The 56,899-nt window shown below is 63.5% G+C and carries 49 protein-coding genes and 13 pseudogenes (2 of these 62 only partly in view); 32 read left to right on the top strand and 30 right to left on the bottom strand.

The genetic code is table 11. From position 1 onward, the window contains the following. Positions 1–60, top strand: the 3' portion of a protein-coding gene (hemN, locus tag HK436_RS23265; RefSeq protein ID WP_194248635.1) for an oxygen-independent coproporphyrinogen III oxidase. It extends 1,305 nt beyond the left edge of the window; the window shows 60 of its 1,365 coding nt (coding positions 1,306–1,365); the start codon falls outside the window, past its left edge; its stop codon occupies positions 58–60. Next, the gene (locus tag HK436_RS23260) at positions 17–436 is read left to right on the top strand and encodes a YbaN family protein (RefSeq protein WP_312860705.1); all 420 of its coding nucleotides are present in this window, start codon (positions 17–19) and stop codon (positions 434–436) included. Before hemN ends, HK436_RS23260 begins: the two co-directional genes overlap by 44 nt. 35 nt (positions 437–471) lie before the next feature. Here the strand turns inward: HK436_RS23260 and HK436_RS31685 are convergent, their stop codons facing one another. The 7 genes from HK436_RS31685 to HK436_RS23235 all read right to left on the bottom strand — a co-directional run bounded on the left by HK436_RS31685 (position 472) and on the right by HK436_RS23235 (position 4,168). Beyond that, positions 472–615, bottom strand: coding sequence for a hypothetical protein (locus HK436_RS31685; RefSeq protein WP_244649357.1), 144 nt, complete (start codon positions 613–615; stop codon positions 472–474). A 212-nt stretch (positions 616–827) separates the two neighbouring features. After that, a complete protein-coding gene (locus HK436_RS31680; RefSeq protein ID WP_376769210.1) occupies positions 828–1,313 on the bottom strand; it encodes a cytochrome c peroxidase in 486 nt (161 codons plus the stop codon). After that, positions 1,232–1,546: a cytochrome c peroxidase gene (locus HK436_RS33725; protein ID WP_376769202.1), complete on the bottom strand. Its 315-nt coding sequence runs from the start codon at positions 1,544–1,546 to the stop codon at positions 1,232–1,234. Before HK436_RS33725 ends, HK436_RS31680 begins: the two co-directional genes overlap by 82 nt. Positions 1,547–1,651: 105 nt before the next feature. Next, a complete protein-coding gene (locus HK436_RS23250) occupies positions 1,652–2,008 on the bottom strand; it encodes a metal-sulfur cluster assembly factor (RefSeq protein WP_173193924.1) in 357 nt (118 codons plus the stop codon). Further along, a complete protein-coding gene (locus HK436_RS23245) occupies positions 2,005–2,511 on the bottom strand; it encodes a DUF2249 domain-containing protein (RefSeq protein WP_173194525.1) in 507 nt (168 codons plus the stop codon). Before HK436_RS23245 ends, HK436_RS23250 begins: the two co-directional genes overlap by 4 nt. 9 nt (positions 2,512–2,520) lie before the next feature. Then, positions 2,521–3,846 carry a hypothetical protein gene (locus HK436_RS23240; RefSeq protein ID WP_244649356.1) on the bottom strand — a complete coding sequence of 442 codons (1,326 nt, stop codon included), beginning with the start codon at positions 3,844–3,846 and terminating at the stop codon, positions 2,521–2,523. A gap of 46 nt (positions 3,847–3,892) precedes the next feature. After that, complete coding sequence (locus HK436_RS23235) at positions 3,893–4,168, bottom strand: DUF2249 domain-containing protein (RefSeq protein WP_173193920.1); 276 nt, start codon at positions 4,166–4,168, stop codon at positions 3,893–3,895. Positions 4,169–4,745: 577 nt separating this feature from the next. Here HK436_RS23235 and HK436_RS23230 point away from each other — a divergent pair. Together HK436_RS23230 and HK436_RS23225 are read left to right on the top strand one after the other, a co-directional pair. Beyond that, the gene (locus HK436_RS23230; RefSeq protein ID WP_312860704.1) at positions 4,746–4,970 is read left to right on the top strand and encodes a DUF1858 domain-containing protein; all 225 of its coding nucleotides are present in this window, start codon (positions 4,746–4,748) and stop codon (positions 4,968–4,970) included. Between the two features lies 1 nt (position 4,971). Further along, positions 4,972–5,220 carry a DUF6455 family protein gene (locus HK436_RS23225; RefSeq protein ID WP_173193917.1) on the top strand — a complete coding sequence of 83 codons (249 nt, stop codon included), beginning with the start codon at positions 4,972–4,974 and terminating at the stop codon, positions 5,218–5,220. An 18-nt stretch (positions 5,221–5,238) separates the two neighbouring features. Here HK436_RS23225 and HK436_RS23220 read toward each other — a convergent pair whose 3' ends face one another. Next, positions 5,239–5,940 carry a Crp/Fnr family transcriptional regulator gene (locus HK436_RS23220; protein WP_173193915.1) on the bottom strand — a complete coding sequence of 234 codons (702 nt, stop codon included), beginning with the start codon at positions 5,938–5,940 and terminating at the stop codon, positions 5,239–5,241. 223 nt (positions 5,941–6,163) lie between these two features. Between HK436_RS23220 and HK436_RS23215 the strand changes: the two genes are divergently transcribed. Further along, positions 6,164–6,523 (top strand): pseudoazurin, encoded by a 360-nt coding sequence (locus tag HK436_RS23215; RefSeq protein ID WP_244649355.1) that lies wholly within the window; start codon positions 6,164–6,166, stop codon positions 6,521–6,523. Positions 6,524–8,660: 2,137 nt separating this feature from the next. Here the strand turns inward: HK436_RS23215 and HK436_RS23210 are convergent. Further along, positions 8,661–8,927 (bottom strand): annotated as a pseudogene (locus HK436_RS23210) (DUF983 domain-containing protein); the annotation flags it as partial. Here HK436_RS23210 and HK436_RS23205 point away from each other — a divergent pair. Continuing rightward, on the top strand, positions 8,902–9,573 hold the full coding sequence (locus HK436_RS23205) for a LysR substrate-binding domain-containing protein (RefSeq protein ID WP_244649354.1): 672 nt from the start codon (positions 8,902–8,904) through the stop codon (positions 9,571–9,573). The pseudogene HK436_RS23210 and the gene HK436_RS23205 overlap by 26 nt on opposite strands. A 5-nt stretch (positions 9,574–9,578) precedes the next feature. On the opposite strand, the gene HK436_RS23200 is transcribed toward HK436_RS23205, so the two are convergent. Both HK436_RS23200 and HK436_RS23195 read right to left on the bottom strand, forming a co-directional pair. Beyond that, positions 9,579–9,794 (bottom strand): AlpA family phage regulatory protein, encoded by a 216-nt coding sequence (locus HK436_RS23200; RefSeq protein ID WP_173193909.1) that lies wholly within the window; start codon positions 9,792–9,794, stop codon positions 9,579–9,581. Between the two features lie 124 nt (positions 9,795–9,918). After that, positions 9,919–10,467, bottom strand: a complete 549-nt coding sequence (locus tag HK436_RS23195) for a hypothetical protein (RefSeq protein ID WP_173193907.1) — start codon at positions 10,465–10,467, stop codon at positions 9,919–9,921. A 637-nt stretch (positions 10,468–11,104) separates the two neighbouring features. Here HK436_RS23195 and HK436_RS23190 point away from each other — a divergent pair. The 5 genes and pseudogenes from HK436_RS23190 to HK436_RS23170 all read left to right on the top strand — a co-directional run bounded on the left by HK436_RS23190 (position 11,105) and on the right by HK436_RS23170 (position 16,456). Next, positions 11,105–11,365, top strand: a complete 261-nt coding sequence (locus HK436_RS23190; RefSeq protein WP_173193905.1) for a helix-turn-helix domain-containing protein — start codon at positions 11,105–11,107, stop codon at positions 11,363–11,365. A 75-nt stretch (positions 11,366–11,440) separates the two neighbouring features. Beyond that, positions 11,441–13,155: pseudogene (locus HK436_RS23185) on the top strand (SulP family inorganic anion transporter). 69 nt (positions 13,156–13,224) lie between these two features. After that, positions 13,225–13,398, top strand: a complete 174-nt coding sequence (locus tag HK436_RS23180; RefSeq protein WP_173193903.1) for a hypothetical protein — start codon at positions 13,225–13,227, stop codon at positions 13,396–13,398. Between the two features lie 2,497 nt (positions 13,399–15,895). Further along, positions 15,896–16,108 carry a hypothetical protein gene (locus HK436_RS23175; protein ID WP_244649353.1) on the top strand — a complete coding sequence of 71 codons (213 nt, stop codon included), beginning with the start codon at positions 15,896–15,898 and terminating at the stop codon, positions 16,106–16,108. 27 nt (positions 16,109–16,135) lie between these two features. Beyond that, on the top strand, positions 16,136–16,456 hold the full coding sequence (locus tag HK436_RS23170) for a hypothetical protein (protein ID WP_173193899.1): 321 nt from the start codon (positions 16,136–16,138) through the stop codon (positions 16,454–16,456). Positions 16,457–16,651: 195 nt separating this feature from the next. On the opposite strand, the pseudogene fdhF reads toward HK436_RS23170, so the two are convergent. The 4 genes and pseudogenes from fdhF to HK436_RS23150 form a co-directional block, all read right to left on the bottom strand. Next, a pseudogene (gene fdhF / locus HK436_RS23165) lies at positions 16,652–19,481 on the bottom strand (formate dehydrogenase subunit alpha). Next, on the bottom strand, positions 19,481–21,148 hold the full coding sequence (locus HK436_RS23160; RefSeq protein ID WP_173194523.1) for an NAD(P)H-dependent oxidoreductase subunit E: 1,668 nt from the start codon (positions 21,146–21,148) through the stop codon (positions 19,481–19,483). The pseudogene fdhF and the gene HK436_RS23160 overlap by 1 nt, the downstream one beginning before the upstream one ends. Positions 21,149–21,305: 157 nt before the next feature. Then, on the bottom strand, positions 21,306–21,548 hold the full coding sequence (locus HK436_RS23155) for a sulfurtransferase TusA family protein (protein ID WP_312860703.1): 243 nt from the start codon (positions 21,546–21,548) through the stop codon (positions 21,306–21,308). Positions 21,549–21,624: 76 nt separating this feature from the next. Then, positions 21,625–22,882, bottom strand: a pseudogene (locus HK436_RS23150) (molybdopterin molybdotransferase MoeA). Between the two features lie 150 nt (positions 22,883–23,032). Between HK436_RS23150 and HK436_RS23145 the strand changes: the two are divergent. Together HK436_RS23145 and mobA are read left to right on the top strand one after the other, a co-directional pair. Then, positions 23,033–23,926 carry a formate dehydrogenase accessory sulfurtransferase FdhD gene (locus tag HK436_RS23145; protein WP_173193896.1) on the top strand — a complete coding sequence of 298 codons (894 nt, stop codon included), beginning with the start codon at positions 23,033–23,035 and terminating at the stop codon, positions 23,924–23,926. After that, on the top strand, positions 23,916–24,548 hold the full coding sequence (mobA, locus tag HK436_RS23140; protein ID WP_173193894.1) for a molybdenum cofactor guanylyltransferase MobA: 633 nt from the start codon (positions 23,916–23,918) through the stop codon (positions 24,546–24,548). Before HK436_RS23145 ends, mobA begins: the two co-directional genes overlap by 11 nt. A gap of 102 nt (positions 24,549–24,650) precedes the next feature. Here mobA and HK436_RS23135 read toward each other — a convergent pair. From HK436_RS23135 to HK436_RS23115, 5 genes and pseudogenes are all read right to left on the bottom strand, one after another. Further along, positions 24,651–26,601 (bottom strand): annotated as a pseudogene (locus HK436_RS23135) (molybdopterin biosynthesis protein). A 10-nt stretch (positions 26,602–26,611) separates the two neighbouring features. Then, positions 26,612–27,733, bottom strand: coding sequence for a molybdopterin-binding protein (locus HK436_RS23130; RefSeq protein WP_312860702.1), 1,122 nt, complete (start codon positions 27,731–27,733; stop codon positions 26,612–26,614). 50 nt (positions 27,734–27,783) lie between these two features. Next, positions 27,784–28,617, bottom strand: a complete 834-nt coding sequence (locus HK436_RS23125; RefSeq protein WP_173193891.1) for an ABC transporter substrate-binding protein — start codon at positions 28,615–28,617, stop codon at positions 27,784–27,786. A 20-nt stretch (positions 28,618–28,637) separates the two neighbouring features. Next, entirely contained in the window at positions 28,638–29,306 is a 669-nt protein-coding gene (locus tag HK436_RS23120; RefSeq protein ID WP_312860750.1) for an ATP-binding cassette domain-containing protein, read from the bottom strand. Between the two features lie 55 nt (positions 29,307–29,361). Beyond that, positions 29,362–30,053, bottom strand: a pseudogene (locus tag HK436_RS23115) (ABC transporter permease). Between the two features lie 90 nt (positions 30,054–30,143). Between HK436_RS23115 and HK436_RS23110 the strand changes: the two are divergent. Beyond that, the gene (locus tag HK436_RS23110) at positions 30,144–31,019 is read left to right on the top strand and encodes a substrate-binding domain-containing protein (protein WP_173193887.1); all 876 of its coding nucleotides are present in this window, start codon (positions 30,144–30,146) and stop codon (positions 31,017–31,019) included. A 23-nt stretch (positions 31,020–31,042) separates the two neighbouring features. Here HK436_RS23110 and HK436_RS23105 read toward each other — a convergent pair. Then, positions 31,043–31,247 (bottom strand): annotated as a pseudogene (locus HK436_RS23105) (DUF6494 family protein). A 101-nt stretch (positions 31,248–31,348) separates the two neighbouring features. Here HK436_RS23105 and HK436_RS23100 point away from each other — a divergent pair. Further along, positions 31,349–32,635 (top strand): c-type cytochrome, encoded by a 1,287-nt coding sequence (locus HK436_RS23100; protein ID WP_173193885.1) that lies wholly within the window; start codon positions 31,349–31,351, stop codon positions 32,633–32,635. A 2-nt stretch (positions 32,636–32,637) separates the two neighbouring features. Here HK436_RS23100 and HK436_RS23095 read toward each other — a convergent pair whose 3' ends face one another. Beyond that, positions 32,638–34,680, bottom strand: a complete 2,043-nt coding sequence (locus HK436_RS23095) for a 4Fe-4S binding protein (RefSeq protein WP_173193883.1) — start codon at positions 34,678–34,680, stop codon at positions 32,638–32,640. A 101-nt stretch (positions 34,681–34,781) separates the two neighbouring features. Here HK436_RS23095 and HK436_RS23090 point away from each other — a divergent pair, with 101 nt between their 5' ends. From HK436_RS23090 to HK436_RS23040, 11 genes and pseudogenes are all read left to right on the top strand, one after another. Further along, a complete protein-coding gene (locus HK436_RS23090; RefSeq protein WP_173193881.1) occupies positions 34,782–35,528 on the top strand; it encodes a biotin/lipoate--protein ligase family protein in 747 nt (248 codons plus the stop codon). Then, positions 35,519–36,061 (top strand): DUF6505 family protein, encoded by a 543-nt coding sequence (locus tag HK436_RS23085; protein ID WP_173193879.1) that lies wholly within the window; start codon positions 35,519–35,521, stop codon positions 36,059–36,061. Before HK436_RS23090 ends, HK436_RS23085 begins: the two co-directional genes overlap by 10 nt. Then, on the top strand, positions 36,058–37,074 hold the full coding sequence (locus HK436_RS23080; protein WP_173193877.1) for a DUF6352 family protein: 1,017 nt from the start codon (positions 36,058–36,060) through the stop codon (positions 37,072–37,074). Before HK436_RS23085 ends, HK436_RS23080 begins: the two co-directional genes overlap by 4 nt. Before the next feature lie 9 nt (positions 37,075–37,083). Then, on the top strand, positions 37,084–37,596 hold the full coding sequence (locus HK436_RS23075) for a DUF3305 domain-containing protein (RefSeq protein ID WP_173193875.1): 513 nt from the start codon (positions 37,084–37,086) through the stop codon (positions 37,594–37,596). After that, positions 37,593–38,327, top strand: a complete 735-nt coding sequence (locus HK436_RS23070; protein WP_173193873.1) for a DUF3306 domain-containing protein — start codon at positions 37,593–37,595, stop codon at positions 38,325–38,327. Before HK436_RS23075 ends, HK436_RS23070 begins: the two co-directional genes overlap by 4 nt. 91 nt (positions 38,328–38,418) lie before the next feature. Then, on the top strand, positions 38,419–39,222 hold the full coding sequence (locus tag HK436_RS23065; protein WP_173193871.1) for a molecular chaperone TorD family protein: 804 nt from the start codon (positions 38,419–38,421) through the stop codon (positions 39,220–39,222). A gap of 45 nt (positions 39,223–39,267) precedes the next feature. Continuing rightward, positions 39,268–39,477 carry a twin-arginine translocation signal domain-containing protein gene (locus HK436_RS23060; RefSeq protein WP_173193869.1) on the top strand — a complete coding sequence of 70 codons (210 nt, stop codon included), beginning with the start codon at positions 39,268–39,270 and terminating at the stop codon, positions 39,475–39,477. Between the two features lie 7 nt (positions 39,478–39,484). After that, positions 39,485–42,405 (top strand): annotated as a pseudogene (locus HK436_RS23055) (formate dehydrogenase subunit alpha). A gap of 16 nt (positions 42,406–42,421) precedes the next feature. Continuing rightward, the gene (gene fdh3B, locus HK436_RS23050) at positions 42,422–43,018 is read left to right on the top strand and encodes a formate dehydrogenase FDH3 subunit beta (RefSeq protein WP_173193867.1); all 597 of its coding nucleotides are present in this window, start codon (positions 42,422–42,424) and stop codon (positions 43,016–43,018) included. Between the two features lie 73 nt (positions 43,019–43,091). Continuing rightward, a complete protein-coding gene (locus tag HK436_RS23045) occupies positions 43,092–44,114 on the top strand; it encodes a formate dehydrogenase subunit gamma (protein ID WP_173193865.1) in 1,023 nt (340 codons plus the stop codon). 425 nt (positions 44,115–44,539) lie between these two features. Then, on the top strand, positions 44,540–46,111 hold the full coding sequence (locus HK436_RS23040) for a Fic family protein (RefSeq protein ID WP_244649352.1): 1,572 nt from the start codon (positions 44,540–44,542) through the stop codon (positions 46,109–46,111). Positions 46,112–46,498: 387 nt separating this feature from the next. Here the strand turns inward: HK436_RS23040 and HK436_RS23035 are convergent, their stop codons facing one another. The 4 genes and pseudogenes from HK436_RS23035 to HK436_RS23020 all read right to left on the bottom strand — a co-directional run bounded on the left by HK436_RS23035 (position 46,499) and on the right by HK436_RS23020 (position 49,654). Continuing rightward, positions 46,499–46,711 carry a hypothetical protein gene (locus tag HK436_RS23035; protein ID WP_173193863.1) on the bottom strand — a complete coding sequence of 71 codons (213 nt, stop codon included), beginning with the start codon at positions 46,709–46,711 and terminating at the stop codon, positions 46,499–46,501. A 205-nt stretch (positions 46,712–46,916) separates the two neighbouring features. After that, entirely contained in the window at positions 46,917–47,549 is a 633-nt protein-coding gene (locus tag HK436_RS23030; RefSeq protein WP_244649351.1) for a hypothetical protein, read from the bottom strand. Positions 47,550–48,063: 514 nt separating this feature from the next. Then, a pseudogene (locus tag HK436_RS23025) lies at positions 48,064–48,422 on the bottom strand (DUF736 domain-containing protein). A 33-nt stretch (positions 48,423–48,455) separates the two neighbouring features. Further along, a pseudogene (locus tag HK436_RS23020) lies at positions 48,456–49,654 on the bottom strand (IS256 family transposase). Between the two features lie 58 nt (positions 49,655–49,712). On the opposite strand from HK436_RS23020, the gene HK436_RS23015 reads away from it, so the two are divergent. Continuing rightward, on the top strand, positions 49,713–49,877 hold the full coding sequence (locus HK436_RS23015) for a hypothetical protein (protein ID WP_173193861.1): 165 nt from the start codon (positions 49,713–49,715) through the stop codon (positions 49,875–49,877). Between the two features lie 370 nt (positions 49,878–50,247). Here HK436_RS23015 and HK436_RS23010 read toward each other — a convergent pair. From HK436_RS23010 to relB, 4 genes and pseudogenes are all read right to left on the bottom strand, one after another. After that, a pseudogene (locus HK436_RS23010) lies at positions 50,248–51,440 on the bottom strand (IS91 family transposase). Positions 51,441–51,461: 21 nt separating this feature from the next. Continuing rightward, positions 51,462–52,352, bottom strand: a complete 891-nt coding sequence (locus HK436_RS23005; protein WP_173193859.1) for a tyrosine-type recombinase/integrase — start codon at positions 52,350–52,352, stop codon at positions 51,462–51,464. Between the two features lie 157 nt (positions 52,353–52,509). Continuing rightward, complete coding sequence (locus HK436_RS23000) at positions 52,510–53,772, bottom strand: type II toxin-antitoxin system HipA family toxin (protein WP_173193857.1); 1,263 nt, start codon at positions 53,770–53,772, stop codon at positions 52,510–52,512. After that, on the bottom strand, positions 53,756–54,073 hold the full coding sequence (gene relB / locus HK436_RS22995) for a type II toxin-antitoxin system RelB family anti-toxin (protein ID WP_173193855.1): 318 nt from the start codon (positions 54,071–54,073) through the stop codon (positions 53,756–53,758). The genes HK436_RS23000 and relB overlap by 17 nt, the downstream gene beginning before the upstream one ends. Before the next feature lie 199 nt (positions 54,074–54,272). Between relB and HK436_RS22990 the strand changes: the two are divergent. The 5 genes and pseudogenes from HK436_RS22990 to HK436_RS22970 all read left to right on the top strand — a co-directional run. Further along, positions 54,273–54,509: pseudogene (locus HK436_RS22990) on the top strand (site-specific integrase); the annotation flags it as partial. 568 nt (positions 54,510–55,077) lie between these two features. Continuing rightward, positions 55,078–55,485 carry a helix-turn-helix transcriptional regulator gene (locus tag HK436_RS22985; protein ID WP_206680566.1) on the top strand — a complete coding sequence of 136 codons (408 nt, stop codon included), beginning with the start codon at positions 55,078–55,080 and terminating at the stop codon, positions 55,483–55,485. Position 55,486: 1 nt separating this feature from the next. Then, a complete protein-coding gene (locus HK436_RS33720) occupies positions 55,487–55,831 on the top strand; it encodes a HipA N-terminal domain-containing protein (protein ID WP_173193853.1) in 345 nt (114 codons plus the stop codon). Then, entirely contained in the window at positions 55,828–56,838 is a 1,011-nt protein-coding gene (locus HK436_RS22975) for a HipA domain-containing protein (protein ID WP_173193851.1), read from the top strand. The genes HK436_RS33720 and HK436_RS22975 overlap by 4 nt, the downstream gene beginning before the upstream one ends. Beyond that, positions 56,813–56,899: pseudogene (locus HK436_RS22970) on the top strand (integrase core domain-containing protein); its annotated part runs 129 nt beyond the window's last position; the annotation flags it as partial. The gene HK436_RS22975 and the pseudogene HK436_RS22970, both read left to right, overlap by 26 nt.

Genomic DNA, 56,899 nt, shown 5'->3' with positions numbered 1-56,899 from the left:
GTGGCCAGCCACTTCGATGGCTATCTTCAATCGAACGGCCGTTATTCGGTGGCGGTTTGAAAGCATGCGCGTCGTCTGGAGTGCGGTCGGTTATTCTTCTGTGGCGGTTGGCGTGGCTGGAACGGTCCTGCCATTCCTGCCCGCAACGCCATTCTTCATCCTTGCGGCCTACGCGTTCTCGCGCGGCTCTCCCAAGGTCGAGTCGTGGCTGCTGGAGCATCCGCGGTGGGGGCCTGTGATACGGGACTGGAGACGCGGTCGCGCGATCTCGAAGAAGGCAAAGACAGCGTCTATGTCGGTGATCTGCGCTACGCCCGTGCTGTCGTGGGTACTCGGTTTCGAACCGATCGTTCTGGGAATTCAGGTGGTCGTCCTCACCATGGTGGCCGCGTTTATCGCGACGAGGCCCAGCCCAGGCCCCGATGCCCAGCCGTGAGGCTTTCGGGAGACGGTTGACCCTCTCTGGAGACGTCAATGTTCCAGCAGCGGTTCGTAAAGCGCATCGATGAGCGTGTTGGGGAAGGCGACGAGTGCCTCCACGCGCCTGTCGTCGAGTGCCGGACCATGCGTGAGTTTTTTGACCGCAAGCGTCTCTGGCACGCTGGAAACCCGCACGGCTGCCCCGTTTCCGGATTCACCTGCGCGGCGTCGGCCAGTGAGTTGTGTGTTAGAACGTGACGACCGTGGCCAAGTCCTTGAAGACCCGGCTATGCATGTAGGTCCGGTCACCGCCACATTGCGAAGGGTCGGCGTGCGGAACGTTCCGCCCTCCTCGAGGGAAGCAACGGCCGGGTTGCCCCCAAGACCGGGATCGACCGTCCCAAGGGTCACGCCGTTGGCCTCGCGCAGCGCCTTGTTCTCGTGCACGCCGATTTTATAGTAGCGGTTGTCGGTGAAGGTCTCGCGCGGGTGCATGGGGCTGCGGGCGAGCCGATGGCATTGGCGTGGAGTTCGTGAACTGCTCGGAGAAGAAAGAGCACCCGACCCACTTCCTCCTCGTCGCTCCGCGTTGCCTCGCCGAGCAGGAAGCGGCCGTATTTCGAGTCGAAAGGCGCAAACGCATCGGTTCGCTCGAAGGCGGCGACGGCCTGCGTCAGCGCTCCGAAGGCAGCTTCGGGATCGTCCAGGATTCCTGGCCCGAACGTTTCCGCAAAGGCGGCCCGGTAGGTTTCGTTCTCCCGCAGCCGCGCGGCCACTGCCGCCGTGTCCGGCATGCCCATCTCGGCGGGATTCAGCGGCGGCCCGCCAACAGGCTCCTCGAGCATGACAGCGCGTCCGTCGTGGAACAGGCCTCCCCCATCCGCCGTCCGGATCCTTGCGGAGGGGCGGCACGAGGGCGGCGTAGGACGCTGTTTGGGCGTTGCGGTCGCCAAGTGAAGTCGCATCGTCGCCGAGCGACGCGGCGTGACCGCGTGGATCGCCCCACACCGGGAGCGTGGCAGGTGGCGCAGGACTGGGATCGGTTGGCGGGCAGGTTGGGATCGAAGCAAAGCGCCTCGCCGAGAGCTTCCAACGCCGCGGGTTCGGCGGCCGCGACTGTTTGCATGGGCCCCGGGAGGCGAACACCATCGCGCTGCCCGAGGCCAGCGCCGTCGTTAAAGCAATCAGCGGGGCCATCGCAAGCGCGTAGCGCCTCATCCAGGTTTCTCCGTCACCACGGCCGCCAGAACCGCGGCTTCGCGGGGGGACGCCATTGCCCGGGCGGGCCCGACATCCTGTCGGGTGACCACGGGGGTTCGTACGTCACCGCTACCTCCGCAGCCGCCACGCCCGGCACGGCGCAAGCCGCGCGTTCAACACCGTCCTTCAGATAGCCGACGGCCGGGCACCCCCGCGTGGTGGTCGTCATGACCACGTGCGCCGTCGAGCGGTCGTCGACCGCGACGAAGTAGATCAGCCCAAGATCAACGACGTTCTCGCCGAGTTCGGGGTCGATGACCGCGCGTAGCGAATCCCTGACGCTGTCGGCCAGCGTTGTCCGGTCCGTCTGTTCCGGTGCGGCGGTCATGACCCCGTTCCAATACGCACCAGCAAGCGATAGACAGTACCGTCCGGATCGAAGCCACCCCGCCATTCGTGTCCTCGCTGCGTGAGCTGCGGAAACAGGAAGGTCGGTTCCCGGTCGAGAAGGGCTTCCATCACCTCTCCCGCCTGCATGGCCTCCACGGCCCCGAGCACCTTCACCATGGGCTCGGGCGGCATCAGCCCCCGGTTGTCGAGATGCATCAGCGGTGTGGGCCAGCGATCGCCGACGGCTTCGGCCGGGGAAGCTGCCGGCCCGGCAGTCGGCGTGAACAGCACTTCCCAGTCCCCGCCGCCGATCTCCCGGTCCTGATGTGTGAATCCTTTCGATCCGAGTGCCCCGAACAAAGGCACCGGCCGAAACGGAGCGAGTAGGCGAAGACCTTCACCTGGTTTCAGCGACGCCACCGTCTCCATGATGCGGCCGAACGGCTCGCCTCCTCCCGTCAGTATCGGCCGTACGTCCAATTCCACATAGTCGGTCATGATCGTGCTCCTTCAGTGCCCGCCCGGCGCAATTGAGTAAAGCAGGGAAGGTCGCAGCGCACCCCCGGGAAACCTCTGGCCTTCGGCGACGTCGGAGAGCATCCGTGCCCTCACCAGATGAACGACGATGGCGGCGGTCGCCGCCAGCGTGCCGAAGGCCGCAATCCGGAAGGCTGCGGCGCTTCCAAATGCCAGTGCGGCGGTTGCCGCCCAGACCGATGCGAAGTACACGATGAACCACGGTCGAGCCGCTGTCTCAGATACGAGGTCCTGGACCCGCGGCGTGGGAGCGCGGCCAAGGATGGGGCCGTAGCATTCGAGCCAGGTCATGAATGGCACGATCTTGTAGAGCTTCGCCAGGCCAAGGCCGGAAAGCCATCCGAAGGCGACGAGGTAGACCGAAGCCGCGATCCCCCTCTCGGCTCCGACCAAGGCTGTCAGGGGAATGGGCAGCACGACCGCAAACCCGAGCGAGGCGAAGGCGAGCGCAGCTATCCGCATATTGAGTTCCAGTTCCCTGCGTCTGCGTCCGCGATAGAAGTTCACCACGTCCCTGCTATAGAGGGCAGCCGCACCCGCGGCGACAAGCCCCGCGACGAGCAACACGCTCGACACTGACCAAGCCGCAAGAAGGGCCGCCACCCCTCCTCCGACGGCCACGGTTACCGCGCCCAAGGACAACATGAAGGCGACGCGGTTGCCGTTCCCTTGTGGGTCGGGTGAAAGAAGAAACATCGGAAACAGGCGATAGGAGACGCCCACCGCACACATGGCCAACCATCCTCCGAGACCAGCAGCGGCATGAACGGGGACGCCCTGGGCAGCGATGTAGACTAGCGCGGGCGCCGACGTCGTGCCGCCGAGTACCTGCGTGAACACGAAGCCCAGTGTGACAGCGGCCACTAGTCCTGCGAGGCCCGCGGCCACGAAGGCTGCCGGGAGCGGAAGCGGCCGGGACCGCACAAGCGTAAGGCCGATCGCCGTCACCGCCATGGCAAAGCCGAGGCAGAGCAGAAGGCCGCCCATGGGGAGGAACGCGGTCGTCTCCAGCACACCGCCCATCGACATGAAGCCAGACAGCAGCATGGCGAGGCCCACGACGATGAACAGGAGGGCTGGCAGCGTCAGGCCGGCTCCCGCGAGCGGATGGTTCACGAGGACGGGAACGAACTGGAACAGCGCTCCGGCCATCAGCAGGCTCAGCCAGCCGATCGCAGCGAGATGGACGACCACCAGCGTGCCCGGAGCTCTCAACCCGTCGACGGGATATCCGTAGCCCGCCACCATCAAGGCCTCTGTCGCCAGCAACGACACGAGCGCTGCAGCGAAGTAGGCCATGGTCCATCTCGAGAGCGAGGTTCCGGTCATCGGACTTGCCGACCCATCAGGAACCGCAGCAGCATTCGCAGTCGCTGCCTGCCCTAGAGATGAGGACGCGCCAGATGTGCGGACCCCGCTCAACATAAGTCCAGTCGAAGAGATCGGGGGACCGCGTCTGGATCTGATACTGAAGGGGGCGCGGCTCGTGATCGCTGACGATAGCGAAGGATTGGCCCGGCTTCAGAGCGGCCAGCACCGAGAATATCCGAGGATGGCGCTCGTAGGGCGGGAGGGTGCGGACGTCGATGGTGGGGATTTCGGCCAGTTCCTTGGTGGTCATGCGCGAAGCTCCAGAGTTCAACCGCAGGCAAGACGCGAGGTGCGCCGCCAGCTCAGGGGAAACTCTAGCAAACCCGGCACGATGCCTGTTTGTCGAAGCGCAAACTCAGGAGACGGCGAAGCTGAGCTTCGTGCAGGCTTCGTCCGATCACAACAGCCTGATCGCAACCGCCTGCAGGTTCCAGGCCAGCGCTGCCAGAGGCGGAATCGTCACTCCCACAGCAACGGACAGTGCCGCGATCCAGTCGAACCTTCTATCGACCGTCCTGCCCTTGGTGCTTCCTTCATGTCGTCAACGTCCACTCTCGGGCGAGTTCCGGCGCCGGCAAAGGCGCGTCCTTGCCCTGATGGAGGACACGCCCCGCCGCGCCGGTGCACGGCCCCTACTGCCGAAGCGTCGGCGATCGAGGGCGCCGAAAGGGAACTGCATAATGTCAGCCGCGCGCGCGTAAACCTCAGCTGCCGCGAAAAGCGGCGTTCTTTGCGCCAGCGCAACGTCCGAAGCGAGGCTGCCTGCTCTACTGGTTGTTTGACGGAGGCAACACACGAAAATGAACCTTTTGGATATAGACCCGAGCATGAGCGTCGACGAGATCATGCGTCGCTGGCCGGCGACCATCCGTGTGTTCATCCGCAACCGGATGCTATGCATCGGCTGCCCGATAGGCGTCTTCCATTCGGTGAGGGATGCCTGCGAGGCCCACAACCTCGATGAGGAATACTTTTCACGGGAACTGCTGGCGGCCATGAGAGCCGATGACAAGGCCAATGCGTCGTCAGCATTCGAACGAGCGGGAGCTTAAAATGACGATGAACATCCTCGAAAGAATGCAGACGAAGCTAGGGCAGTCCAGCGAAGTCATGGCGCGTGCGGGCGTCAGACTGTTCGAAGGCGGCTACGCCGCGAAAAACGACACGCGCAACGCGATCTGGCGCTGCCTGCTCTGCCGCCACGGCGACGACTGCCGCGACTGGCTGGCGGCGGGACGGACGGACTTACCGGATTTCTGCCCGAACCGCGGAACGTACGAGAAATACGTGGTGAGGCTTTAGCCGCGCAGCAGTTCGGTCTTACTTTCGCCGCCGGTTCTCGGCCACCAGCATGAGTTCGTGCGGATCTGTGACTGTAACTTTCTGGCGGCCGCTTCTCACGAGCCCGTCGCTCTCCCATCCGCTCAGGAGCCTGCTTACCGTGTGGAGCGTCGTTCCAGTCATTTCGGCGATGTCCTGACGGGTGATCGGGAAATCGATCTCGATGCCGCTTTCGGTCTTCCTGCCGGACTGCTTCACGAGCCTCAGTATGGTGTGCGCAATGCGCTGCTCAACCTGCTCCGTCGACATCTCGATGACGCGCGCTTGCGTGTCCTGAAGACGTGACCCGATCGTTAGGTACGCGCTCGCCCCAAAGGACGGGAAGCGCGCCTGCAGTTCCGGCCAGAGGCTGTTGGGCCAGGCGAGCGCCACACAGTCGATCGCCGCCACCGCGGAAGCAGGATAAGTGCTTCGGCCCATCGCGACGGCGATCCCGAACAGTTCTCCCTCGGTGATGTAGCGAGCAACGACCTGCTGGCCTCCGGGCGAGGTCTGGGCCACGCGGATATGACCCGAGAGCAGGAGAAAGAAGTGACCGGCTTCCTCTCCCTGCGAGAACACCTCCGAATCCTTAGGATGGCGGGCAGAGCGGGCAGAGGCGAGTACGCGGTCGAGTTCCTCGCCCGACACGCCTGCAAAGGCCGGCAAGCCCGCTATGAGGGACCTGTCGAGGTGCGGCATCGGCGACATCCTTCCACATTCGTGAGGCGTTCAGCCCTTTTCTACCTGCTGTTTGCTCCACCGCAAACAAGGACATCCTGACGCGGTTTATACAGCTGCCAACGGCCTGATGATGCCGCGTCTTGGAAAGGAAGAAGAAGATGAAAAAGATTGTAGCAATGCTTGCGCTCGGAGCCGCCGTCGTACTCGGGGTGCAGCCCAAGCGGCGGAGATCGAAGTCCACATGCTCAACAAGGGCGCGAAGGGCGCGATGGTGTTCGAGCCTGACTTGATCGTCGCAGCACCCGGCGACACGATCCGCTTCGTGCCGACCGACAAGGGACACAACGTCGAGACCATCAAGGGGATGTTCCCGGAGGGTGCAGAGCCCTTCAAGAGCAAGTTCAACGAGGAATTCACGGTCACCGTCACGGCCGAAGGCGTCTACGGCGTGAAGTGCACGCCCCACTACGCTATGGGCATGGTCGCCCTGATCCAAGTCGGCGAACCTGCCAATGCGGACGAAGCAAAGGCAGTGAAGCAGACAGGCAAGGCCAAGGCCGTCTTCGCCGAGCTCTTCGGCCAGGGGTTGGCCGCCAACTGAACGAGCAGCTCTGTCTTCCGGGAAGGGGACACCCGGAGGCCGGGAAGTGGGGGCGCTTCCCGGCCGACTTTTTGCAGCCTACTCCTGGACGAAGATCGGAGAGCGATCAGCCTATTTGGTAGCTGCTTGGGGCGGAATGGTCTGGCCACTCACCTGTATTTCGTCCATTCCGAAGAATTTGAGAGATCGCTATCATGGATTTGATGGCAAGGTGGCCGACACGATACGACACACGGTCCCAGAATGAGGCATCGCAGTGAAGGCGACTTCGGATTGGGGGATCGAGAAGATCATCTTTCCTACGCAGGCAATATGACCGAAACGGCGAAACGGCAACGAGCGCGTGGTGGTGCTCGTGTGGGGCGGTGGGAAGGTCGCCGACGAGGAGTAGGACGAATTCCATCTTCAGGTTAGAACCGACGCAAACCCTTCCAGCTGGCGAAACGGTCTGTTTCTTGCTGTGCAAGAGTTGCAAGAGTGAAAACGATCAATTGGGTCAGGCCCACGCCACAGGGCAGCCAACACCTGACCTGAACTCACCCGAGCTGGGCTTGGAGTTCGTCCATAGCGATTAGTCGGGTCATTAACGGCTTGTCCTCCACACCGGAAACGAAGCCTCCGCCCAACAATGCTAACCTAGCACTCAGCACCTGCCTGCATCACCGTAGAAGAACAAGCCGATACACGATCTACTGGAAATTGCGCAGCGGGGATTAACGTGCGTGCCGTATTCGGTTGATCAACTCGACTAGAACGTTGCCCTGCAAGGGCTTGGTCAGAACAGTCAGCCCCTTGCTGTGCCCAATTGCAGAGAATCCATCCGCAAGCAGGATGACCGGCCTGATTAACCGGTCGAGCGATCGGCGCCCTGAAGGGTCGACCCGCAACGCGCCTTCGTCGACGACTGCGCACACAGCTTCCGAGGTAATTGGTGACGTTTCCGCCCCCGCAAGCGATGCGTGCGACCCAATTAAGAATCCCTCCGCTTCGAGCACGAACTCCAGTGACCGCCTGAGCTCGCGGTCCGGCGCGATTACTTGGACTACGACGGCTACCAAAGAAGCGTTTCCCGAACAAAGCCGGTGGGCCACGTGCCCGTCCGTCGCCTCATGAAGCAGCAGCGCGCGTCGTGCGCCTTGAGCCAAGTCAAATGCAGCCGGCGGAGACGTGCACCGGCACCGCATAGCACTGACGCAACGGTCCCATTTCGCGTTCATCGAAGCGCGACCTGCGTGTCAGATCATCGAGAGTGTCGCCAGGATGAACCGACTCGTCGTTGGCAGGCAATCGCGCCACAGTCCTTCTCGCTGTGGCAACGGACATTTTGTTTGCGCCTGCGCAAAGTACAACCCCGCATCTTGGTCGATGATGTGGATGCGAAACGCATGACTCAGTGGCGTCGCCCGCCGTGCCGTCCTGCCATGAAAGGAAGACCCTATGGATCAGAATAAAGACACACGCAGCGTTCTTGATTCCGCCGCAAGTGGTGACAAGGAAAGCACGCTACTCCCGATGTTGCTTGGGGGCTCATTCTCATCGTCATCGGCGCCGGCGTTGTCATGACGATCGTCTGACAGCGACGCGGCCCCAGCCTTTCTTCCTCGACTTCGTCGTCTAACGTTTCCGGATGACAATGCTGATCTTCCTTCGATGCGGTCAGTCCCAGACCGGCATCACTGCGCGACCCACAGCCTTAGAGTTGTCGTGTGCGGCTGAATCGCAATGCCAGCGGCCACCATCCCGATCAGCTTCCTGTCCGTCGCATTCATCCTGAAACCTGTTTGGAACAATATGCAGGTCCACGGATTATATGCACGCAGGACCTCCCGGGTCCTGCTCGACAACCCCTAGAACCTTACTCTACGGCCGGCCCCGCGCCGGCCTTTCTTTTTCCTATTGACCTGATGGGACGGCACGGGGCGCCGACCGCGTAATCTCCAAACCGCAAGGCTACATTCCGTTCTCTGCAACGCGAACGATAGTTTGTGCCCAGCCGATCGACCGAAACGCAAAAAGCCATCACCGCGGCTGGCTTCTCCCCAGAAAACCCATGATCAAGATTAGGTGTGAAGGCGAAGCTTTCCTTGACGCAGCCCGAGCCCGCTTTCAGCGCACTGTGGCAAGTCTGTTGGTCGGGTTACGATTTCCGCCTCTCCTCTTCGGCGCGTCGACGCTCGTGCCACTCTCGATCAATCGAACCTTCTTCGGCTTTGTGAAAGAACTGTGAGCAGACCAGCCACCCTTTGAGTGGGCGTAGCAAAAGCGCACACGCTACCAGAGTCGCAGGCAGCGTGGTCAGCACATGTACCCAAAAAGGAGGTCCGAAAGAAATCTGAAGCCACAGCGCGAATGCCAACGCCGGCACCGCCGCTATCGTCATGGCGAAAAAGGCAGGCCCGTCCGCCCAAAAGGCGGTCGAGGCCGCCCACTCCGGTATCTTGCGGCTGACCTGTCCTGAGCCCATTGCCGTACGCCTTACACGGTCAGGATTTATCGACCGCTTCCATGCGCGGCATCCCGATATCCGGGTCCAATTCGTGCTCGCCGATCACTACATCGACCTCGCCAAGGGCGAAGCCGACGTCGCGCTTCGATCCGGGGATACTGAAGGCGAACTGGTCGGCCGTAAGATCGCTGACTCGATCTGGGCGGCCTACGCCAGCCGATCATATGTGGAGCGCCATATCGCGCCGACATCGGTCGAGGACTTAAAGTACCATCCCCTGATCGCGCTTGATGAAAGCCTCTCCCGCCACCGTTTGTCCGTATGGCTACGCGAAGTTGCTCCAGATGCGGGGTTCGCGGCACGCAGCAACAGCGTGCTTGGACTCGTATCCGCTGCCAAGGCAGGGGTGGGCGTCGCGGTCCTACCGATTGCGCTAGGTGATGGCGAGCCGGAACTCGTCCGCGTCCTCGAACCCATTCCCGAGCTGACGCGAGCATGGCGTGTCCTCTCGCATCCTGATGGCCGCCGCCTCCCGCGCGTTGAAGCCTTCTTCGAGTTCGTAGCCTGTGAACTCAAAGCGCTGAAGCCCATCCTGACGGGTTGAACGACCTAGCCCACCATGCTTCCGCACCTCAGTCGCATCCACCCGACCGGATCGGCGACCCAGCGATTAATATCCGGCTCTCTCCAGCCAGCACCGTTGACGCTGGTCCTGACCTGTTGTGGGAAGCGGCCCTCGGCGATCTTGCGGTAGATGATAGAGCGTGAGAGGCCGGTAAGCGCCAGGACGGTCCTGAGACGAATAATGCGGTCGGGTTCGGGCATTATGGATCTCCTTCGCAGTGCTGGCTCTCGTTGAGCCCAGCCAGAACCCGCTGATGCCCGGTTGGCAACAATAAACCGCCCCGGATCGCACGCCCGCGTCCAAAAAACGGCAATTCGGCGGATGTCAGATGCCGAGCCCGCGCCCCCTGCCCAGATCAATGCAGTGGGTAAAGGCAAGCTCACCGCCAAGACTGCGTCCGGTCTCCAACCTGATCCCGAGCTCCAACTTGCGACCGGCGAGGATCGATTCCAGCTGCGGACCGCGCTGGGGGCTCTTTGCCATGTCGCCCATGGCCTGGCGGGTAGCGTTGTAGCCAGTCATGTCACCGACCTGGTATTGACGCTGGCTTGCCAGCTTCAGCTTTTGCCAGTCGTCGACAAAGCGAGCCGCGCGGTGCTGTGGGCTGGTGCGCAGCACCGTCTCGTGCTGGAGCGCCTGGATGGCGCGCTGCAGGCGGCCGTTGCTTGCCTCGCGGACGCGCTCGGGATGCTTGACATAGGCAGCTTCTACGTCACGCCAACCATGCGGTCGAACCGTCTCGAAGGATCTGCGGGCGTCGTTCAGCTGCCGCATCTGTTCTGGCGTGCCGAGCCCCTCTGCATTGCCGTGGGTGAGGATCGCATCGATGGCACGGGCATGCCGCACGAATGCTTTGGTGCGTGCATAGCGCAAAGCCTCCCCGCGGCCTTCAGATGATAGATCCGACTGCGGTGCGAGATTGCGCGCGCGTCCGGTGACCGCGTGATCAGGCATTGCCACTTCTGGCGCCGGCCTTGCCGCATGCTCCTCCCCTCCCCTCCCCTTGTCGGGCCGGCGCCGGGGAGCCGACGCTAAGACTGTTGCGGCGGTGATCCGTGCGCAGAGATCGAGGCGACCGGCGAGGAAGCGGCCGAAACTGCTTCGGTCGGGCAAGACAGCCCAGCGCTGGAGCAAAGACGCAACTCAAGCCCTCATTAAGCTGGCGATGCCACCGCAAGCCAGTGCGAACAGCACGGCGGACCAAGCAGAAACACCCATCGTCAGATAAAGGGCAGTGCCGACAGCGACCATCATCACTGCCGCAACTGCGGCGCGCAGGGAGACGTTTCTCAAGGATGGACGCGCTCGACGCATAGGCCTCTCCGGCTGCCAACGATCACAGCGTAGTATCCTGTCCGGCAGCGTCAATCAGCAAAACCACAATTAAAGCATTTCCGCCCCGCGCTCGGACTGCAGCGCCTTCGGCCCGCTCCTATAAGATCGGGGATGATAGTTGAAACATCAGTAGGCACATGCTAAGCATCCATAACATTATGTGAGGTATCACATTATGATCACTGCAGCCCAAGTGCGGGCAGCTCGTGCTCTTCTTGGTATCGATCAGAAGGCTCTAGCTGAGTTGTCCGGTCTCTCTATTCCGACGATCCAGCGCATGGAGGCCAGTTCGGGCAATGTCCGCGGCGTCGTCGACAGCCTGACGAAGGTGGTCGCAGCGCTCGAACAAGCGGGTATCGAACTCATCGGAGAGGGCGCGGTCAGCACGGCGACGGGGCGCGGTGTGCGTCTTAAGGCACCGCCTCCGAAGCACTGACTTTTCAACCCGCGACGGCGACCGCCGACAGATTCCGACGATCCCGCCGCTTCCTTGACCAAGGTGCGGCCCAAGATGAAAGTCCAGACCATGAGCGAGGCACCAAGCTTCGCCGAACTTTTTACCCCAAAACTCGTCACCGTTCTGCGCGAAGGCTACCAACTGCGACAGCTTCGAGCTGATGCCATTGCTGGACTGACGGTCGCCATCGTGGCCCTGCCGCTTTCAATGGCCATCGCCATCGCGTCCGGCGCCACTCCCGCTCAGGGCCTCTACACCGCCATCGTGGGCGGCTTCCTCGTCTCGATGCTTGGCGGCTCCCGGTTCCAGATCGGCGGGCCAGCCGGCGCATTCATCGTTCTGGTCGCAAGCACGGTGGCGCTGCACGGGATGGACGGCGTGATCCTCGCGACTTTTATCTCGGGCCTTATGTTGACCGCCGTCGGCTTACTGCGGCTGGGCACGTTCATCAAGTTTATCCCGTTTCCCGTGACCGTAGGTTTCACCGCTGGAATCGCCGTCATCATATTCGCCAGCCAGGTCAAGGAACTGTTCGGGCTGACGCTCGACCACGAACCGGGCGAACTGCTGGAGAAAATCCCGGCGCTTTGGAATGCAAGGGAAAGCCTGACCCCTGCCGCGCTGGCCGTCTCGATTGCCACAGTAGGCATCATTCTGGGACTTCGTCGCTTTCGTCCGCACTGGCCCGGCATGCTGATTGCGGTCGGGCTTGCCGCGCTGGCCACTGCGCTTCAGCAACTGCCCGTAGCGACGATCGGCACGCAGTTCGGCGGCATTCCATCATCGCTTCCCGCTCCAGTCATTCCCGACCTGTCTGTCGAAAAGATCATGGCGGTTCTCCCCGCCGCGATCTCGTTCACCCTTCTGGGAGCCATCGAGTCGCTTCTTTCGGCGGTCGTCGCCGATGGCATGACGGGCCGTCGGCACCGCTCTAACTGCGAACTCGTCGCACAAGGTGCTGCAAATGTCGGCGCCGCGCTTTTCGGCGGGTTCTGCGTCACGGGGACGATCGCCCGTACCGCGACGAACGTCCGTGCGGGCGCGCACGGGCCCGTCGCCGGGATGCTGCATGCGATATTCCTTCTCCTGTTCATGCTGGTCGCAGCGCCGCTTGCCGCCTACATCCCGCTTGCCGCGCTCGCAGGTGTGCTAGCCGTCGTGGCCTGGAACATGATCGAGAAGCCAGCAATCGAAATTCTTCTGCGATCCGGATGGGGGAGGCGACGGTTCTGGGTGCCACGTTCTTCCTCACCATCTTCCGCGACCTGACCGAAACAATCATCGTCGGTTTCGCTCTGGGATCGGTGCTCTTCATTCACAGAATGAGCCGCACGACCGCAGTCGCGACCCACACTCCCTTCGTGGGCCGGGACGAGGCTGATACGACGCGTCCGCGCGGCGCTTATGACGAAGAGCTGGCGGCAAACCCGAACGTGGTTGTCTACCGGATCACCGGGGCGCTCTTCTTCGGTGCCACGGCTTCCATCGGTTCGGTGCTCGATCGAATCCAGGACGGCCACAAAGCAATGATCGTCGACTTCTCGGCGGTGCCTTTTCTTGACTCGACGGGTGCCAACATGATCGAGGGATTGGCCCATAAGGCGCACCAGCGCCACGTTGCGCTGTGGCTCACGGGCGCGAGCGACGACATACGACGAGTGCTGATCACCCATGGGCTGAAGCAGCCCATCGTGCACTACGCGTCCACTGTCTCGGATGCCGTGGCTGCGTTACTGATAGACAAGCACGGAGTTGGCCAGACGCGATGAGCACACCCGCCGTTCGGCCGCCGGGAGGTGATGCCCCGGCTCCACCTCCAATGTGGAGTGTGAAGGACGATGTTCGAAGCCTGTGCTGGTGTAGGCCTGCGCCACAGCCCGGTCGCCAATCAGCGCAGCGGCCTAAGCACAGCGCTGCAGGGCGTGTTTCATTACACCCGTTCCCACGCCCTGCCCTATCGACTGGATGTCGGTAACGAGTTAACCGTCGAACAGGCAGGAAACGAGGTCTGACGACTGGTCTCTTCGAACAGAGCGAAGCAAAATGGTCGGAGTCATCAAAGTCGGCGCAAGGGCGCGTAGCCGACACGAGTCCTGCCTCATGTACGACAAAGGACGCCTGTGATGCCCTCATGCTGACTGGAGAGTGCGCGTGGATTCAGCCAGTGTACGAGCGTGGGATTTGCAGGCTCGGATGGCGGCGCCGAGCACAGTCCATCATTGTCGCGCTGATTGGTCCCAGCAAGCTCAACGTCGTGGAGCCGCGAACGACAACCTCAACAGCCAGATCGACGATCTCATGCCCCCTGGGGCTATATCCGGGCTGCCGAACTCGAGGCCGTTGCCTGAGAACACTGAGTATGGCCATTCAGCGTGCGCCGCGGTTCGTCCCGCGCTTGTGGCCATCCGTCGTTCGGGGACGCATGACCCGTTCATTTCTAACCCGTTGAAGCCGCGCAAGGGGATTTTCTCTCCCCTCGTCCGAATCGTGTCGCCATCGAAAATGCAATTGACGCGCTTGCTGCGTGTCCGGCCGATGTACGCGACGCAGCTTCCACCTGACGCTCTTGGGGAACGCTCTCCCAACTTGCGCCCCCTGCACCGATAAGCGCAGCGCGAGACCCAAAGACAAAGACCGGCGGTTGCGCGAACATGGCAGCCTTTCCCCTTGTTCGAGCCATTGTGGTGTGACTTGTTTTGATGTGATCATCGCGACGAGGGCGAGAGAATGATTGGGGAGGATGAACACACCTAAAGGTCGGCATGATGAAAGGCTATCGTGAAGCTCTGCTTTTGGCGCTACTTCTCGCAAGCGCTATCCTGTTGGCAGCGTTCCTCGTCGCCGCGGCGCTGCTTTTGTGACAGTCAAAAAAAAGTGCCTCGCGACCAAGCGGCGCGAGGCAATCGGCCAAGGGGTAAGTCGGGATCCATGGCCATCGTGCAGCGGACCACGATACACCGCAGGCGTCAAGTCAGTGCGGGATAATACAGAAAGAACTATACCCTCAACATCATTCGATGGCTCTAGCCCTGTGTGCAAGTCGAGCGCCAGTCTCCACGGATACGCTCAGAAGCTACTTAGAGCCGATAGCAATGCACTGCCGCCCACAAAGGCAATCGTTGCGATTGAGGTGAGTAAAACCGACGCGACGACCGTGCGTGCTGTATCTCGAAAATCGTACATAGGTACCTCCGGCAACTCTCCCGCTTAGGGAAAATCCTTGAGCGCGTCACGGGTTCCAACAAGAAGCGCCCGCCACCTCGCGGCCCCCATCCTGTTGAGCTGTCCAGACAGCCGGCGTAGGCAGAAAGGCTCAGGTTTAGGGATAGTCTAAGTATCAGGAAGATCAGAAAGTCGGGATAAAGGAGGGTGTCGCGGCGCCGCCAATAGCCGACGGACTTAAGCCGTGGATCATTGAGAGGCCCAGCGAGCGATAATATGGCGTAGTCAGTTGCCCGACACGACCGGTGGCCCCCAAATGCCGCGCACCCGATGCCGATGACGCGAGGATACGGCCAAGCGTGGCGACCATGCTTTTCGGCGTGATCACGGTAGGACTATTTAAGGTACAAGTTCGCCGATTCCCGGCGATGGAATATCGGCCGATTGTTGCTGCTCACGTCTAAGCTTCGCTTCTATGCTCGACAGAGGCGCATCGTTTTGTCTGCTCCTGGTCATGCTTGAGCCTAGCAAGGGCTATTCGGGTAGCCTCCAGTCTGTCGGCGGCTTCCAACAGGAGCGATACAACTTCCATCTTGGTATAGCTACCAGGTGCGGCGGCAACCTCGCGCAATCTGTTGGTAAGTTCGGGCATGACTCCTCCTTTCAATGGAGCATTATACGCCCGCACATCAGACCCGTGTCAAATCGTCCAGGCGGAATGTCTATGCGTGGTGCCACTATCGTGGGAATGCTTGCGCCGCGCCTACCGCGGACTTGCAACGTCAGGTGTGATCACCGTCGGTGAAGCAACGGGGCTTTCCTTTAGCGCAACGGCCTCGATGGGATAGCGAGTGCATTACACTTGGATTTTTCGTTACGGTCGGAGTGTTTTCATGAACGCGTTCGAAATGCGCGCGGATCGTCGAAAAAATGCTCTGTTCCAACGTCTCCCGCCGTGTCGCCGAAAGTAGGTGTCTCGAGCGCGATTAAACCCGTTCCAAATATCCCCACCCGTATTTTAGCAAAATGCCCGAGAGCGCAGCGCCTACGGCGACCGCAGCAACGAGGCGACGCATGCGCTTCCGCCGCGTTCGTTCACCGGTCCAGTCGTAGCGGGGGTTCGTAGTTCATCGTCCAAGCGGTCTTTCGGCTTTTGGCGGTGCTGGCGTACTTCGGCGCCGGATCGGCCAAGGCAGCGGATTCTGGCGAGATCTCGCAGTTCCTGCTGGGCCTCCGGAACGCTGTCGGAAGACGTTGTGACGATAGCTCGGAAGACAGAGCGATGGTCCTGCAATGACCGGACCTTCTCCATTCTTCGGAATGGACGAATCCGGACACATGGATGCAATGGGGCTCGGCTGGGTGGTCATGATGCCTGAGGGCGACCGCCCGCTGATCCTCCAAAAGACCGGTGGGACGAATGGGGTCTTTAGCTATATCGCCTTTGCACCGTCGCGTGGCGTCGGCGTCTTCATGTCGATCAACAAGTTCGGCTTTTCGGCTGCAACGGCAATGGCTGAAGTCGCGAACGATTTGATCTCCACACCCGCACCCCGGTGACCAGGCAGTATAGAGGTCCGACACGTCATGGGGCCGTTGAAGACAATCACACTCAAGCTTCGGCATTTGCCAGCGCCTAGCAGCGCGCGCGAGCAATTGGTGCCCGGCGTGATCGGTGGCCGCAATCGGCGTCTCCATCCTATTTCGCTGCCGATATTCAGTAATAAGCCCGAAAAACCTCCCTTTTTCATCAGATCCGACAATCAGAACAGAGGCGTTGGCAAGACCATTCGCGCTTTGGGGAAGTTGAAAGACCAGGCAGCACCCGATAGAGCTTTCTGCCGCTACCCGCGCATTGCGCAAACGGCGGCAATGGTGAAGGGCATCGAAACCGCCAAAAGGCAATAGCGTCGACCAAATGCTCGTCTTCGGCCGGCACGGTGCGCACAACACTGCCGATTGCCCTCGGTAGCCTGCAATAGCCGCCGACATGCAAATGCAACGGTAAGCAACGAAGGTATGAAAAAGCGTGGGAGCCTTGACGACACCCATGCGCGGCGAAAGGGCCGTCACGGCGACTTTGTCCGATCCCAACCTTGCCTGTTACGCTTCCGAATAGGGCCGTTGATTTTTGTGCAGATCTTCAGGTCCCGGTCGGTTCGACCCAGATGCCGGGACGATCTGCGCCGCGCAATATTTAAACTCCGGGATTTTGCCGTATGGATCGAGCATCGGGTTGGTGAGCTTGTTGGCGGGGCTCTCGTTGAAGCAGAACGGCATGAAGACCATACCGTCGGCGACTTCCCGGTCGGCGCGAAGAATCGCCTCGACGGTGCCGCGCCGCGTCTCCACCGCGATCACCTCTCCCTGCGACAGCCCGCGACGCTTGATCTCATAAGGGTTCATCGCGGCTATACCGTAAGGCTCGATGGCATTGAGCACGCCCGCGCGACGGGTCATGGCGCCAGTGTGCCAGTGCTCCAGCAGGCGCCCAGTGGTCAGCACCAGCGGGTATTCGTCGTCGGGAACCTCGTCAGGCGGCAAAAGGTCGGTCGGCACGATGCGCCCGCGTCCGTCGGTGGTGGGGAAACCTGAGGTGAAAACGACCTCGTTGCCGGGGACATCAGGTCCGTCGGCTGGATAGACGACGGATTCCTCGCGTTCGATGCGTTCCCAGGAGATGTGCTTCAGCGAAGGCATCACCTGTGCCATCTCGGTGTAGACTTCCGAGACATGGCCGTAATTCCAGCCCAGTCCCATGCGGTTGGCGAGCTCGACGATCAGGTCGAGATCTTGCCGCGCCTCGCCGGGCAGGTCGAGTGCAGGCCGGCCGATCTGCACCTGCCGGTTGGTGTTGGTGTAGGTGCCGAGTTTTTCGGCATGGGCCGATGCCGGCAAAACCACATCGGCATGCCATGCCGTCTCCGTCAGGAAGATGTCCTGCACCACCAGATGTTCCAGTTTGGCGAGGGCCGCACGGGCATGGCTCTGGTCGGGATCCGACATCGCCGGGTTCTCCCCCATGATGTACATGCCGCGGATCTCGCCGTCGTGAATGGCATCCACGATCTCGACAACGGTCAGCCCACGCTTCGGATCGAGCGTCTGGCCCCAGAAATTCTCGTACTGGCGCGGATATCAATGTTCTCCACCGACTTGTAGTCGGGGAAATACATCGGGATGAGCCCGGCATCGGAAGCCCCCTGCACGTTGTTCTGACCGCGCAGCGGATGAAGCCCGTGCCGGCGCGCCCGACGTGGCCGGTGATCAGCGCCAGCGCGATCAGGCAGCGGGAATTGTCGGTGCCGTGTGTATGCTGGGAAACACCCATGCCCCAGAAGATCATCGAGCGCTCAGCCTTGGCGTAGGTACGCGCGACCTGACGCAGCACATCCGCCTCGATGCCGCAGACCTCGGCCATCGCCTCGGGCGAGAAGTCCTTGACCTTGGCCTCCAGCGCCCGGAAGCCGGAGACGTTGGCCTGGATGTACTGCTCGTCGTAGAGCTTCTCGTCGATGATGACATGCAGCAGGGCGTTGAGCATCGCCACGTCGCTGCCGGGCTTGAAGCGGAGCGAGTAGGCGGCGTGGCGCATCATCTCCTGGCCGCGCGGATCCATGACGATCAGCTTGGTGCCGCGCTTGGCCGCCTGCTTGAAATAGGTGGCGGCGACCGGATGGTTAGTGGCCGGCCGAGCCCCGATGATGATCACGCAATCGGCCTTCAGCGCATCCATAAAAGGCGCCGATACCGCGCCCGAGCCGACACCCTCCATCAGGGCCGCCACCGAGGAAGCATGGCAGAGCCGCGTGCAGTGGTCGACATTATTGGTACCGAAACCCTGCCGCACGAATTTCTGGAAGAGATAGGCCTCCTCGTTCGAGCCCTTGGCCGAGCCGAACCCGGCCAGCCCCTTCCCGCCATGTTCGTCACGGATACGCTTCAGGCCGCCGGCGGCGCGCTCCAGCGCCTCCTCCCAGGTCGCCTCGCGGAAGATCGTCAGCGGGTCGACGCCGCGCAGATCGATTTCGCCGGCCTTGGGCGCGTCGTCGCGGCGGATCAGAGGCTTCGTCAGCCGTTCCGGCGACATCGCGTAGTCGTAGCCGAAGCGGCCCTTGACACACAGCCGGCTCTCGTTGGCCGGACCGTCGCGGCCGTCGATCTGGACGATCCTGTTGTCCTTGACCGCGACCTTCGTCTGGCAACCGACGCCGCAGAACGGACAGACCGAATCGATGACCTTGTCGAATTCCTGGACGACACGGGTCCTTCCCGTCTCGTCCATCAGCGATTTCTCGTAGAGCGCGCCGGTCGGACAGGCCTGGACGCATTCGCCGCAGGTCACGCAGGTCGACAGGCCCATGGGGTCGTGCATGTCGAAGACGGGGACGGAATGGTTGCCGCGTTGCGCCATGCCGATCACGTCGTTGACCTGCACCTCGCGGCAGGCGCGCACGCAGGCGCCGCAAGTGATGCAGGCGTCGAGATTGACCGCGATGGCCGGATTGGTGACGTCGAACTCCGGCCGCATGTCGTCTACGGCGAACCGGGATTCGAAGCGCCCCTGCGCAATGCCCATCGAACTCGCCCATTGCCAGAACAGGGACTGCTGGTCGGGGCCTTTCGCGGCCGGCCGCATGTTGCTGGCGAGAAGCTCGAACACCATCTCGCGCGATTTGCGGGCGCGCTCGGTGTCGGTCTTCACCACCATGCCCGCGGTCGGCTTGCGGATGCAGGAGGCGGCCAGAACGCGCTCGCCCTCGACGTCGACCATGCAGGCGCGGCAGTTGCCGTCGGGACGATAGCCCGGCATGTCGACATGGCACAGATGCGGGATCTTCGTGCCTTCCCGCCTGGCGACGTCCCAGATGGTCTCGTCCTGTGCGGCGGTGACGGTTTTCCCGTCGAGGGTGAATGTGATGCCGTTTGCCATCAGAGATCACTCCGGAAATGCGTCAGCAGATGGTTGACCGGGTTGGGCGCCGCCTGGCCGAGGCCGCAGATCGACGAATCCCGCATGACCATTTCGAGGTCGCGGATGTTACTCTCCGGCAGTGGCCCCACTTGCTTCAAGAGGGTCACCAGCTTTTCGGTTCCTTCGCGGCAGGGCGTGCACTTGCCGCAGCTCTCATGCTTGAAGAACTTCATCAGGTTGAGGGTGACGTCCCTGATGTTGTCGGCCTGCGAGAACACCACAACGGCATGCGATCCGACGAAGGCGCCCTGTTTTGCAAGCTCGCCGCCGAAATCGAGCTGAATGTCGCCCATCGACGCCGGCAGGATACCACCGGAAGCGCCGCCCGGCAGATAGGCCTTGAACTCATGGCCGTCGGCCATGCCGCCGCAATGATCCTCGATCAGTTCGCGGACGGTGACGCCGGCGGGCGCCAGCTTGACGCCGGGCTCCTTCACGCGTCCCGACACCGACCATGAGCGGACGCCCGGATGGTCGGGGCTGCCGAGGCCCGCAAACCATTCGGGCCCCTTCTCGACGATGTCGCGGATCCACCACAGCGTCTCGACATTGTGGTTGAGCGTGGGACGTCCGAACAGTCCGACCTCGGCGATGTAGGGCGGACGGTGGCGCGGCATTCCGCGCCGCCCCTCGATGCTCTCCAGCATCGCGCTCTCCTCCCCGCAGATATAGGCGCCAGCGCCGCGCCGCAGTTCGATGAAGCCGGGCTCGACCAGCCCCGCCGTCTCGAGGGCCGCGATCTCCGTGCGCAGGATAGCCAGCACGGCCGGATACTCGTCGCGCATGTAGAAATAGATGCGCTCGGCTTCGACCGCGTGAGCCGCGATCAGCGCGCCCTCCAGGGTGCGGTGCGGGTCCTTTTCGAGATAGATGCGGTCCTTGAAGGTGCCGGGCTCGCCCTCGTCGCCGTTGATCGACATCAGGCGCGGGCCCGGATAGGAGCGGACGAAGCCCCATTTCTTGCCAGCGGGGAAACCTGCGCCACCGAGGCCGCGCAGGCCTGCATTGCCCAGCATGGCGATGATTCCGTCTGTGGTGACCGCGCCGTCGCGGATGCTTTGCAGAAGCCGATAGCCGCCGGTACTGCGATAGGCGTCAAGCCCGATATAGGCGGGAACCCTGACCCGGATCTCTCCGGCATCCACCATCTGCAACAGGTTCCCTGCGGTCGCGTGGTCGACCTCGCGATCGCCTATGCGCGCGGCAGGCGCGCCGGCGCAGCGGCCCATGCAGGGCGCACGCATCACCCGGATCGCCGCTGGATCGGCGCCCGCCTGCAATTCGGCAAGTAGCGTTTCGGCGCCCGCCAGCATGCAGCTCACCGAATCGCACACGCGGATCGTCAGCGGCGCCGGCGAGGCTTCCCCTTCCTTCACCACGTCGAAGTGGTCGTAGAAGGACGCCACCTCGTAGACCTCGGCCTGCGAGAGGCGCATATCCTCCGCCAGCGCCCGCAAATGCTGCGCCGACAGATGGCCATATCGGTCCTGGATCATGTGCAGGAACTCGATCAGCAGATCGCGCCGTCGCTCGCCCGCACCCAGCAGCGCACGGACCTCGGCGAGCGCGGCATCATCCAGCGGACGCCCCTTTGGTCCGCGATCACGCCGCCGTCGATCCTGCATCGTCAAGCCCTCAATCCCCGGATGTACCTTCCATCTCTGTTAACAGCATTTCCGACACCCTAGGATGTTGATTATGAGGCACGATATGTTCCCTGCACGACGGACGCGAACATCGCCCGAAAGATCGGCGGAATGCAGGGCACCCTGACGCCCCCTCTCACGGCTTCATGATCTGCAACTTCTCCACCACGAACACGAGACGATCGCCGTCGCGCCTCGTCGACTCGAGCCTGTCGCCCGTCTCGTTGAGCAGGTTGGGGATGTCGATCGCCGCCAGCGGGTCGGTGCAATGGACCTCGAGCCCCTCGCCCGGCTTCAGGGTCTTCAGCGCCTTGCGCGTCTTGAGCGCAGGCAGGGGACATTTCAGCCCCGTCAGATCAAGCTTTGTCGTCAACATCATGAGGACGCATGATGCCCGACGCGGCGCGACGACGTCAATCGGCTCCGCTGTCGCGCATGGCTCTGCAAAATGCCGGTCAAAGCAGACTGGAATAGGTGAGGAACCGGACGGTTTCACCGGGCTCCACGCGCGTGACCTCCTCGCCGAGCTCGACGAGGCCATCGGTCGCGACGAGCGACGACAGCAGCCCGGCGCCCTCGCGCGGAAACTTGGTTGCCTCCAGGGAGCCATCCGCGGCCGTGCGGAGCGTCACCCGCACATATTCGCGTCGGCCTTGCTTCTTGCGATAGGAGAAGGCTGTCCGCACGGCACTCGGGATCGGCGGCAGCGGACGGGTTCCGGCAAGGGTGAGGATTGCTGGGCGGGCGATATGCGCGAAGGTAACGAAGCTCGCGACGGGGTTGCCGGGCAGCCCGATGAGCGGGGTTCCCCCGATCACGCCCATGGCGACCGGCCGGCCCGGCTTGATCGCCACGCGCCAGAACACCAGCGTCCCGCAATTCTCCACCGCGGCCCTCACGCAATCGGCGTCGCCCGTCGACACGCCCCCTGAAGTCAGGATGAGGTCGTGCGTCGACGCCGCTTCGCTCAGCTTGGCGGCGATCAGATCGCTGTCATCCGCCAGGATGCCCAGATCGGTGACGTCGCAGCAAAGCCTGGCGAGCATAACCATCAGCATGCTGCGGTTGGAATCGAAGAGCTGCGCCGGCCCGCGCATACCACCCGGCGCGACGATCTCGTCCCCGGTAGAGAACACCGCGACGCGCACCTTGCGCCTGAGCTCGACATTCGCATATCCGAAAGCCGCGGCGAGCGCGACATCCTGCGGGCGCATGCGGTGTCCCGCAGGCAGGACCGTCTCGCCCAGCGCGATATCCTCGCCCGCCGGGCGCACATTGGCACCCCTTTTCAGGCCGGGCGGGAGAATGACACCGCCGGTATCGTCCACGCGCACATCTTCCTGCATGAACACCGTATCGGCCCCTTCCGGCATCGGAGCGCCGGTGAAGACGCGCACGGCCTTGACCCGGCGGCACGACCACATCCGATGTCATGCCGGCCTGGAGCCTGCCGGTAACGGCGAAGGGCGTCTCGCCGGTCTGCGGCAGGTCGTCGCCTCGCACCGCATAGCCGTCGACTGCGGAATTGGTGAAGGGCGGCAACGGCAGCGGCGCGGTCATATCGCTTGCAAGGACGCGCCCGTCCGCCAGGACGAGCGGCACCTTCTCGGTCTCGCGCACCCCACTGAGCTTCGAGGCGATCAGTGCGGCGGTCTCGTCGATGGACCGCATCGGTCCGCCAAACGCGAAACAGTCATCCGAAAGTTGCGCCATTTGCCTTCTCAATCTGCCGGCGCGCGGAAGCCTTAGCCGCAAGCGCGCCGATCCGGGGGCCTTTTTTAACCTGCCTTCGTTTGAACAGGCTATAAAGTACGGGTCAAGCCGACGCTGGCGCGACGCCGGATACGACTTCAGGAGACTGCCATGCATCAGTCGATACGCCAATCGGACCTCGCGATCGTCCTGCCCAACCCGCAGGATACGCGGCTGACGGAGCTGGTTACCGGCATCGACCATACCGGCGCGGCGGTAGAGGTCCGCGTGCCCGTGGAGCGCGCCCTGACGCTCTATCTCAACGCGCAGGAGATCGTCACCATGATGACGATCAACGACTACCCGGAATATCTCGCGCTCGGCTACCTCCTGAACCAGAACATGCTTCTGGCCGACGACGTGGTGACCGACGTCGAATATGACGAGGACCTGCAGGTCGTGGTCGTGCGCACCGAGCGCAATACGGATTACGAGCAGAAGCTCAAAAAGCGGACGCAGACATCGGGCTGCGGCCAGGGCACGGCGTTCGGCGACCTGCTCGAGGCGATCGAGGACATCGCCCTCCCCGCTTCCGAGCTTCGCACCTCCTGGCTCTACAGGATGACGCGCGAGATCAACACCACGCCCTCGCTCTATCTCGAGGCCGGCGCCATCCATGGTTGCGTGCTTTGCAGGGAGGGCGCGCCGATCTGCTACATGGAGGACGTGGGCCGCCACAACGCCGTCGACAAGATTGCCGGCTGGATGTACCGCCATGGCGTCGACGCGGCCGACAAGATCCTCTACACCACCGGCAGGCTGACTTCCGAGATGACGATCAAGACGGTGCGGATGGGCATCCCCATCCTGGTCTCGCGCTCGGGTTTTACCGCCTGGGGCGTGGCGCTCGCGCGCGAGGTCGGGCTGACGCTGGTCGGCCGGGCGCGCGGCAAGCGGTTCACCGCACTTTCGGGCCAGGAACGGATCGTTTTCGACCAGGATCTCGCCGCCGTGGACGAGGAAGCGCCGCGGCACCGCCGCAAGGGTGCAGAACATGACGACTGACCGGGCCGCTGCTACCCCGTGCGTGGTGCTTGCCGGCGGACTGGGCCGGCGCATGGGCGGTGGCGACAAGCCGATGCGCGAGATCGGCGGCCGCGCGATCCTCGACCATGTCGTCGAGCGGCTGGGGCCGCAATGCGACGGCCTGTTGCTCAATGCCAACGGCGATCCTGAGCGCTTCACCCGTTTCGGCCTTCCCGTCGTGGCCGACACGGTGGCGGGCTATCCGGGTCCGCTGGCCGGCATACTCGCTGCGCTCGAATGGACGGAGCAGAACAGGCCGGGCGTCGAATGGGTGGTCAGCGCCGCCGGCGACTGCCCATTCCTGCCGCGCGACCTCGTCGCCCGCCTGCAGCAGGCGCGGCAGGCCGAGGGCGCGGATCTGGCTGTGGCGGCATCCGGCGGCCAGGCGCATCCGGTCATCGGGCTGTGGAAGGTTGCGCTTCGGGACGATCTTCGCAGGGCGCTCGTCGAGGAAGACGTGCGCAAGATCGACCGCTGGACCGCCCGCTACCGCCTTGCAATGGTGTCATGGCCGGGCGAGCCGGTGGACCCGTTCTTCAACGCCAACACGGTCGACGATCTCCACGAGGCCGAACGACTGGCCGCGCTGGTTGCCGACTAGAGCATTTTGCAGCCAGGCGGAAATCGTCTGGCGTTCGCACCAATGCGGCCAGGATAACCAGACTAGAGAAACGGAATTGCGTTCGGCAGAACGCCTGTTGCTCTAGCCGGCGCGGGCGAAACCGGCCTGCTCCAGCGCCGCATGGATTTCCGGCGATTGCAGGGCCGTCAGGAACGCCTGCATGGCGGGCCGTTCCCTGCGCGCCGAGACGAGCGCGAAATCATAGTGCTCTTCCGTCAGCGGTATGAAGCCGAGCCCGGCCGCGCGCGCCACCGGCGCGATGGTGACGCCCCAGTCCGCCCGTTCCTGTACGACCGCAGCCGCGACGGCGTTGTGCGAACGCGGCTGGTTCCAGTAACCGTCCGGGCGCGCCGGGCCGAGCAGTTGATCGATCAGGATGCGCGTCCCCGAACCCTGATTGCGGTTGACCATCAGGCAGTCCGGATCGGCGAGTGCGCCGGCGACCGCCTCCTCCACGCTGCGGCCCTCGAAACGCGGATCCCCGGAGCGGAACACGAGACCCCTGCATGCGTCGCCAGCCCGGAACCAGTTCGAGGCCGTCGCCGAGAAACGGCGTGTTGTAGCTTTGCGTCTTCGGGTCGAAGAGGTGGATCGGCGCGAGGTCGCACTCGCCGCGTTTCGCTGCGGCGAGGCCTCCGAGGCTTCCCACGGCCAGCGAGCGCACCGATGTCCCGCTCGCCGAGAGCGCACTGAAGACAAGGTCCAGGCCAACGCAGTGGCTGCCGATGACGACGAGGTCGGGAACGCGAACCTGCGGCGTGAACAGCGTCACCGGCGCATCCGTCCCGGCGGGCAGGTGGTCGGCCAGCGCCTCGATGCGGATGAAGCCGTCGGCCTGGGCGAAGGAGGTGATGGCGCCCGAGCCCTTGCCGGTCGCATAGGCGGCAAGCCCCTCCGGCCCTTGCACCAGCGAGACCATGACGAACTCGGTGCGCCCGAGTTCGGAGGGAAGGCGCAGCGGAACGCGCGCGCTTACCTGCGCATCGATGCGCGGCGGCAGCCCCCGCCATGCGCCGCAATACGGGAACGATCATGTCGTGGAATGTGAACATGGCCGAAGTCGGAAATCCCGGCAGGATGATGACCGGCTTGCCGTCGCATACCGCCAGGCAGAGCGGCTTGCCGGGCTTCAGCGCCACGCCATGGGCGACGATGCCCGGCTTGCCCAGCCGGCCGATGATGCGATGGCTGACATCGCCCGCCCCCTTGGACGTACCGCCCGACAGGATGAGTACGTCATGGTCAGCGAGCGCATCGCGCATCGCGGCCTCGAGCCTCGCCTCATCGTCGGGGAAAGCGCCGAGAAAACGCGCTTCGCCGCCGTTTTCGGTGACCGCGGCGCTGACGATGGGACCATTGGCGTCGTAGATCGCGGCCGGCCGCAGCGCCTCGCCCGGCTGGACGAGTTCGTCGCCGGTGGAAAGGATGGCCACGCGCGGCCTGCGAACCACCGTGATCTGCGCGATCCCGCAGGCGGCGAGCATGCCGATCTCGCGCGAGCCGATCACCGTCCCGGCGCGCAGCACGACCTCGCCTCGCGCCATGTCGGACCCTGCGCCGGAAACGAACTGGCCGGGCGAAACGCTGCGTCGTACCTCGATGGCGCCCGCGCCCGCCGGATCCGTATGCTCCATCATCACGATCGCGTCGGCGCCCGCGGCAACGGCCCGCCGGTCGCGATGGGAGTAGCGGTTCTGGCCAGCACCGGAATTTGCGGAACCGTTCCGCATGCGATCGATTCCGCGTTGAGCGTAAGCCGGACGGGACGCGCCTGCGAGGCCGCGGCGAGATCAGCGGCGCGCAACGCGAAGCCGTCGACATTGGAGCGGTCGAAAGGCGGCACGTCGACAGACGCCGCGACGTCTTCGGCAAGCGCCAGTCCCAACGTATCCGAAAGAACACGCTTTTCCGTCTGTGCCGGCCGGGGAAACAGGGCCGCTTCGAAGCGGGCGAGCGCATCCTCGCGCGACAATATCGTCAGGAACTGCTCCTGACCGGTGCCCTGCCGGGTGGAAGGTGGAGAGGTGTTCATGTCGGCGGGCTCAATTCGAATGGCGGAACGGAATGGCGGCAACGGGCGTATCGACGGCATATCCCTCGCTGTCGCCCGGCACCGCAAGCCAGGCATCGGCCAGCCGCATGGCGTCCAGCGGAAAATCGCCGACGGCGAGCGGCGACCACCTGTCCCCCTCTCTGCCGAGCAGCGCGATCTCGCAGATCCCGACCGCGGACGAAATCTTCCGCGAGAGCGGCAAGACGATGCCGGCCCGTTCGCACCGGCCTGACAGGCGGTCGAGGACCGGCTGGACGAGCGCGAGGAAACCGCCGAAAGCCTGGTCGGGCGAACCGGCCAATGCTATCACCGGCGTGCTGCCGAACCGGCCGATCGCCGTCGTGCCGCCGGGCTGCAGGGCGATCCGGTGCGCAATCAACACGCCGCGCCGCGCAAGGGCCTCGGCGGTCACGTCGGTGCGGCCGTCGCCCGTGCCTCCGACCATAAGGATGAGATCGCAGGCCTCGCCGTCGAGTGCTGCGGCGATCGTGGCCGCCTCTCGCGCCTTGCTCTGCGTCCCGGCAACGGCCGCGCCTGAAATCTTCAGCCTGTCGATGACGAACTGCGTCGAGAAGGTTTCCCGGCCCGCAGCTGCGACATCGATCACGCGGACCCGTGGAACCCGCACGGCAAGCTCACTCAGTCCCGCCTTGCGCGCGACCAGAAGGTCGGCAGCGCAGATCGTCTTTCCTTCAACGGCCACCGGCTGGCCGGCCGCCATGTCCTCGCCCGCACGGCGCACGCCCTCACCGGGCGCAGCCTCACCGTGGACCTGCGTTATCGGGCCGCTGCCATCGACCAGGCCGGCCTGAAGCACGCAATCGCATCCCTCCGGCATGGTGTCCCCCGTCTCGACCCAGACCGGGACGGCGGCCAGCGCCAGGGGCGAATAGGCAGACGCTCCCACCAGATCGAGCGCGCGACACGCCCAGCCGTCGATTGCGGCGATGTCCTGCACCGGCTGCGCCGGCAGCACATCCGCCATCCCGGCAGCAATGCAACCAAGCGCCTCGCCAAGCGGCGCCAGGCGGGGCGCAACCGGCGACATGCCGTCAAGCAAGGCGGCAAGCGCCGGGTCGAGACCGGTCAGGGCGCCGGTCGGGAAAGGCATTCTCATCATGTCGCGATGATGGACAGACGCGAACGCCTTTGCAACAAGGGTCAGGAGCGCGCCTGCTCGGCGTTCGGGAAGAAGAGCTGCTGGCCGTCGATCTTGTGTTCGCCGATCGAGGTCTGCCCCTCGGGCGAGATCAGCCAATTGATAAAAGCCTTACCGGCCTCCGCCTTGACGCTCGGGTGTTTTTCAGGATTCACCAGCATAACGCCATACTGGTTGAACAGCCGCTTGTCGCCCTCGACCACGACTTCGAGATCGCCGCGGTTCTTGAACGCCAGCCAGGTGCCGCGGTCGGAAAGGACGTAGCCGTTCATGGCGGAGGCCGTATTGAGCGCCGCTCCCATGCCCTGCCCGATCTCCTTGTACCACTGGCCCTTCGCAGTTTCGATATTGAGGTCGGCCTCCTTCCAGAGCCTGAGCTCGGCGGAATGGGTGCCTGACTTGTCGCCGCGCGAGACGAACGGCGCTTCCTTGTCTTTGATCGCGGTCAATGCGGCCGCTATATCCTCGGTGCCGCGGATGCCGGCGGGGTCGCTCTTGGGGCCGATCAGCACGAAATCGTTGTACATCACGTCGAACCGCTCCGTCGCGAAGCCCTCCTCGACGAACTTCTCCTCCTGCGCCTTGGCATGGACGAACACGACGTCGGCATCCCCGCGGCGACCGGTGTCGAGGGCCTGCCCGGTTCCCTGCGCCACAATCTTGACGTCGATCCCGGTCTTCGCCTTGAACACCGGGAGAATATGGTCGAACAGGCCGGAATCCTGCGTGGAGGTTGTCGATGCGACGACGATCGACTGGTCCTGTGCAAGGGCCGGCGTGCCGCCTGACAGCATCAGGAGCATTACGAGGCTAGAGAACGTTCGGCGAGTCAGCATCTCAATCTCCGTTCGGTTGATCAAAGGACGAGATCGCCGCGCACGAAGGCTGCAGCTTGCGGGGTCGCCGGCCGGTCTAGGAAATCGCCGGCGGACGCATGTTCGACCAGGCTGCCGCGAACGAGGAATACGACCTCCCCCGCAAGCCTGCGCACCTGACCGAGATCGTGCGAGGCCATGACGATTTTCGTGCCCGAATGGGCGGCGGCGAGAATGATGTCCTCGACGAAACGCGTTGCGGCGGGATCGAGGCTGGCAGTCGGTTCGTCGAGCAGAAGGATCTCGGGCTGGCGCGCCAGCGCACGGGCAAGCGCCAGCCGCTGCTGTTCGCCGCCGGACAGGCGGCGCGCCGGGCGCGAAGCGAGTTCAAGCAGGCCGACGCGGTCGAGCAGCTCCTCGGTGCGTCGGGCGCGCAGGCTGCGCCGACAGCCGGCCTGGGCCAGCCCATAGACGACATTCGCGGCAGCGGAACGTCGCAGCATCACCGGCTTCTGGAACAGGATCGCGCGGCGGTCCGGACCGCCATCTGTTCGGCCGCCCCAGCTCACCGTGCCCCGTGAGGGGCTTGCCAGGCCCATGCAGAGCCGCAGCAGGGACGTCTTGCCCGAGCCGTTGGGTCCGAGGATGAGCGTCGGCGCTCCCGGCCCGATCGTCAGGTTCAGCCGGTCGAGTATGGTCGTGGCGCCCACGGTCAGCGACACGTCGCCGAAGGAAAGGGGAGATCGCTCCTGGCTGCCCGCATCGCTAACCCGCCCGTTGCTCGGACCACACCCGTACCCCCAGGCGGTGGCGTTGATCAGCATGATCAGGAAAATCAGGATGAGGCCGAGCCCCATTGCCAGCGGTAGGTTCCCCTTGGAGGTTTCCAGGGCGATGGTGGTGGTCATGGTGCGGGTGAAGCCATCGATATTGCCGCCGACGATCATCACCGTGCCCACCTCGGCTGCGGCTCTGCCGAAGCCGGCAAGCAGGACGGTGACGAGACTGAAGCGGCTGTCCCACAGAAGCGTCGCGACCTGTCCCGCCCGGCCGACGCCCATCGCGGTCAGCTCCTCGCGATATTCGAGCCAGAGATCCTCGACCGTCTGGCGGGCCAACGCCGCAACAATGGGCAGCACCAGCAGCGCCTGCGCGATAACCATGGCGGTCGGGGTGAACAGGAGCCCGAACTCTCCCAGCGGCCCGGACCGCGAAAGCAGCAGATAGACCGTCAGGCCCACCACGACCGGTGGCAGCCCCATGAAACCGTTCAGCACCACGATGATCGCCGAGCGGCCGGGAAAGCGTGTCAGCGCGAGAAGGGCGCCGAGCGGCAGTCCCACAAGCGTCGCGATCGCGACGGCCGACAGGCTGATGGCCAGGGACAACCGCACGATGGCGAACAAGGTCGCATCACCGGACGCGATAAGTTGCCATGCGCTGACGGTTTCCGACATCGGCCATCCTACTCAGGTGTATTTTTCACGCATGAGCTTCCTGAATGTCAAATTGTTGAACCTGAACAGGAATATGCATAAGAATGCAGGATGGAGCTTTTAACGACATCCGAGGCCGCCGACTATCTCCGCCTGGGGGAGCGCAAGCTCTACGAGCTCGTCGCGGAGGAACGCATTCCGTGCAGCAAGGTGACCGGCAAGTGGCTTTTCCCGCGGCATGAGCTCGACCGCTGGGTGATGTCGGGATTGGCGCGGCCGGCGGGCATGTCAACGCCCGAGCCGCCGCCGATCGTCGGGGGAAGCCAGGACGACCTGCTCGAATGGAGTTTGCGCCAGTCAGGCTCCGGCCTGGCGTCGCTGACGGAAGGCACGGAAGGCGGCGTCGCGCGGTTGCTGCGAGGCGAGGTCGCCGCGGCGGCGATCCATTTTCACGGCGATACCGCCGACGCAAACATTGCTGCGGTGGCAGCCATGCCCCGGCTTTCCGATGCGGTGCTGGTCGGATTCGCCCGCCGCGAGCAAGGGCTGCTGTTGCCGCCCGGCAATCCGAGATCGCTTCACGGGCTGGCAGACGTGCTTTCTACCGGCGCAAGGATGGCCGTCCGGCAACGCGGCGCCGGCGCGGACATGCTGCTCACCCTTCTGCTGGCAGGCATAGGCGCGCAGCCCCAGGATATCGACCGGCTGGAGCCGCCCTGCCTAACGGGTCCCGACCTTGCGGCAGCTATCCGCACCGGTCGGGCCGACTGCGGGATCGCCACGCGCGCTGCCGCTCGCGCCGCCGGCCTGGACTTCGTACCGCTGGCCCGGGAGAGCTTCGACCTGCTGATGCGTCAACGGACCTATTTCCAGCCATCCTTCCAGGCGCTTATACGATTTCTCTCACAAGAAGCCTTCGCCGGCCGGGCCGCCGAGCTTGCCGGATATGATCCCAGCCCGGCGGGGCAGATCCGGTTCTTCAAATAGGGAGCGATCCTAGCGGGGTCGTCTCATCCGAGGTCGATCTCGCCTTCCAACATGATGCAGGCCGGCGGCTTCCGACGTGATGACCGCTTTCACGGTTATTCGTCCCTGCCCTTTCAGGCTCTTTTGCTCCACCGCCTTCTCGATCGCCTGCTGCGAGGTCACCCCGACCTGCTTGAGAAACTTGCGCATGGAGACGTTGAAAGGGTCAGTTTCCATATTCTGGGTCATATGATTGCCTCGAACAGTGTGAACGCTGCGGCCGTCCGGCAAGCTCGGGTCCTGCGGCGGAGGCACTTCCGCCAACGGAGCACGGAACGGGTCAGGGTGCAATGAAGACGACGCTGGCGATACGCATGGCGGCAATCGTTTCGTTGATCCTCGGCGCATCTGCGCAGGGGGCGGAACTGCGCGGCCATGGCGGTCCGGTGCGCGCGATCGTCATCACCGACGACGGGCGGACGGCGATCACCGGCAGCTTCGATGCCAAGGCGATCATCTGGTCGCTGGAGACAGGCGAGGCGCGCGAGGTGCTGCTGTTCCACAACGATCAGGTCGACGCCGTCGCGTCCCTGCCGGACGGGCGCTTCGCCAGCGCGGGAGCGGACGGCCTCATCGCGATCTGGGAGAGCGGCAAGAGCGCGCCCGTTTCTGTCCTGGAAGGACATACCGGGCCGGTCGCGGCACTCGCCGTATCGCCCGACGGCGCGTCGCTCGCTTCGGCTTCCTGGGATGGCAGCGTGCGGCTGTGGCCGCTTTCCGGTGGAGAGCCGCTGGTGCTTGAAGGTCACCGGGGCAATGTCAACGCCGTTGCCTTTCTTTCCGACGGGACGCTGGCAAGTGCCGGCCACGACGCGGCGATCATCCTTTGGCCGCCCGAACGGGGCGCAACGCCGGCCAGGGCCGACATGCCGGTCCCGCTCAGCGCACTGGTGGCGACGGCGGACGACCGCCTGTTCGCGGGAGGTGTGGACGGAAAGGTGCGCGAGGTGGACCGGGATGGCGCAATCCGCGGCGAAATTGCGGTGTCCATCGGTCCGGTAACCGCGCTTGCTGCATCGGCGGATGGAGGATACATCGCCGCCTCGTCGGTCAGGGGCGGAATCACCCTGCTTGATGCCGGGAGCCTGACACCGGTTCGTATCCTTGGTGCGGGCGGCGTACCGGTCTGGTCCCTCGCCTTCTCATCCGACGGCAGGACCCTGCTGGCCGGCAGCGCGGACCGCATCGTACGGGAATGGGATGCCGGGACCGGACAGCAGCTCGGGACCGCGTCCGAAGGCCCGGCAGATCCGATGGCCGAATATGCAGGCAGTCCCGGCGCGAAAGTCTTCCGTGCGTGCGTGGCATGCCACACGCTCGAACCGGACGACGGCAATCGCGCCGGGCCGACACTGCACGGCATCTTTGGCCGGCGCATCGCGTCGGTGCCGGGCTACCACTATTCGCCCGCCTTCCGGGAGATGGACATAGTATGGACGCCGGAGACGGTGTCGAAGCTGTTCGAGATCGGGCCAAGCGAATACACGCCCGGCACCAAGATGCCGGAACAGACCATCAGCAACCCCGAGGACCGGGCGGCGCTGATTCGTTTCCTGCAGGCCGAGACCCGCGACTGAGATCACGTCGTCTTGTCATCGGTGGCTTCCCGTGCCCGAAGATAGTCTTCCGTCGTTCTCGGCGCGGGCCGCTGACGCGCCTCGTAGGGATCGAAACCCTCGTTCATGACGACCTCGACACGACAATTGTCGCACATGCGCACCAGCTCCAGCCGTTGCGCATTCTCTCCCGCAAACATCCAGTGCTTGCCCTCGAGCTTGGCGACGATGCGCTCGACGGTGCTGCGGGTGCCGAACGGAGTACTGCAGCGGATGCAGTCGTAAGGCTCTTCCTGCTTCACCGCGAGGCGCGGTGCACTCCACGCGGCAAAATCCACCCGCGGCGTCAGGGTGATCACCTTCTCCGGGCAGGTCGCCGCGCAAAGGCCGCATTGAACGCATGCACTCTCGGAGAAATACAACGCGGGATGGTCCTCGCTGTCCGAGAGCGCGCCTGTCGGGCAGGCCGACACGCAGGAAAGGCAGAGCGTGCAGCCGTCGATATTGACGTCGAGCCCGCCGAACGGCGCTGCCGCCGGCAATGCCACGCGGTCGACCGGCGTCGGAGCGGCACGATGCAGTTCCCGCATCGTGCTTCTCAACAGGCTGCGCTTGTCGCCGAGCGGCAGGAAGGTTGCGGGCTTCCGCACATTCGTCCCCGGAACGATCCGGACGAGAGCTGACGCGAGGATATCCGGGTCGTCGGCTTCGATCAGCCCGCAGATTTCCGGCCCATAGCCGAGTGCATGCCCGAGAAGATTGGCAATGACGACGTTCCTGGCCAAACCGTCGAGCCCGTGCTTCGGCTTCGCCGGAGAGAGCGCCCTGACCGCCACGGCACCCCATGCAACGGGCGCGGTCCACGCCTCGAGGCCCAGTTGCGTTATCCCGTTGACGGCGACCGGCAGCACGTTTGCGGGCAGACCCCGTCCGAAACGCGAAAGCGCGTCGATGAGCGGTTCGCCATGATCGCCATCGTGAAACAGCACGATCGGGTCGCTACCGCCGGCCTCGCGATAGGTGACCAGCAGCGTGCGCAACCGCCGAAGCAGAGCTTCCGCATCGGGGACGGCATAGGCGGCGGCGCCGGTCGGACAGGCTGCAGCGCAACTGCCGCAGCCGGCACAGACTTCCGCATCGATGACGACGTGGTCACCGGCAGGCGTGATCGCACCGGTCGGGCACAGGTCGAGGCACCGCGTGCAGCCTGTGATGCGCGAGCGCGAATGCGCGCAAAGCTCGGCCGCAAAATTGATGTAGCGCGGCTTGTCGAATTCACCCACTAGCCCGGCCGCCCTGCCGACCGCGGCGGCGATTCCGGCCCGATCGGCAGGATCGGCCTTCAGGTAGCCCTCGCGCAATTCGTGGGCCGGAAACAGCGGAATGCCGCCCGAAATATCGAGGATGATGTCCGCATTGGAGCTCGCGCCGTCGCGAGACGCCCCGAACCGCAGGCTCTCGCGCGAAGAAGGCGCGGGCATTGCGAACCCGTCCACCGTCAGTTCGAAGGCGCCGAGATGGCCCCGCGCGTTTCGGATCGTCCCCTTCACGACCGGGAAATCCCATACCCGGTGCGGCGGAACGTCCTCTGGACGCGTCAGCAGCACGGTGACGTCCAGTTCGCCGGCGAGCTGTCGACCGGCGTCGACCGCCGCCTCGCCGCGGCCATAGACCAGGATCACGCCGCTGCTTGCAAGTGTGACGGACGCCGGCGGCGCGACCGGTTCTGCGGCCATCGCAATGAGGGCCGCAGCCTTCGGCCCGGCTGACGTTGCCTGTTCAGACCAGCCGGCCGCCTCGCGGATGTTCGCGAAAGCAAGATCGCCTTCGAAGTCGGCATCCTCCGCGACCTCACGGAACAGCGGCGCCTGCTGGGTGCAAGCTATCGTGACGGCTCCGCCGGCGCTCAACGCGCTTCGGACGCGGTCGAGTTCGGCGCCACAGAACTGATCGCCGGATTGGACCAGGCCGTTCCTGCACCCGCGGGCGACGCTGTCGCCAAAGCCGGGCATGCTCCTCTCGCAGGAGCAGACGAAGACCGTGCGCGGTTTTTCCAGGCTGCTCATCGTGCCTCCCGCGGCGCGATACCGCCCACTGCGATAGCGCCTTCACTTTAGAACCATTATAAGGATAATACGCTCGCCGTCATCAGCAATGGACCGGCATCATGTCCCTGCGCGCTTCGGTCATGGACCGGGCACTCGATCTGCCCCCGCTTTACAGCCTCGTAATCCTGCGAGAGCACGGCGACGCATTTGCGCACGCCTGCACCATCGCCGGCGAGCAGGGTGCGGGCACGCTGGTATGGGCCCGGCGCTACGATGCGGCCGAATTCGCGGTCGTCCTGGAGCCGGAAGAGCCGTTGGCAGAAGCCCGCCTCGCACTCTATGCCGGCATGAACGCGCTGGCCGATGCGCTTGCGATGCACGCGCCGCCGTCGCGGCCGATCATCTTCGAATGGCCGGACACGATCTGCGTCGACGGGGTGCGCGTGGGCGGCGGGCGCCTGGGCTGGCCTGAGGAAACCCGGGATGACGAGACCCCGGCCTGGCTCGTCTTCTCGGCCATGATCCGCACCACCATCGCCCGTGGCGACGAGCCCGGCCTGCGACCGCTGTGCGGCGCACTCGACGAGGTGGGCTTCGAAGCACCCGACGCAGGCGAGATCATCGCCAGCTTTTCCCGTCATTTGATGTCCGCGTTCCATCAGTGGAGCGAAACCGGCTTCGCGCCGGTCGCCCGGCAGTGGCTGGAACGCCAATCGCGAACCGGCCAGGATGCCCGGCTCGCTGACAATGGCGACCTGCTGCTTTCGGGAAAGCGCGGCCAGGACGGTGTCGAGAGGCAGAGCCTGGCGAAAGCCGTTGCCTCGCCCGGCTGGCTCGATCCCGCGACGGGAATGCCATGGCTTTGAAGCTGCCGCGCACGATCCGTCTCGATCCCTCGGACACTTTCGTCTATTCCCGCGCCGCGGAACCCGGCGAGTGGGCCGTCACCGGCTCCTTCCTGTTCTTCGGCGCCGATGTCGAGGCTCTTTCCGGCAAGGAACGGCAGGCCTTCCGCGCCGGTTTCCTGGGCGTCGACAGCTTCGGCTGGTCCACCCTCGTCGTTGTGACCGAGGCCAGCGCAGAAGAACGCGCGGCCGTGGTCGAGAAACTGGCGGAGCAGCTCGTCGCCCGTTGCGGCGCGCCGGGGCTGGAGGCCGCGCGGCCGGCGGCCGAGGAGGAGGTCGCCTTCGCTCAGTCGCTGTGCGACCATCCGCCGAACACGCTGCTTGCCCTCCACCGCGCGGGCGAGGAGGCAGGGGTCCGCGAAACCTTCCGCACCCTCCACCGAAAGGTGAGCCGGCTCGATCCGGCCACGGCATTTCGCGTCATCGAAATAGATGAGGAAAACGACCCCGTGGACGAGGTCGACATCCGGGCATTGGCGGGAAGGGACAAGTGAAGGATTTTTGGATTTCCTCGGGCCACCACCTGCTTGATCGGGATCAGGCAGGTCGGCTGATGGTGACCGATACGTTCCTCAAGGCCTATTTCGCGCGCCCCGAGCTTCTGCCGCCCGAAGAGGCCTGCGAGGCGGAGCTGCGCCTGCATCATGAGCTTCTGGCTCACAATCCCCGCCGGCCTGTTGGGCAGGACGAAATCGCCGCGTTGAACGACGCAGATGCGCGCGAGAACTGGGCGTTCATGATCGCCTTCCGTGACCGCCTACTGGCCGCGCCCTCGATCGAGGCCGCTTATCTCGAGCTGGCGCGCAGCTCGGCAGCCGACACGCCCCCGCTCTTCATGAACCAGCTCGCGCAGGTGGTGCTGCGCAATACGCTCGACGGCGAGGACGACCCCTTCGTCCTGCGCGCGGCCGAACTGTTCTATCGAACGCAGCGGGTGACCTTCCACGAAAGCGCGCTGCTGCTTGCCGACGCGGAAACGATAGAGGTCCACGAGCAGAACCGCCACGCCTCCCCGCTCCTGAGCATGCTCGGCGGACCTGCCGTCACCGAGCTCGCGATCCTCGAAGACAAGAATGCCGACAGCTATTTTGGCAGGAGCGACGCTTTCGACATGGTGCTCAGTCTCGGCGGCGCCGATAGCCCCGCGCGACGCGGCCTTGCCGCCGCGATGGAAGGCTGGATACGCCATCTGCTGGCCGTCGAGGTGACGATCGAACCGGTCGAGCGGATCGAGGACGACGACTGGGCGTGGTTCGTCGGTCTCGACGCCGAGGCGACGCGTATCGGCAATGCGCTGTGGACGGGCAAGTCTGTTGATCCGGAGGCCATGGAGAACGTCCTGGCGCTGTTCCGGCTCACCTTTTCCGACACCGCGGAAGCCAGGCCTGACGTGGGTGCGCGGCCCGTCTGGCTGATCATGGCGATGACACCCGACCGGACGATCCGCATGAAGCCGCAGAATCTCGTCGCCGGGCTGCCGCTCCGCACTATGGCGGCGGCGAATTAGGAGCGCAGCATGGTGCGTGAAAAGGTCGAAATCGGGGTTATCGTGGAGCGGCGGGCTCTGAAAAACCCCTGGGTTGACCACGCCTGGGTGCCCGTCGCCTTACTCGTCGGCGCGCCGGCCGCCGCGCCATGGACAGTGCTTGAACAATCGGCGGGGCTGATCCGTTATTATGCCGGCGCGATCGAGATGGAGTTCTTCGGAACGGACACGACGATGTATCGGGAGAACCTGCGTTCGCAGCGGCCCAGCCTCTGGGTGGTGCTGCGTCAAACCGATGTGCCGCCAGGGGTCGTGCTGCACCTTGTGACGGCCGATCCCGCCGACGCCGAAGCGCTGACGGAGACCGGTACGGACATCATTGAGGCCCTTCCGATGCCGGTCGAAATACGGCAGCAGCTTGCCGCCTTCGTGGAGGCGCATCACGTCGAGCGCCCGTTCATCAAGCGCAAGCGTGATCGGGCGGACCCCAACGCGATGGCCAGACGGGATCCGAGTCCCGGACATCGGGACGACGGGAAATGAGCGGCGGCAACGAAAATCCCTTCGCCCGCTGGTCGCGCCGCAAACGGGCGGCGCTGTCCGACGAGGCGCAGCCGGTACCCGAAACGAAAGACGCAGGGGACGAGGCTGCCGCGCATGTCTATGCCGACGCCCCGCTGCTGCAACCCGATCCCGCGCAGCCGGAAGCGGCGGAGGCGGAAGCGGCTGACCCTGCAGAGCCCCTTCCCCGCCTCGAGGACCTGACCGCCGAAAGCGACCTTACGGCCTTCCTGAAAAAGGACGTGCCGCTGGCGCTGAAGAGCGCGGCCCTGCGCAAGATGTGGTCGCTCGATCCAGGGATTCGCGACTATGTCGGTCCGTCGGAATATGCCTGGGATTTCAACCAGCCCGGCTCGATGGCAGGCTTCGGCCCGCTCGATGCGAAAGAAACCGTCGTCGACTTCCTGTCGAAAACGGTGCGCGCCTTGGAGCCGGATGCGGGATCGACTGCCGCCGACGAGCCGCCCGGTGCCGGATCTGAACAACCGGCGACCGTTCCGCCGGATTCGGTAGCCGACGCCGGCACGCCGGAACCCTCTCAGGTGCCGGAACCACTCGAACCGGCCCTACCCCTCGACGTTGCAGGCTCGACGGAAACCGCCTCAGATGATGCGGAGCCGGCAAAGCTTCCGCGCCCGACCGACGAGGCCGGGCGTCAGCAGGTCTCCGAACCGGGCCTCCGGCCACGCCACGGCGGCGCGATGCCGCGCTGAGCCGGCGCACTTGAAGGTCACGAATTCTTTCCCTGAACAGGGATTGCATTATGCCCATCGGGAAATACTATAAACGTGCAGTACCGAGGGCATGAATATGCATAGGGAAGCAGGGTTGGAGGAGGCGATCAGGGCGATGGGCGGAGTTTCCGTCCTGGCGCGCGGTCTTGGTGTCGCTCAACCCACGGTTTCGCTATGGTATCGCATTCCGGCCGAACGGGTTCTCTCCGTCGAGGCTCTTACCGGCCTTTCCCGGACCGTACTGCGCCCCGATCTCTATCCCGCGCCCGACGAGCACGCCGCAGGTGTCGATGATATCGACCGCGCGCGGTCGGACGAATACGCATTGCTTGCCGCGCTGCTGCTTGCGCCGCCCGATGCCGCCATGTTGACCCGGCTTTCCGACGTGACAGGCGACGCCGAGATACCGCTTGGCCAGGCGCATGCGGCACTCGGAAGAGCGGCGGGAACCGCGTCGGCAAATAGCGTCAGACGGGAATATTATGAGCTTTTCATCGGCGTCGGACGTGGAGAACTTCTTCCTTACGCGTCCTACTATCTCACCGGTTTCCTCAACGAACGCCCGCTCGCCCGCCTGCGCGGGGACATGATCCGCCTTGGCATCGAGCGGGCGGAAGGCCATTTTGACCCGGAAGATCATCTCGGCACCCTTTGCGAGATCATGAGCGGATTTGCCGGCAATCACTTCATCGCCCCGGATGGCGGCCAGCAGGATTTCTTCGAGCGCCACGTCTTACCTTGGGCCGGGCGCTTCTTCACCGATCTGGAAAACGCGAAAAGCGCCAGTTTCTATCGCTCGATCGGCACGGTCGGGCGGCTCTTCATCGACATCGAGACAGAGGCCTTCGCCATGGAGACGCGGCGAAGCGCATAGACGCATGCCTAGGGCCGGGAGCCCGCAAAAAGAGGAGGAAGGAAGATGCAGGACGAGCGGCAATCGGCACTGAGCCGGCGCAACTTCCTTCGAGCCTTCGGCGGCGCCTCCACCGCCGCCGTCGCGACCGCTGCGTTCGTTCCTACCGAGGCGCACGCCTACGATCCCGGCGAAGAGGAGACGCGGGCCCGTTATCAGGAGACCGATCACGTCAAGACCTTCTACCGCGTGAACGGCTATCCGAAGGGAAAGTGAGGGCGCCATGCTGACGAAACGCAAAGGCGGACAGGCAAGCCGCACGAAACTGCAGTCGCTCATTGGAGGCACGGCGTCGGCTCCCGTGGACCGGCGGACATTCCTTCGCCGATCCGGCCTCGCGGTCGGCGGGGTCGCCGCACTCGGCTCGTTCCAGCTCGGAACGGTCAGGAAGGCCGCCGCGATCAGCCCGCCGCAGCCGGGTGTGCCGATCGAACTGAAAAAGAGCATCTGCACCCATTGCTCGGTCGGATGCACCGTGACGGCCGAGGTCCAGAACGGCGTCTGGACCGGCCAGGAGCCCTCTTGGGACAGCCCGTTCAACCGCGGCTCTCACTGCGCCAAGGGCGCCAGCGTGCGCGAGCTCGTGCACAGCGACCGCCGCCTGAAATATCCCATGAAACTGGTCGCAGGGCAGTGGGAGCGCGTCTCGTGGGACGAGGCGATCAACGGCATCGGCGACAAGCTTCTCGAGATTCGCGAGAAGTCCGGCCCGGAATCCGTCTACTGGATGGGATCGGCGAAGTTCTCCAACGAAGGCACGTATCTCTTCCGCAAGCTCGCTGCCCTGTGGGGAACGAACAATCAGGATCATCAGGCGCGTATCTGCCATTCGACGACGGTCGCCGGCGTAGCCAATACCTGGGGCTACGGCGCGATGACCAACTCGTACAACGACATCCGAAACTCTAAGACGATGCTCGTTCTGGGCGGAAACCCGGCCGAGGCGCATCCGGTCGCCATGCAGCACCTGCTCGAAGGCAAGGAGCTGAATAACGGCAACCTGATCGTCATGGACCCCCGGTTCACCCGCACGGCCGCGCACGCCACGGAGTATGCCCGGTTCAGATCCGGAACCGACATCGCGCTGATCTGGGGCATGCTCTGGCACATCTTCGAGAACGGCTGGGAGGATAAGGAATTCATCGCCCAGCGCGTCTACGGGATGGATGAGGTCCGCAAGGAAGTCGCGAAATACACCCCCGACGAGGTGGAGACGATCACCGGCGTCCCTGGCGATCAACTGAAGCGCATCGCCGAGATGTTCGCGACACAGAAGCCGGCCACGATCATCTGGTGCATGGGCCAGACGCACCACACGGTCGGAACCGCCAACACGCGGGCAAGCTGCATCCTGTGCCTGGCAACCGGCAATATCGGAAAGCCGGGCACCGGCGCGAACATTTTCCGCGGTCACGACAACGTGCAGGGCGCGACGGATATCGGGCTCGATGTGGTCACGCTGCCCTTCTACTACGGGCTGACGGAAGGCGCCTGGAAGCACTGGTCGCGCGTCTGGGAGATCCCCTACGACGATCTGGTCGGACAGTTCGCCTCCAAGGAGCTGATGGAGACGCCCGGCGTTCCGCTGACGCGATGGTTCGATTCGGTTGCGCTGCCGAAGGAAGAGGTCGAGCAGCCCGACGTCATGCGCGCGATGTTCGTGCAGGGCCATGCCAGCAACAGTATCGCCCGCATACCGGAATCGGTGAAGGGGCTTGCGGGTCTTGAACTGCTCGTTGTGGCCGATCCCCATCCGACGACCTGGGCTTCGCTCGCGGTGCAGGCGGGCCGTCAGGAAGACACCTATCTGCTGCCGGTCTGCACGCAGTTCGAGACCTCAGGGTCGCGCGTTGCCTCCAATCGTGCCCTCCAGTGGGGCGAGCAGATCGTGCCGCCGAGCTTCGAGCAGAAGGACGACTATCAGGTCCTCTACCTGCTTTCGCAGAAACTCGGCCTCGCTGACTGGATGTTCAAGAATATCGCGGTCGAAGGTGACCGGCCGGTGCCGGAGGACGTGCTGCGCGAGATGAACCGCGGCAGTTGGTCGACCGGCTATTGCGGCCAGTCGCCGGAGCGGCTCAAGGCGCACATGAAGAATCAGCACAAGTTCGATCTGGTCACCCTGCGCGCGCCGAAGGATGATCCGGAGGTCGGCGGCGACTATTACGGCTTGCCCTGGCCGTGCTGGGGCAAGCCCGAGGTTCGCCATCCCGGAACCTCCAATCTCTACAGCACCGGCCTGCATGTCATGGACGGCGGCAGCCCGTTTCGCGCGCGCTTCGGCGTCGAACGGAACGGCGAAACGCTTCTTGCCGAAGGCTCCTATACGGAAGGTTCCGAACTCACCGACGGCTATCCGGAATTCACTATGGCCGTGCTGCAGAAGCTCGGCTGGGACCAAGATCTGACCCCTGAAGAGCTCACCGTCATCCAGACGATCGGCGACGACATGGGCGACATCGGAGCTGTGTCGTGGTCGACGGACCTGTCGGGCGGCATCCAGCGCGTCGTGCTCAGCCATGGCTGTCATCCATACGGGAACGGAAAGGCCCGAGCCCTCGCCTGGAACCTGCCCGACCCGGTGCCGATCCATCGCGAGCCGATTTATACGCCCAGGGTGGACCTGGTCGCGAAATATCCAACCTATCCGGATGCCCGGCAATTCCGCCTGCCGAACATCGGCTTCAGCGTGCAGAAGGCAGCGGTGGACAACGGCATCGCCAATTCGTTCCCGATCATCCTGACGACCGGTCGTCTGGTCGAATATGAAGGCGGCGGCGAGGAAACCCGGTCGAACCGGTGGCTGGCCGAGCTTCAGCAAGACATGTTCGTCGAGATCAACCCGGCCGACGCGAGCGAGCGCGGCATCAGCGACGGCGCGTGGGTCTGGGTCAACGGAGCGGAGAACGATCGAAGGCCAGGGTGAAGGCGCTGGTGACCGAGCGTGTCGGCAGGGGTGTCGCCTTCATGCCCTTCCATTTCGGCGGCTGGTTCCAAGGCGAGGATCTGCGGGCCAACTATCCGGAGGGAACCGATCCCTATGTGCTGGGTGAAAGCGCCAACAGCATCACCACCTACGGCTACGACCCAGTGACGGGCATGCAGGAACCGAAGGTCACGCTTTGCCAGATCGCGGCGGCTTAACAGAGAGGAACGAACAATGGCCAGGATGAAGTTCCTTTGTGACGCCGACCGCTGCATCGAGTGCAACGCCTGCGTCACCGCCTGCAAGAACGAGCACGATGTGCCCTGGGGCATCAACCGGCGCCGTGTCGTCACCATCAACGACGGCAAGCCGGGCGAGCGCTCGGTCTCCATGGCCTGCATGCACTGCACCGACGCGCCATGTGCGGCGGTATGCCCTGTCGATTGCTTCTACACGACAGCGGACGCGGTAGTGCTGCATTCGAAGGATCTGTGCATCGGCTGCGGCTACTGCTTCTACGCCTGCCCGTTCGGCGCGCCGCAATATCCGCGTGTCGCCAATTTCGGCTCGCGCGGCAAGATGGACAAATGTACGTTCTGTGCGGCCGGTCCAGAGGCGGATTCGACCGAGGCCGAATATGCGAAATACGGCGCCAATCGCCTGGCCGAAGGCAAGCTGCCGCTCTGCGCGGAGATGTGCTCGACCAAGTCGCTGCTCGCCGGCGACGGCGAGATCATCGCGGCCATCTACAAGGAGCGTGTCACGCAGCGCGGGTACGGCTCCGGAGCATGGGGCTGGCAGACGGCCTATCGCGAGACGGTCGAAGTCTAGGTCAGGATCTAGCAACCTAGCAGCGGGCGCTGGACGGGTTCCCGCGGCAAACACGCTCAGGAGGATGAAGCACATGCGGATCTGGAGCCTTGGTCGATTGATTCCGCCGGCTGTCGCAGCGTTCATTCTGGCCATCGGCCTGGTTGTCGTTCCTGCGGGCGCGCAGGAAGGCTCGGGAAGCAACCCCACCGCCCAGGCGGTGAGCGAACGGCAGCTTCTCGATGAGCTTAACAAGGTCCAGGGCCGCGTCAGCATACCGGACCGGAAGGCCGCGACCTTGCAGCAGCCGCAGGGCCGCGACTATCAAGGCTTCCATGAGCGCGCGCTGCCGTGGATCGGCGGCATCGCCATCGGTGGCATGCTGCTCGTGCTTTTCCTATTCTACTTCATCAGGGGCCGGATCCGCACGCAGGCGGGTGAATCTGGCGTCAGAATCCTCCGGTTCAACGCGTTGGAGCGCCTGGCGCATTGGACGACCGCTGTAGCCTTCATCGTCCTGGCCATCACGGGTCTGAACTTCGTCTTCGGCAAGCGCTTGCTGATGCCGCTTATCGGACCAGAGGCATTCTCGACATGGACGGTATGGGCGAAATACGCGCATGATTTCGTCGCCTGGGCGTTCATGCTCGGCGTGCTCGTCATGCTGGTCCTGTGGGTCTGGGACAATCTCCCCGACCGCTACGACGCGAACTGGCTCAAGAAAGCCGGCGGGATGTTCGATCGATCGAACAGGACGCATCCGCCGGCAGCGCGCTTCAACACGGGACAGAAGCTCATCTTCTGGGCTGTCGTGCTCGGCGGAATATCGTTGTCGGTTTCTGGCATCTTCCTGCTGTTCCCGTTCGTTTTTACCGACGTCAACGGCATGCAGATGGCCCAGTATGTCCACGCGGCCGTCGGCGTCATCATGGTCGCGGTCATCATCGCGCACATCTATATCGGCACGCTCGGCATGGAGGGCGCCTACGATGCGATGGGTTCCGGCACGGTAGATTTGAACTGGGCCAAGGAGCATCATAGCGCCTGGGTCGAGAAGCAGCAGGCCAAGGCCGACGGAAGGGTGCCGCCGCACAATGCCACCGAGCCGGCAGAATAGACCGATCTTCCCCCGATCAAAAAGCCCGGACCGGTCGGTCCCCAGCCCTTAACTGAAATGTGGACTTCTAGTTGAAGTTCCTCCGAAACCACATAAGTCTCAAAGGCTTGTGGGGTTTCATCCTGCCAGCGAAATCTGAAACGGACGAATAGCTTCGGCTGCCCGCCCCTTAGGCGGGGTCGACTTCCACCTCTGCAAGAACCTGCTGTGCCAGAACGCCGGGCAGCCTTCGGCAATCGAAGGACTGACGGGGACGGAGCTCCGCAAACGGGGCTCCCTCCTGGTGATGCCTGGCGGGCTACACCATCTAATTAGTGTAACTCCGCCACATTAGATTAGTGTCCTTCAAAATCAGCAAATTAGTGTTAGAGGAATGCATGAAATTAGTGTAAACAATCCCGATTACAATGTCCTCAGGAGCCATAATGCCAGGCATGACACCGAACGAACTTCTCGCCACCTCCCTCAACGAGTTGCGCGGGATCACCGAGAAGGGGACGAGGTCGGTGATCCGGAGCGATGCGTTGAGCCGGGTCCATAGGGAACGGTTGACGAAGACCGGCTTCGTCGAAGAGATCATGCGTGGCTGGCTTGCCGTCAACTCGCGTCCTTCGGACAGGCGGCGCGTCGACGCAGCCTGGAGCACCGTATACTGGGAATTTATCCGCGAGTACCTGAGTGATCGGTTTGGCCAGGACTGGTGCCTGTCGGCTGAAAGTTCGGTGGCTCTCTGGGCAGAGAATTGGTCGATCGCGAAGCAGATCATCGTCAGGAGCCCAGCGGCAAACAATCAGTTAGTGGAATTGCCGGGAAACACCTCGCTCTACCTGTTGCGCGTGGCTGCCGTGGGCGATGCAGTCGAACATGGCGGTCAGCGCGTAATGACCAAGGAGGCAGCCGTCATCAACAGCGCGAAGGTCAGCTGGACCACAGCGCCCACCGACCTCATCGCCGTAATCGGTTCAGTGAGGGGGTCTGCGGATCTGCTCCGCATCCTGCTTCCGAATGGTATGAGCACGGTCGCGGGGCGCATCGCGGGCGCTCTTCGGCACCTCGGCCGCGGCCGCGACGCCGACGAGGTGCTTTCATCGATGGCAGCGGCGGGATACAACGTCCTAGAGGAGAACCCCTTGGATGACCGTGCTCACGCGTTGCTGGATACCCGCAAGGCAGCAGCCCCGGCCGCGACACGGATACGGAACATGTGGGCCCGCATGGCCCCCGATGCCGTCGCCGCCATCGACGTCGAGGCAACGCTTATCAACGACATCGATGGCTACATGGACGAGATCGAGGAAAGGTATGTGGCCGACGCCCTAAATTCGCTTTCGATCGAGGGCTACCAAGTATCGGAAGAACTCATCGAGCGGGTAAGGTCAGGCTCCTGGAACCCGGAAGAGCATGCGGGCGACGCAGACGCGCGAAATGCCATGGCCGCGAAGGGCTATCGCCTGGCGTTCGAGGAGGTGAAGGCCGATATCCAGAAGATCCTCGAAGGCGCTCCATCGGGCGAACTGCTTTCCGACAGGCATCAGGACTGGTTTCGCGCGATGTTCCAGCCATCGGTCCAGGCGGGCATCATCGCTGCGCACAGACTTGCGGGCTATCGCGATCACAACGTCTATCTTCGAGGGTCATCTCACGTCCCGCTGCCTCCTCATGCGATCATGGATGCCATGGAGGCGCTTTTCGAATGCATCGGCGACGAGCCCGATCCCAGAGTGAAAGCAGTCGTCGCGCCGTTCCTTTTCACCTACATCCACCCGTTTCCCGACGGGAATGGACGATGCGGGCGCTTCCTCATGAACACGCTTCTTGCAGAGGCAGGACTCCCATGGACGGTTGTACCGCTCGATCAGCGCGACCGTTACATGGCCGCTCTCGAGGAGGCCAGCCAGCACGAGAACATTCGCCCGCTAGCGACCTTCATCGGGGAACTGGTGAAAGCACCACCTCCTCCACGGCCAAGCGAAACGGCTTGGAGCCGTAAGCCGTAATCACGACGGTGAGCGGGGGTGGGTCGCCACGGGTGTAGCGTGGCTGATATGTCCAGCGACAGGTAGCGCTCGCGTCAGGCGCTCAACCCCACACGTGGAACGCGATCCTCCGGAACTGTAATTCCCGACGGTTGGCAGACGAACTTCAAGGTTGCAATCTTCATGCAGAGTCTAAGAAAAAGGACGACCCGTAGTTGGTGATGGGTCGTCCACATTTCGGTTAAGGGCTGGCGGTCGGTCCGGGCTTTTTCTTTCTGGCGCTGGCGGCTTCGGCACCCGCGGCCTGATCGCATCGGGCCGGGCTTCAAAGCACGTCTCGATCTCTCAGATGTCCCGCTTTACGCATGTCCGGGTCCCGGAACCGGTTCCCGCGTTCGGGGCATGCTTTCAGGAAGATATTTCGTCGCGCCCGACCGCGCTGGGATCAGGTTCGCCGGACCAGTTCGGCCCGACGAGGTTGTGGCCCGGGTCACCCACTCTCACGCTTTCGGTGCTATAGGCCTGCCACGCTGGCTGTTGCTGCGGTGCGTTCAGAAAAAAAACTCCGGCGCCAAGCGCGATTGCGACCGCAAGGACGATTCCCGTCAAGATCATGCCCATTCCCGCCTACTCCTGCCTTCCGAGCCAAGCCGCCGATGGCCCGCCCCCGAATAATTCTGTCGTCGCAAGCCGCGCCTATTCGTCCTCATCTGGATCGGCGGCCCGCGATGGCCCGGTCGCCGGGCCCGACCTCTGCTGATACTGAAGGTCGAGCGCTGCCAAAGCCATCAGCGGCGGCGGCATGGCGACGCCGGCAACCCTCATTTCACGAGCTGTTTTGTGGCATTGCGCGATGTCGTTGGCGGAGGCGAGTTGTTCGGCTGCCTCCACTGTCAGCACCGCCTCCTTCGGTGTGCTGGTCACATCGGCAGGCGGCACGGGCGCAGCCCTGCTTTCCTTCTGCGGCGCATTCGACCGAGCCGCTCGCGGCGGCATTGTCCTTGCCGGGCTTCGGAGCATCGGTCGCTACGCCATCCTGTCCGGTGATCTCCTGCGCCGAGCCGGTTTCTTCGTCTGCCTTCGCCTGATCAGCGTCGGTCGTGCCCTGCGTGGCAGCGCTTTTCCCGCTTGGTGCGGTCTGCCCGGCCGACGCTGACTGTTGAGCTGGCGGCTCTGCCGATTTTGCCGCGCCGGCCGGCGCGGCTGGCTCGGGCGGGGGTGCCTTCATGAAGGCGACGAGTTCCTGACAGAGATTGGCCGGGCCGCCTTGCTGCGGGGCGACCTCATCGGTCTGCGCTTCAGCTGCGGGAGCAGCAGGCTGCGGCGACGTGGTGGTCTGTGCCCATGAAGCCGAGGCCGAGAGCACGAACATACCAGCGAGGATGATACTTTTCATCGTTAGCTCCTTCCCTGTTGTTAAGAAGCCGGCCGCCCTCTTTGCCGTAAGGTGCAGGATCATCGCCCGACTTGCAAGTTGGAACGTGAGAGCCGGTTCCGAGCTTATGTTCGATGGCAGCGGCGTGAGCGCAGCGAGATGGCAGTCAAACGTCCATGAAAACGCCAAGCTGAGCCACGGATCGGCCGCGTGGCGGTGTTCCGGAGCTTAACGGCGGGGCCTTAGCGGCGCGCTACTTTCTGGCTTGCTATCGGAAACCCGGTCATCTGAATCGGAAACGGGAACACTGTGGGGCTACTTCGTCGTTTGGCATCCGATCCGTGCCGCGGCCACCGGCCCCGGTATCCTGCACTCGTCCCAACTGGGCCGCAACCGCTTACGATCAGCATTCCGCAGCGCCCCGAGGCTTTCTCAATATGACGCGCATAGGGCGCCCAGCTTAACACATCCCTGTCGTGCGAGAACGCAATGCCGGCCGGCACCACGGCGTGCAACAGGACCGCGAGGATGGCTGTCTGGGACAGCGATCTCTAGGCAGCAATCCCGTCTCGAACAAGAAACTGAATAGTCATCTCAATCATGTCTGATCCGGCCGTTGCTGTGGACGGTTCCATTGCAGATGCCATGTTGAGCTTTTCCCGTACCTGAACAGGTTTGTGCGCAAGGGAGACGGGAAGGTCGGGTCATCGATCGAGAGTGACAGATACTCGCCCGCCTTCTCGCCCTGGCGCTTCTAAGCCAACCGATCTCGGGGCCATCTGCCTTGCCACGATGAACACGAAAGTCCGGCGCGTTCTCGGTTTCAACAGGGTCTGCCACGACAATCACGAGCTCAAGATCCCGCATTGCAGTGCTCAGTCGGCCGGCAAAGCCGGTTGACGTGCGCTCCAATTTTCCAATCGGTGGTGTCCCGCGGATTGGTGTAGCTGGCGGCATTGGTGGCCGCGCTCTCCGGCTCGGCCGGGCTGATCAGCGCGCCACTGCGGGCAGGCTGATGAGCGGATCATCGCTCAACTGGCCGACGCTTTCCAGTGTCATGTATCGGGCGCGCTGGACGGCCCACTCGTCGTTCTGTTCGAGCAGGAGTGCGCCGTCGAGGCGGACGATGGCATCGTCGTTGGGGAAGATTCTGACGACATCTGTGCGCCGCTTGATCTCGCCGTTGAGCCGTTCGATCGGGTTCGTCGAGTGCAGCTTGGCGCGATGCTCCTTCGGGAAGGTCATGTAGGCGAGCACGTCGGGCTTGGCGTCGTCGAGGATGGCGGCGAGCTTCGGCACCTTCGGGCGGATCTGGTCGGCGACGGCCCGCCACTGGGCGCTGGCCGCTTCCGGCGTTTCCTGTGCGAAGGCAGTGGCGATGAAGGCCGAGACGACGCGACGGCCGCTCTTGCCGGCATGCGCCAGCACGTTGCGCATGAAGTGGACGCGGCAGCGCTGCCAGGTCGCCGAGAGCACCTTGGTGACGGCAGCCTTCAGGCCCTCATGGGCGTCGGAAACGACCAGCTTCACGCCGCGCAGGCCGCGGCGCGTCAGCTTGCGCAGGAACTCGGTCCAGATCGGCTCGGCCTCGGACGTGCCGATCTCCATGCCCAGCACCTCGCGCCGGCCGTCGGTGTTGACGCCGACGGCGATGATGACGGCGACGGACACGATGCGGCCGCCACGGCGCACCTTCAGGTAGGTTGCATCGATCCACAGGTATGGCCAATCGCCTTCGATCGGTCGTTCAAGGAAGGCCTTCACCTTACCGTCGATCTCCTCGCACAGCCGGCTGACCTGGCTCTTCGAGATACCGCTCATGCCCATGGCCTTGACCAGGTCGTCGACCGAGCGCGTCGAGATGCCCTGGACATAGGCTTCCTGGATCACCGCCGTCAGCGCCTTCTCGACCATGCGGCGCGGCTCCAGGAAGCCTGGGAAGTAGGATCCCTTCCTCAGCTTCGGGATGCGCAACTCGACGGTGCCGGCCCGCGTCTCCCAGTCCCGGTCGCGATAGCCGTTGCGCTGGGTCAGCCGCAGTGGGTTCTTATCGCCATAATTTGCACGGTCGCGGCACCTACCTCCATTTCCATCAGCTTCTCGGCAGCAAAGCCAATCATCTCGCGAAGCAGATCGGCGTCCGGGGTCGTCTCCACGAGCGCGCGCAGGTTCATCATGTCGTCAGTCATCGGTGTCCCTCCCAATCAGGAGTTGGCTTCGACGGCCAGACCCTACCGGAAAGCGCCGATGACCACCGCGCTATCCAGCTACACCACGTCCTGCGACGTCACCCCTGCTGACACCTCGATGTCAGGAAACGCACCCATATCATCCACCACCAAATATCAACACAACGCCAACCAAGCCCTGCGTTATGCCGCACTTCAGCGCTGGCGAACGGCAAACTGGTGAACGTCTGGGAAGGGATCGAGTGCCGTATGTCGGCTTGCTCCGTTTCTGCGCTAGAACCGGAAGGTCCGCTCACGTGAAGAGTTTCGGGCGCCGGCAGGCGTACGAAAGTCCCCGAGGAAGGAACCCGCGGGGCACGGTCGACTGCTATGGGGATTTCGATTTGCGGCCGATGTTGGCGATCGCGCGACCGCGTTTGGGAAGAGTGGGGATGGATGGGGAGAGCGGCTTCGTTGTGCCTCCGCGCAGTCCAGCCGATCCCGCACGAGGATTGTTGCGACGCTGTCGGCGGCGATTTTGACGATAGACGCGCGGGGGTCCGTTGCCGGCGGCGGGGTGCCTGCGGCTGATGCGTGGACCAAGCCATGTCGGGTCATGGGTCGGTCTCCCGGTTCGTCGCGGTCGTATCGGGCGGTCCGCGAGGCTGTCTCCAGCGTTCGCACACCTCGAGATGATCATGCGTCCGCCGCAGCACGGGCACGGCGGGCGGAAGTCCTCCCGTTCTTCGGGATCATCGGGGTCCGGTGGCGCAGCTACGTCCAGGAGTTCGCGGGCGAGCGCGAGGCTGGCCTTGCGGGCGGAGCCGGCGAGCAGGCCGTCGTGTCGGATGCGGTGGAAGCCGCGCGGCAGGACATGGAGCAGGAAGTGGCGAATGAACTCGTCGGGACCAAGCGTCATGACCTGCTGGCGATCGGTGCCGTCGCGGCGGTAATCCTTGTAGCGGAAGGTGACGCCACTCTCGTTGAACGCTATCAGGCGGCTGTTCGATATCGCGACCCGGTGAGTATAGCGCGAGAGGTAGGCGAGCACCGCCTCCGGTCCGTCGAAGGGCGCCTTGGCGTAGACCACCCAGCGCTTCGTCCGGACGGGAGCAAGGTGGCGCAGGAATGCGCGTCGCTCGATGAGGTGCGCCAAGGTGCCGAAGAAGGCAAGTCGCCCGGCCTCGTGCAGCACGAGCAACCTGGTGAGGAAGAGCCGTCGGAACAGCTTGCCAAGCACGCGCACCGGAAGCAGGAAGGCCGGCCGCGAGGAGATCCAGCGCTTCCCGTCCGGTGTGATGCCACCGCCTGGCACGATCATGTGCACGTGCGGATGGTGGGTCATCGCCGAACCCCAAGTATGCAGCACGGCGGTGATGCCGATGCGCGCGCCGAGATGTTTTGGATCGGCGGCGATCGTCAGCATCGTCTCCGACGCCACCTTGAACAGCAGGTCGTAGACGAGCGCCTTGTTCTGGAGCGCGATGTCGGCGACCTCGGCTGGCAGGGTGAACACGACGTGGAAGTAGCCGACCGGCAGCAGGTCGGCCTCGCGCTCGGCAAGCCATGTGCGCGCCGCCGCGCCATGGCACTTCGGGCAGTGCCGGTTGCGGCAGGAGTTGTAGGCGATCCGCCACTGGCCGCAATCCTCGCAGGCCTCAACATGACCGCCAAGCGCTGCGGTGCGGCAGTTCTCGATCGCCGACATGACCTTGAGCTGAACGAGGCTCAGGTGCCCGGCATGAGCGGCCCGGTATGCAGGCCCGGCAGCACGGAAGATGTCGGCGACCTCAATCGAGGCGCGCACGGTTCAGCCGTCGGGCGAGATCTACGTCGGTCTAAACAGCCCGAGCTTGTCGAGCGGACTGGTGACCGTGCGCACCGTCCGTGTCGCGACCTTGGCGTAGAAGGCGGTGGTGTTCAGCTTGGCGTGCCCCAGCAGGACCTGGATGATCCGGATGTCGATGCCGTCCTCCAGAAGGTGCGTTGCGAAGCTGTGGCGCAGCGTGTGCGGCCCGACCCGCTTGGCGATGTCGGCGGCCTGTGCCGCCTCGACGACGATGCGATAGAGATGCCGCGTGCTGATCGGCTTCATCGCGTGCTGTCCCGGGAACAGCCAACCGTCGCGGTGCATCACGCCCTGCTGCCGACCGACCTTCCACCACTCACGCAGCAGCGTCAGCAGATCCTCGGAGAGCATGGCATTGCGATAGCGCCCGCCCTTGCCGCGCTCAACGCGCAGCAGCATGCGCTCGCTGTCGACGTCGGCGACCTTCAGCATCGACACCTCGGCGACCCGCAGGCCCGCACCATAGGCGACAGAGAGCGCGGCCTGGTGCTTGAGACAAGTCGTGGCGGTGAGCAGCCGGGCCACCTCGTCGCGGCTCAACACCACGGGCAGGTTGCGCCGATGCGCCAGCCGGACGAGCCTGCGCGCGAGGTCCGGGCGGTCAAGCGTGTGGATGAAGAGGAAGCGCAGCGCCGACACGATGCTGTTCATCGTCGGCACCGGGACGCCGTCCTCCTGCTGCTCGATCTGGAACCGGCGCAGGTCGTCGGCGGTCGCCGTGTCAGGTGAACGCCCGAGGAATGCCGCCAGGCGTCCGATGTCGCGGAGGTAGTTGCGCTGCGTCTCGCGTGAGAAGCGCCGCATGTTCATGTCGTCGATCAGCCGCTGGCGCAGCGGGCTCACGGGTGCGTCGAGATCAGGGAAAGTCATCGTCAGGCTCCTTGTTGAAGAAGCCCGTCATGCTCTGCCGCTGCCGCGACGCTCAATGGAGGCCCGACCTCCGGCCTGTGCCCTCTACCTCAACCCCAGGCGCCCTCCCGCGCGAGCGGGTTCGGTCTCCGGCCCCAAAGCTGCTGTCTGGGGCTGGCTAACGCGTTTCTTGTCCGGCGCACGTCATCAGTATTGGCGTCATCGTTCTCACATGGTCATCGATCCGCTCGAGCACCTTCTCCGGTATCACGGTCCGTTCCGGCAATCCCCACCAGTGCTCGTTGACGCGCTCGACGGTCTCCATCACGGTCTTTAACACCGCCGGCTCGGGCAGCCGAGCACGGTTGGCGAATGCTTTCCATCTCGGTGCAGCGAGGGCCTTGAAAGATCGCTCGCCGCCGAGAGAGAGGGCCATCGCGTCGGCAGGGATATAGGGCACGGTCGATAGGACGTCATAGACTGGCGCAAGGTCCGGCTTGTCGCCATCGCCGGGAAAGATAAGCGACCAGTTTTTGAGGTGCATGTCACCATTGCCGGTAATGACGCTCAGTGCCAGGCGGCTTACGAATTTGAGAGCAGCCATCGGAGAAATTGCCGCGTTCAGAGCGGCGGCAATGTCGTGATATGCGACCCCTTCGTACTTGCGAGCGGGGTAGACGCCGAAAACCTGCGCAAAATCCTCGATATGGATGCGCTCGCCACCGCCGCGGTCAAAGCGCTTGATGAGCAAAACCTTGCCGTCCGACAGCGTGTCGAATTCTTTAGGAATTCCCTCGAATTCCGACTTCTCCACAAGTTCGCGCTTTGGCACGTCCATGCCGATTGCGGCAGCCAGCGCCAAATTGGCGAACTCGTTTTCCGAAACGCCGGGGAAGGCCGTCGAAGGGAATTTGGCGATGTATTCGCCCTGCTCGTCCCCCATCGGCAACGTCAAGCCGCCGCCCCTGCCAGTGTGTTTCATCACCGAGAGCTTCATCTGTACGCCCGCAAGCGAGAAGCGGGCTTTTGGCTTGTTTTTTGCGGCATCCTCGACAATTGACGGGGTGCCATCGCTTGGCAGGACTCTTACGGCACCTGGAAGATCCGCACCCAAAGTGGCCAGCAAGTCAAAATCGTTTCCTGGACGCACATTGCCGGCGTGATGCTTTTCCATCGCCTCGCGCAGTTTTTCTTCGGGAAGAAGGTTCGCGAAGAACGCGGGCAACGCACCAGCGATAGGCTTCGGATCCTTTCTCAATCCTCCGGCTGCTGCCCTGAAGGAAAGGCTGAGCACTGGAAACCCGCCGGTCGCGCGGTAGGCTGCTTCGAAGTTGAAGGCGTTGAAATCGCCCGGCGTCCTAACGATCGTTCCGACCTTCAAATCCTTCAACAGCACGTCGAGGGACGAGATGGTCTTGGGTGCCCTAAGCATCTCGATCATGATCGTCCTCGTCGGCCTGGGTAACAAAGGCGGGGAGATCGTCATCGTCGTGCGGTCGCAGCAAAGAGTTAACTGCCGGAACCATGGACTGCGGGATCAGCATCATCTCCAAGCCCAAAGCGCGGGCAATGTTTATCAGAGTGGTCGCTCGGGCTGCGGCTGTCCCAGTTTCGATGTCGCGATAGCGGGGCCGCGATATGCCGGCCATGTCGGCTATCTGTTCCTGCGTCAACGACGCGGCAAGTCGCGCCTGCTTGAGCAGGCGACCGATTTCGAGCAGTGCCGCCGATTCTGAAGGCATAGAGATACCTATACATTACATTGCAAATACGAATGGTACGCAAAGGTATCGTTATGCCCCCGGCGCGTCAAGTAAATGATCCGTTGAGAGATCATTATCGCGATGAATGAAATGCCTACAGAACCTGGCCTGCTTCAGCGTCAGGCTGCACGTACCTTTCCCGCAATTGTCCAGATTTTCTTTTTCTGTTTTGCTCTCTACTACGAGGCAGTATGCGCGCCTGGTCGATGAATGGGTGACGGCGATCGATCTGCGTGCGGAGGAGTATGGCACGCACTCGCTTAGGCGCACGAAGGCGTCGATGATCTACCGGGCGACAGGAAACGTTCGCGCCATGCAGATCCTGCTTCGCTACTCCGAGATCGAGAGCACGGTCCGCTATCTTGGCGTCGATGTGGAAGACGCGCTTCTGTCGGCTGAGAGAACCGAGATCTGACGTAGAGCGGCCATCCTGACCTGCGGCTTTCGGGTATCGAAGTTGAGAAGCGGCCGAGCAGGTGCTCGCCATTCAACTGACCTGTCTCTTTCTACGGTCGCTAAGCCATTGAAAAGGCAGTATCACTCGATCGAATCGGCTTTTTTGGTTCGTCCTACATCGTCCGCACTCGTTCGGGCGGTTCCCGAGCGGGATCATACCATCTACGTTCGCGTGGCTTACTCTTCTATGCTCCCGTGCAGTATCAACTTCACGCCAATGTTCCCGAACGGGAACATTGGCACTTGAAAATCCTTCCAAATTCAACCATGTTCCCGTGCGGGAGCAATTGAATGCCGGCAAAGTTCTCCAAATCTCACCCCACCCTGACCGCGCTTAACGCGGCTGAATTAGCACGTGTGGCAGCACAAGTGGGAGCGGCCGAGAATTTGGCCAATCAACGCCCTGCAATCAACGCACTAATTAGATCGCCAAAGAAAGTCGTTCCGGCGCTGCCTGTAAACAACGGAATAAACAAGGCTCATCAAACAGCATCTAACCTCGCGAAGGCGTTCTCCGCTACGACGCCTTGAACGATCTGAGCAAGAGTCTCACCTCTCCCATGGTGACCCTCAATTTGCCGGATACGTCCCAGATGATAAAGGCGTCCTTGCCGCGCGTCCTTACGGACGCATATTTGCGCCCGCAACGTGAAAGCGCGGGGATTGTTAGCGAACCCAAAACTGCGCCAGGGGCCAGTCTCCCCACCAACGAGTTGCCGAATGTCGAGATAAACACGCCAGAAGATTTGGGGCTCTTAATCCGCAAAGCCCGTGAAAGGCGAAATCAGTCGCAGCAAAGCTTCGCCGACCTGGCAGGTGTGGGGCGCCGGTTCGTCTCTGAACTGGAGAACGGCAAGGCGACCCTCGAGCTGGGAAAGGTTCTAAAAGTTATGCGCGCCGCCGGCATATCGATATTTGCGCGGAACCCGCCTTAAGATGGAGCCGCTTGCCCTTGACGTTCGCCTAGACGGCTACAACGATCCTGTTGGCGTCCTCGTCCGAGATGACCGAGGAGCGGTAGCGTTTGCCTACATGGAAGACTATGTGTCCAATTCGGATGCTACGCCGCTATCGTTATCCTTGCCACTTAGTCCAGAGCCCTACGAAGATGTCATTGCCCGGCCCTTCTTCGACAATCTTCTTCAGGAGCGTGATTCAGCGCTCACCGACATTATGGCCCGTGAGGGACTTTCACGCGACGACGTAGCGGGCTTGCTCTTTCATATTGGAAAGGACTGCGCTGGAGCCTTGTCGGTTCTGCCAATGGGCGCTCCCCGGTGAAAGTGCCGGGCGATTATGATCACGATTACACCGCAATACGGCCGGAGCGACTAGAGGCGATCGTTGCCTCACTTCACAAACGTCAGCGTCTGCCAGAGGGCACAGAAGATCCATCGCCCTTGGCAGGGGTGCAAAGCAAGATAGCGCTGACATTGTTGCCAGACGGCCGGCTCGCTGAGCCCAGCCCCGGTACGGGCGCACCAACAACACATATCCTGAAGGTTCCTGACCAAGAGCACCTCCAGGATGCGCTGCTGGAGGCGGAGGCAATGAGCCTTTCGCAGAAACTTGGCTTCGAAACAGCCGATGTCGTTGCGATGCCTATAGCAAATATCGACACACTGCTCGTCACACGCTTCGACCGCGGCCTGGATAGCGAGGGAAGAATCGTTCGAATCCATCAGGAGGATTTCGCCCAGGCGCTCGGCTTGCCGGCATCATTGAAGTATGAACGACGCGGTACAGAAGGTCGCCGGTTCGATGTTGCCGGCATCCGCAAAGTTTTGGAGGCGACCGACGATCCGGCCGGCGAAAAGGACAGGTTCATTCGGGCCACCCTTTTCGATCTGCTGATTGGCAACACAGACGGGCACGCGAAAAACTTCGCACTCCTGTTTGGACGGGGACAAAGTGTCCGCCTCGCCCCTCGCTACGATATCCTGCCGACGCGGCTAGATGACAGCCTGACGGACGAGTTCGCGTTTCGCATCGGTTCTGCGCAAAGGCTTGGGGAAATCGCCATCCAAGACTTCGAAGCGTTTCTTCGCGACATGGGAATCGATAGCGCCCCAGCTCGGCGTCGCCTCCGAGTACGATATAGCGATGAAATCGCATATGCCCTCGCTGCCCACTTGGATGGACTCAACAAGCGGGGCATGAAGAGGTTTGCGGACTTGATCGCAACCAACATCAGAACTTTGCTCGGAAATTTGGAGGTCGACGTTCCTGAGGCAGCAATGGAGCGCGACGCTTTCGTGGGCAGTGCAGGTGGCTGGCTCCTCAGCTGAGGACCAGAACACCAGGGCTGACGTAAATAGGACTTGTAGAATAGCGAAGGTGCAAGCCGGC

The sequence above is a fragment of the Neoaquamicrobium sediminum genome (assembly GCF_013240295.1).
GTDB lineage: Bacteria > Pseudomonadota > Alphaproteobacteria > Rhizobiales > Rhizobiaceae > Aerobium > Aerobium sediminum.
This window is presented reverse-complemented; position numbering and strand designations above follow the sequence as displayed.

Bases quoted from the DNA above. Each gene is read 5' to 3' on its own strand.
- HK436_RS23260 (WP_312860705.1), top strand. From the start codon at position 17: ATGGCTATCTTCAATCGAACGGCCGTTATTCGGTGGCGGTTTGAAAGC.
- HK436_RS33725 (WP_376769202.1), bottom strand. From the start codon at position 1,546: ATGCAAACAGTCGCGGCCGCCGAACCCGCGGCGTTGGAAGCTCTCGGC.
- HK436_RS23250 (WP_173193924.1), bottom strand. From the start codon at position 2,008: ATGACCGCCGCACCGGAACAGACGGACCGGACAACGCTGGCCGACAGC.
- HK436_RS23240 (WP_244649356.1), bottom strand. From the start codon at position 3,846: ATGGCCTACTTCGCTGCAGCGCTCGTGTCGTTGCTGGCGACAGAGGCC.
- HK436_RS23235 (WP_173193920.1), bottom strand. From the start codon at position 4,168: ATGACCACCAAGGAACTGGCCGAAATCCCCACCATCGACGTCCGCACC.
- HK436_RS23230 (WP_312860704.1), top strand. From the start codon at position 4,746: ATGAGCGTCGACGAGATCATGCGTCGCTGGCCGGCGACCATCCGTGTG.
- HK436_RS23225 (WP_173193917.1), top strand. From the start codon at position 4,972: ATGACGATGAACATCCTCGAAAGAATGCAGACGAAGCTAGGGCAGTCC.
- HK436_RS23220 (WP_173193915.1), bottom strand. From the start codon at position 5,940: ATGCCGCACCTCGACAGGTCCCTCATAGCGGGCTTGCCGGCCTTTGCA.
- HK436_RS23215 (WP_244649355.1), top strand. From the start codon at position 6,164: ATGCTCAACAAGGGCGCGAAGGGCGCGATGGTGTTCGAGCCTGACTTG.
- HK436_RS23205 (WP_244649354.1), top strand. From the start codon at position 8,902: ATGGCGAAAAAGGCAGGCCCGTCCGCCCAAAAGGCGGTCGAGGCCGCC.
- HK436_RS23200 (WP_173193909.1), bottom strand. From the start codon at position 9,794: ATGCCCGAACCCGACCGCATTATTCGTCTCAGGACCGTCCTGGCGCTT.
- HK436_RS23190 (WP_173193905.1), top strand. From the start codon at position 11,105: ATGATCACTGCAGCCCAAGTGCGGGCAGCTCGTGCTCTTCTTGGTATC.
- HK436_RS23180 (WP_173193903.1), top strand. From the start codon at position 13,225: ATGTTCGAAGCCTGTGCTGGTGTAGGCCTGCGCCACAGCCCGGTCGCC.
- HK436_RS23175 (WP_244649353.1), top strand. From the start codon at position 15,896: ATGGGGCTCGGCTGGGTGGTCATGATGCCTGAGGGCGACCGCCCGCTG.
- HK436_RS23170 (WP_173193899.1), top strand. From the start codon at position 16,136: ATGGGGCCGTTGAAGACAATCACACTCAAGCTTCGGCATTTGCCAGCG.
- HK436_RS23160 (WP_173194523.1), bottom strand. From the start codon at position 21,148: ATGCAGGATCGACGGCGGCGTGATCGCGGACCAAAGGGGCGTCCGCTG.
- HK436_RS23155 (WP_312860703.1), bottom strand. From the start codon at position 21,548: ATGATGTTGACGACAAAGCTTGATCTGACGGGGCTGAAATGTCCCCTG.
- HK436_RS23145 (WP_173193896.1), top strand. From the start codon at position 23,033: ATGCATCAGTCGATACGCCAATCGGACCTCGCGATCGTCCTGCCCAAC.
- mobA (WP_173193894.1), top strand. From the start codon at position 23,916: ATGACGACTGACCGGGCCGCTGCTACCCCGTGCGTGGTGCTTGCCGGC.
- HK436_RS23130 (WP_312860702.1), bottom strand. From the start codon at position 27,733: ATGCCTTTCCCGACCGGCGCCCTGACCGGTCTCGACCCGGCGCTTGCC.
- HK436_RS23125 (WP_173193891.1), bottom strand. From the start codon at position 28,617: ATGCTGACTCGCCGAACGTTCTCTAGCCTCGTAATGCTCCTGATGCTG.
- HK436_RS23110 (WP_173193887.1), top strand. From the start codon at position 30,144: ATGGAGCTTTTAACGACATCCGAGGCCGCCGACTATCTCCGCCTGGGG.
- HK436_RS23100 (WP_173193885.1), top strand. From the start codon at position 31,349: ATGAAGACGACGCTGGCGATACGCATGGCGGCAATCGTTTCGTTGATC.
- HK436_RS23095 (WP_173193883.1), bottom strand. From the start codon at position 34,680: ATGAGCAGCCTGGAAAAACCGCGCACGGTCTTCGTCTGCTCCTGCGAG.
- HK436_RS23090 (WP_173193881.1), top strand. From the start codon at position 34,782: ATGTCCCTGCGCGCTTCGGTCATGGACCGGGCACTCGATCTGCCCCCG.
- HK436_RS23085 (WP_173193879.1), top strand. From the start codon at position 35,519: ATGGCTTTGAAGCTGCCGCGCACGATCCGTCTCGATCCCTCGGACACT.
- HK436_RS23075 (WP_173193875.1), top strand. From the start codon at position 37,084: ATGGTGCGTGAAAAGGTCGAAATCGGGGTTATCGTGGAGCGGCGGGCT.
- HK436_RS23070 (WP_173193873.1), top strand. From the start codon at position 37,593: ATGAGCGGCGGCAACGAAAATCCCTTCGCCCGCTGGTCGCGCCGCAAA.
- HK436_RS23065 (WP_173193871.1), top strand. From the start codon at position 38,419: ATGAATATGCATAGGGAAGCAGGGTTGGAGGAGGCGATCAGGGCGATG.
- HK436_RS23060 (WP_173193869.1), top strand. From the start codon at position 39,268: ATGCAGGACGAGCGGCAATCGGCACTGAGCCGGCGCAACTTCCTTCGA.
- fdh3B (WP_173193867.1), top strand. From the start codon at position 42,422: ATGGCCAGGATGAAGTTCCTTTGTGACGCCGACCGCTGCATCGAGTGC.
- HK436_RS23045 (WP_173193865.1), top strand. From the start codon at position 43,092: ATGCGGATCTGGAGCCTTGGTCGATTGATTCCGCCGGCTGTCGCAGCG.
- HK436_RS23040 (WP_244649352.1), top strand. From the start codon at position 44,540: ATGCCAGGCATGACACCGAACGAACTTCTCGCCACCTCCCTCAACGAG.
- HK436_RS23035 (WP_173193863.1), bottom strand. From the start codon at position 46,711: ATGGGCATGATCTTGACGGGAATCGTCCTTGCGGTCGCAATCGCGCTT.
- HK436_RS23030 (WP_244649351.1), bottom strand. From the start codon at position 47,549: ATGATCCTGCACCTTACGGCAAAGAGGGCGGCCGGCTTCTTAACAACA.
- HK436_RS23015 (WP_173193861.1), top strand. From the start codon at position 49,713: ATGACCACCGCGCTATCCAGCTACACCACGTCCTGCGACGTCACCCCT.
- HK436_RS23005 (WP_173193859.1), bottom strand. From the start codon at position 52,352: ATGACTTTCCCTGATCTCGACGCACCCGTGAGCCCGCTGCGCCAGCGG.
- HK436_RS23000 (WP_173193857.1), bottom strand. From the start codon at position 53,772: ATGATCGAGATGCTTAGGGCACCCAAGACCATCTCGTCCCTCGACGTG.
- relB (WP_173193855.1), bottom strand. From the start codon at position 54,073: ATGCCTTCAGAATCGGCGGCACTGCTCGAAATCGGTCGCCTGCTCAAG.
- HK436_RS33720 (WP_173193853.1), top strand. From the start codon at position 55,487: ATGGAGCCGCTTGCCCTTGACGTTCGCCTAGACGGCTACAACGATCCT.